Origin of the sequence: Vibrio sp. Vb1980 (assembly GCF_033338615.1) — a bacterium.
Taxonomy (GTDB): Bacteria; Pseudomonadota; Gammaproteobacteria; order Enterobacterales; family Vibrionaceae; genus Vibrio; species Vibrio alginolyticus.
In genome coordinates, this window is the sequence record NZ_JAWOSZ010000016.1 from 57,672 (window position 1) to 103,868 (window position 46,197).

The following is a 46,197-nucleotide window of genomic DNA, read 5'->3' on the forward strand; positions in this document are numbered from 1 at the left end:
AGCGCAAACCGCGGTACGTGCGCGCGAAAACTTTTTGGCAACCATGAGTCACGAATTAAGAACGCCATTGTCGGCAGCACACGGCATCCTCGATTTGCTAAATCGCCAAGTGACGGCAGATTCAAATCGCGAGTTAATTGCCCAAGCCATACGCTCGCTCAATCATTTGAATACGCTAGTAGACGAAGTACTGGATTATTCAAAATTAGAGGCAGGGCACTTAACCGTCGCCCCAGTTAAGACCGACTTGCTTAAAACCTTGTGCGATGTGTTTCGAAGCTTTGAACCACGAGCGCTTGCGAAAGGTTTGGATTACAAAGTGACAATCAAACCATTTTCGAATGCTTTCATTGAAATCGACGCGCTGCGATTGGTGCAAATTACCACCAATCTACTCTCCAATGCGATGAAATTCACTGCCGAAGGAGAAGTTGGAATCAGTGTCATTCTTCATGAAAAGCAGCTTATTTTGAAAGTGGCGGATTCAGGTATCGGCATGACGGATGACCAACTCGAAGGCATTCTCAATCCTTTTGTTCAAGCGGATGACACTATTACGCGTAAATATGGCGGTACTGGATTGGGGCTAAGCATTGTTGACCGATTGATCGACTGCATGGGCGGCGTGCTCTGCATCGATTCACAATTTGGCTTGGGCACGACGGTTACTGTCAGACTGCCAATTGAGCATTGCGACTCTGAGCCAGACGTTTGTTTGAACTGGACGTATAGCGAGAGCTTACCACTTAATATTCGCCAGTGGTGTGACGCGTGGAAAATGCGTCCAGCGACGTTAAAAACAATGGTGGCGAACCTTCACCCTATACACGACAGCGATGCCAGTTTTAATGGCCTAATGCTGCGTGACGAACAAAGGGTACTTGGCAGTCTTACGCTAAGAGAGATTCAATATCCAGATACATTGTTCAATTTGCTCAGCCAAACGCAGCAAGAAACCAAGCTTAGTGACGTAAATCAAGAAGTGGTTTCTTGGGTTCTCGGCACGGTACTGGTCGCAGAAGATAATCCCATTAACCAAAGTGTGATAGCAATGCAGCTTCATGAACTTGGAATCGAACCTGTCATTGTGAATAACGGCCGCGAAGCATGGGAATACATCAACCAAGATGAAAACGTTGTGTTGCTGCTGACCGATTTTCATATGCCAGAAATGGATGGCTATGAGCTTGTTAGGCACGTGAAAAACTCCGAATTTAAAGCAATTCCAATCATCGGTGTGACAGCAGAAGATGCTCGTCTTGCCATTGAACGTACACAGGATATCGGCATTGATGATGTGCTCTACAAGCCCTATGACCTTAATCAATTAAAAACCGTTTTGATTCCATTTATTGGCGAAAAAGAGAGGGGTAGGCTGCCCGGCTGGATTAAACGGTTCAAAGCTCAGGACGCAAAAGAGATTGCGCGCGTGTTTAGTCAATCAATGTCTACAGATATAAAAAACTTAAACGCCGCATCGACTGAGCGAGACAAAAAACGGGTCATTCATGGCATCAAAGGAGCGGTTGGGACGATAGGGGTAAGCATGCTGGCTGAGCTTTGTATTGAGGCAGAACGAGTTACTGCTGCGGAGTTTGACAGGCGAACAGCGGAGCTAATTTTACGAATCGAGCAGGAGATCGAAAACATAAACTATTGGGTAGAGACAAATGAATACACAATTTAATGTGATGGTGATTGATGACCATCCGCTACAAACCACAATACTTACGCAAATATTGGAACGCTATTGCGCGCAAGTCATCCCTTTTAACTGTGTGGATGCCGCTATTCAGAGTGTGCAGGAACAATATTTTGACGTGATTTTTTGTGATATCCAAATGCCCGGAAAAGACGGCATCGATATGATGGAAATGCTCGATAAAGTCCAGTACCAGGGGCAAGTTGTACTGGTCAGTGCAATGGAATTGACCATTATTTCTGCGGTAAGAGCCATGTGCGAGGGATTTAGTTTTGAAGTATTAGGGAAGCTGCCTAAGCCATACGATGAAAATGAAGTCGTTGATTTGTTGGGTAAAATAAAAGATGAAAAAGCGAAACAAGTCAGCTTTGCGCAACCTATTGAAGTGGAAGATCAAGAATTCCTGTTTGCTCTGGCTGAAGGGCGCGTGAAAAATTATTACCAGCCTTTAGTCGATGTGCAAAGTGGGGAAGTGCTTGGGTATGAAGCGCTCGCGCGTTGGAATCATCCTATTTATGGTGTGTTACCCCCTCATTATTTTTTGCCAATTGTAGAGCGTTGCCGCCTTTCTGGAGAGTTGTTTCAAGCTGTATTGAGTAATGTTATCTATGACATGAAACACCGCGGATTGACGCAAAACGTATCCATCAATGTAGACCATGAAAATTTAGAAGATACGGCGTTCTCTCATTACTTTTTACAGCAATGTTTAGAGAGCGAGATTGACCCATCACAAATCACCATTGAAATTACAGAGCGAGATACATTTCAGACTAGCGCGTCCCTGTACAAGAATTTACTCAAGTTGAGGATGAACGGTGTCACTGTCTCAATAGATGATTTTGGCACGGGGTCATCGACGTTTGAAAAACTGGCTCAACTGCCATTCAACGAGTTAAAAATCGATCGTTCGTTTGTACAAGGTGTCGAATGCGATATCAAAAAACGCAACATCGTTGTTGCTATTTGCGCGTTAGCGAAAAGTTTGAATATACGACTGGTCGCGGAAGGTATTGAAGACGAAGTCACACTGCAAGCGATACGTGAGTATGGCATTGATCTTTGCCAAGGCTTCTACATTGATAAACCCATGCCACTAGAAGCCATAACCATACTAAATGAAAGATATGAATAAATTGAATTACTTGATCTTTGACGATCATCCTCTCGTTTGTGTTGCAATCAAGTCGTTGCTGGAAGAGTTAGGTAAAACAAATGGGGTATTTACTGCAACATCAGCGAAGATGGCATTACAAATATTGAAAAAGGAAGAAATTCAACTGTTGATCTTAGATGTGAACTTGGCAGATTGCGATGGGTTTGATTTCTACAAACGTATCAAATCCCATGGTTATGAAGGCAAAGTCATTTTCTTCTCCGCTGAAACTAGCCAAATGTACAGCCAAATGGCTTTTCGTTCTGGCGCTGATGGCTATGTGTGTAAATCGGAAAATCACGACATTCTTAAAGACGCGATAGAAGCGGTAGAGAAGGGGTATACCTTCTTCAAATTTAAGCAAGTTGTTAATAGCGTTCGAGAAATGCCACAACTTTCAAGCAGAGAAAGCGCAGTAATGAAGTATTTATTACAAGGAAAGTCCAATCGAGAAATCGCTTCAGTGCTATCAATAAGTGACAAAACAGTCAGCACATACAAACGTCGTCTATTGGATAAATTTAACGTAAAGAACATTGTTGAGCTAACAAGAGTGGCGGGGGCGTAAGACCGCATCATGACACTTAAAAGTATCGCGTTGTCTCTTTTCATCGCAACATTACTATTCGTCACTTCTGTCACAATGATTGGTGCGGTGTTAATTTCTTATGAAGTAAAGCAGTTCAACACTTACGCGAATAATTTAGCCAAAATAAAACAAAAAGTAATTCTCATGGGGCTATTGACGGAAGCGCAGCTCGAGCAATACAAAGGCATGAGCGTGAGTGAAGTAGAAGCGCAAACAGAGCTGAGCTTTCAAGATGCGATTTACTCCCTGTCACGTTATGAAAAACTTAATTACGTTGAAGCTGTTGCACGGAAATCGCTTCATCAGGCTGAAGCGTATTTATCAAATGCGTTCAATCGACAAAATGCCGTTATGTATTTTCGTTCTTATACTGGAAACAAACTCATCTTAGAGAGACCGATTGAAGCGCTAGAGGGAGTGAAAGCCACATTTGATGTTGATTGGTGTAAAAGTAACTATTCTTGTGTGTTAGCCGCGTGGAAAGAGCAACTAACGGACCGGGTATTGTTTTCCCTACCATTTAAAACGACATACTCCGATGACATGGCGATAAGCATCATGAGTCCGGTTTACTTTCAAGGTGAGTTAGTGGGAGAGTTTTCGGAACAATTGTACCTCTCGCCGCTTTATAATGATGGGAAAGCGGTGGATGTTCAAATTGCGAATGGGAACAAGCAAATGGTGATTTACTTCGCTGGCTACCCCTTTCCATCATTCGCGTACACCCAATCATATGTCGCAGACAACAACAATCTCATTGTTTACATGTACCCATTCAGTAAAATTGTACTGGATTACGTGTTCTTGTTTATCATCTTCTTTTTCGTAACTTTAGCGTATTACAACAAAGCTTATGAATCTAAAGAGAGCAAACTTCGCCTCGCGAAAGCACTGACGAACGTGACGAAAGATGATTTAACGGGATTGTTTAACCGCAGAGTCTTTCAAGATAGCGAATTCAAACGTCGTTTGGAAACCGCGCCATATTCCGTCATTGCAATAGATGGCGATAGGATCAAGCGAATCAATGACCATTACGGTCACCATGTAGGGGACGAAGTTATTGGGATTATTGCTGATGCTATGTCTAAAGTGTTTCGAAATAGTGATTATCTAGTTCGAACTGGTGGTGATGAGTTTGTTGCGATTCTGCCAGGTTGCAGTATCAGCCAATCTTCAATATTGGCGAAGAAGCTTCGTAGTGTCGTTAAAGATAACCGACTAAAGACCTTGGATATCGAAGTTAGTGTGAGTACTGGTATCGCGGCGAATGAGTTACACGAAACGCTTCAGGACGTTATTGTACGTGCAGATGAAGATCTCTATGAGATGAAAAAACACAGACAAAAGTCCCATTAAGCAGGTCTGGTATTGACTAAATGCAAAGTTACGGAACATAACCATGACATAACTGTTTGATTAATTTGACCAAACAGAATGAGTGGTCTTTTATATTAGAGCAGTCAACAAATAGTGATTGCTCTATTTATTCTCGACCTTACATCTGGTGTCGCACGTGAACAAAGATCTCGACTTAAACTTACTTAAAATACTTGTCTTACTGGATAAGCACCGTCAGCTCAAGCCCGTTGCGAAAGCGATGGGGAAGAGCGAAGCGTCAATTAGCAAATACCTTGCCCGATTGCGACTCCAGCTAAACGATGAATTGTTTATTCGGCATCCTCACCACATGGAACCGACGGACTATTTAAAACGTCAATTACCTAAAATTTCCGATGCACTCGAGAAGCTTGAAACTTGTCTAATTAGAGATGAGTTTGAACCGGAAAATTACGAAAAAGACATCACCATTTGTTTGCCGCAAACCGCTCAATACTCATTTGGGCATTTACTTGCAATGGATTTAATGGCGCTGTTTCCCAAGGCGCACATTTCGATAGCAACGATTACAGAGTATACGATAGAAGAGATAATCCTAGGCAAAGTGGATGCGCAGTTACATTACTTCAACGAGGATGTTCCGAAATCTGTTTATCAGAAGTTCATCGGCTATGCGCCTGCTGTGGTAGTTGTCCCTGAAGAGCTGGGAATTACCACCCTGGAAGAAGCGGCCAAACTTCCCTTTATCATGTTAGAGATTATCGGTTGGAAAGAGAAAGAGCAGCTCGTTAAGCGTGCAATGGAAAGCCACGGTATGGTCATCAACCGTATTGCGGCTCTAGACAACGTAAGCAGCGTATTGAAGCTAATTAAGCAAAAAAGCGCCGCAACCGTGTTACTTGAATATCAGGCGCCAATTGATGGATATAAATTTATAAGAGTGCCAGAGCATTTTTACCCAGATGGCTGGCCAAAAGTGGTTGTACAGGTGAAGCAAAGCTTAAGACATGATGCAATGCACCAGTTGTTAATCGGTGCTATTGCAAAATACATGAGCGCTTAGCGGCAAAACTCAATGTTTTCTGACTGAGGAATAGTATGCAGAAGTTCAATCAACGTGTCCGCATGGTACTTTTTCAGAATACGCGTTTTGTAGGTGCTGATTGTTTTAGCGCTGAGTGAAAGTTGTTCAGAAATCTTCTTATTTGAGTAGCCTTGTACAAGATAATGGAACACCATGGCTTCGCGATTTGAGAGTGTTACGTTACCCGACGATGGTGTGTGAGTCGACTTAAACATTGAGTAACCGCGTGAAACACTCACAATTGCGTCGATAATGGTCTCTCTTGTTTCATGTTTGCTTAAGAAGCCGTTTGCACCCATTTCGTACGCTGCTTTAGAAAGACTCGAGTAGTCGCGTGAAGAAACAAATAACAGTCGGCCACGATATCCCGTCGCTAAAATGTTTTTGGCTAAACGCATACCATCGCGATCGCCAAGCACTACGTCTAGAATAATCAAATCAATCTTTTGGCCTCGAACAAGATCCATCACTTCCGCACTGTCAGTGGTTTGAATCACTTCAGCTGCGTTGATTACAGATTCAACTAGAGAAGCAAGTGCTTCGCTATACAATGGTTGAGCGTCGATAATAAGAACATTATTCAAAGTTAACCTCACCTAATACATCAACTAGTGTGCTGTCAGGCGACAGCGCAATTGGATGAATAGGATTGTAGGAAAAACCTTGCTAAGAGGAAGGAAAATGACTCTTTCCAAAAGTGAAAATCAGTGTCTTGATTATGGGAATAGCGATGTCAGGTATTGAAATACCTAGTGATAGGATGATTGCTTAAAACTTACGCTGACAGAAAACTAACAAACTGAAAGTGTTCTTTCAGTGTTCTATGCCTTCAGATTTTCTTGCGATGCCTCTAGCGCTTCGATTTAAACCCGTGTTCACAAGCGCAGTTTTATACCATGCCACTTGAAGAGAGCTTGTTCTACACCAGGCATGAGCACGCTAGCCAACTTTGCACTGATATCTGTTGGATAGGTTTGGCTATTGACGCTGAACATCACTTCAAATTATTTCTAAACTTTTCATTGACTCGGCCGCTAAAAGTGGAGGTGTTAATTCGCACTTTGGCCACTCATAATTTCGTGTTCAAAAATGAGACAATTTTACATGGTTTGGTATGGAAATGTGCGTTAGCCGTCCTTTTGATGGTTTACAAATTTTGTTGTAACGACTAAAAAGGACTTTTGGATTTTTAGCCAGAGAATGGCTTCTCATGGCGTTTGCATCAAACTTTTTCTGATGCGTATTTTTGGTTGGATAATTGGCTTTATGAGTAACGTAACCAGCACCATTTTGACAGAAAGTGGTACCAATGAGCTTGAAATCATCGAGTTTCATTTAGAAAAAACATTGCCAGATGGCAGCACAAAAACTTGTTATTACGGCATTAACGTTGCGAAAGTACGAGAAGTGATTCGCGTGCCAGAAACAACCGATTATCCAAACGCACAACCTCATATGATTGGTGTGTTCTCATCCAGAGATGTACTGACGCCTTTAGTGGATTTAGCTGGTTGGTTAGGTGTGCCAACACGACAAGATCTGGAGCGCAAGTTTGTAATCGTTACGGATTTCAACAAAATGACCAATGGCTTCTTAATTGACAGCATTTCGCGTATTCATCGTATCTCTTGGAATGATGTGGAATCACCAAGTCAGTTTTTGGAAGCGGGCGAACAAGATTGTGTAGTAGCCGTTGTCCGTAAAGAAGGCAACCTGATCATGATTCTCGACTTTGAAAAAATCATCGCAGACATCAACCCAGAACTGAGTATGGAAAAATACGATGTGAAAGGGGACAAGTCGGTGGATCTCAACCAGAGAATGGTCGGTAAGCGTAATGCTAAAACGATCATGGTGGTGGATGACTCAGCATTTATTCGCTCTTTGATCCAAGATACATTAGCTTCTTCAGGTTACAATGTGATCACATGTAAAGACGGTGGTGAGGCGCATGAGAAGTTGATGAGCTTGATCGAGGTCGCGAAAGAAGAAAACTTGCCAGTTAAAGAGCTATTAGATGCGGTGGTTACGGACGTAGAAATGCCTCGAATGGATGGTATGCACTTAGTGAAGAGACTACGAGATACCGAAGCGTTTCATGAAATGCCGATCATTATGTTCTCGTCATTGATGAGTGAGGATAACCGAGCGAAAGCACTATCTCTTGGCGCAAATGATACGATTACCAAGCCAGAGATTGGCCGCATGGTGAATATGATGGATAAATACGTGTTTAACTTTGCGTAAAAAACCGATCAGATGAAACAAATAAGGCTGCCGATTGGCAGCCTTATTTTTATTGAGGGCAGGGAAGAATATCTAAGGTGTAACTCTCGTTTGGAGTCTGCGGTGGCCCATATAAAATTCCGCATTGTGTAAGGCTAGCTCTTTTTTCGTCGGCTGCAGCAATGACCATTTCGCGAGTTGTTGAACCAGCCGGGTGATGAAATGTTTTCCAATCCGAGTCTTCTTCGTTCAGTCCTTGCACGAGTAACTTCATCGATTCGCTATCAGAATCAGGATATCCATATAAAAAAACACAGCGCTTTGAACCACCAATATTACAGCCGTCAAATGGTAAATCTGCCATTAAAGCACTGTCTACGAAGTTTGAAACGTAAGGCTTGCTTTCCAATCCCGCAATCGCCATTTTCCCATAACCCACGCCTAATGCTGACGCAATAGCGCCTTTCATTCCTTCCAAACGTGCTTCACGTGCATCGCTTTGAAGGTTTAAAAAGCGTGGCGCGGCAGTGACAGCAAGAATACCGAGCACGACAATAACTACGACTAACTCTATTAGAGTAAATCCCGTTTGTTTTTTCATATTATTTTCACAGCAAGTTAAAGGTAGAAAAACACTGACCGTACACTTGTTTATTGTGTAAATAAGTACGGTAATGATAAATCGATCAGTAGTATAAAGAGGTGAGTTGTAAAGTGCTATACCGACGCCGTACTAATTGACTGAATCCATTAAATGCAATGGAGAATTCACGGGTCTAATTCTGCTAGATTTTAAGAGGTCATTAATTCCGCTGAAGAAATGCTGCGTGAACAGGCGAGCATGAATCCTCTTCGATGTAAGCAAACATGTACATCAGCGGAATGAAATACAAAATGCAAATGAGGGCGAACCGCACAAATGGATTGTCTTTTTATTCACTTTGATGAATGCTACGCGGAATTCATATCGCAGTGTGCCTGAGGTATTCATCATGCGAATGTGCTTTGGTTTTGTGTTTATTTTTCAAATATAAGAATAATCTAAATGGAATTCGATTCGATAAACTTCCTTGCAATAGGTTTGATATTTCTTGGCTCTTATGTCCAGACCGCAATCGGTTTTGGCTTGGCTATTGTTGCCGCACCTTTACTGATTCTTTGGGCGCCAGAATATGTTCCTGCGCCAATCTGTTTAGTCGCGTTATTTATTTCGTTGATGAATGCGATGAAGCACCGCGGTAGTGTTGAAATCGGCGGCTTAAAGATGGCGTTGATTGGGCGAGTGCCGGGATCAATTGCTGGTGGCTTGCTACTCTTTTTTGTATCTACACAAATTCTCACGCTTTGGATTGGTTTGTTGGTGCTGTTTGCAGTCTTGGTGAGTGTTTTACCGTTTCGGGTTGAGCCTACGCCTTCGCGTATGACATGTGCTGGTTTCTTTTCTGGGTTGTTTGGTACCAGTTCTGCGATTGGAGGCCCTCCGATGGCGTTATTGTTGCAGCATCAAGAAGCAAATCAGTTACGCGGCAACTTATCGGCTTTTTTTGTTTTCAGTTCGATTATTTCACTAATAGTACAAATCCCAGTGGGCTTCTTCACATTGCATCATTTGGTCATTACTATTCCTCTATTACCTGCTGCGGCGCTTGGTTACTGGCTAGCAATGAAAACTACCCAGTCGTTACCAAAAGAAAAGATTCGGTTTGGGGCACTTATGTTGTGTTTTGTGAGTGGCTTTACCGCCGTCGTACAAGCGTTGAGCCAATAATGCCATCTGCATCATAAAGTCACTGCGGGATTGCATTCCTTTTTATGTATGGCGGACTTTACGCCAAATTGGTCGTTTAGATGGGCGATAGTTTTATGAATAACACTCGTTATGGCACTTTTATGGCAGCATCCTCCTTTGTGATCTGGGGATTGCTACCAATTTATTATCGTTATTTACCAAATGCTTCTATGGATGAGTTGCTAGCATGGCGAATCATTGGGTCTGTACCTGTCGGGTTTCTAATTGTACTTGGGATAACCCGTCGAGGGCTGAATTGGAAAGAAATCTGGCTTGATAAAAAATCCTTGTGGTACACGTTTGTGGCGAGCAGTTTGATGTGTATTTCTTGGAGTGCGTTCACTTGGGCTTTGACCCATCATCGGGTCATCGATGCCAGCTTAGGCTTCTTTATTGGACCATTAGTATCTGTTGCACTGGGCGTATTTATTCTTGGGGATAAGCTCTCAATAGGCAAGCTTATTGCAATCGTGCTGGCAACAATTGGTGTTATGTACCAAGTGATTCACTATGGTCAGCTGCCCGTTATCGCACTAACGATGGGGTTGTTCTTTGCTTTGTATGGGCTGTACAAGAAGAAGATAAATTATGACTGGAGTACAACCTTGTTTGTTGAGGCGTTGTTACTGACTCCAGTTGCACTCGCATATTTGCTCTATAAACAATGGGCAACTGGCGAACTGGCTTCGGGCACAGATACCACAACATTGCTTTTGTATTTTGGCAGTGCACCTATCACACTTTTACCACTCGTATTTTATTCTATCGCAATACGTATAACTAATTTATCAACCGTCGGTCTAATGCAATACATCGAGCCAAGCTTGCAGTTTGTGTTGGCAGTTATGTTTTTTGGCGAGTTGTTTGACGAAGTGAAAGCGGTGACCTTTGCATTTATTTGGGTAGGGCTGTTGTTCACAATTTTTGAAAGTATTATCAAAGGGCATCGGCGCAAAAAGCTGGTCAAACACCCCTTATAGTGGTTTCAATATTCTCACACATTAGCTTCTTTATTCTTATGCCCTCCATTCGAGGGCATTTTTAATGTCATGAAGCATTGGCTTTCGTTTTTTTCCGAGTAGAAATCATAACTTGAGATTATTTGACGCATTATCATAATGATACCGCTATAGTTATAGCCAAGTGACACGCTTATATAAGTGAAAACCAGATCAAGAAGGACGACATATGATCACTGCTCTGTATGCCAACATTCTCGCAATACTCATTATTTGGTTGGCTGTTCAAGTAATTAAGCAACGTCGCTTAAATCAAATTGCTTATGCAGATGGTGGGGTAGAGGCTCTACAAATTGCTCGTAGTGCCCAGAGTAATGCGACAGAATATATCCCCATCACCCTGATTTTAATGGCACTTTTAGAATTCAATAGTGCTTACCCAACATGGATACATCTCACCGGTATTATTTTTGTAATTGGTCGAGTTATTCATGCTAAAGGCATATTGAAAAAAGACTTGAAAAAGCGCATTAGAGGGATGCAGGTGACATTTCTGGTGATACTTTCATTGGTTGTGTTAAATATGATTTACCTGCCATACGATAAGTTATGGTAAGTCTGCGACGTTACATTCCACCACCTTGGGTACTCGTTCTGATTGGATTAGTACTGAATATTGGCGCGATCATCGTTACTAGCTTAGTCCTTGATAAGTTGGGTAAACAGCACTCGCAGCTCGCAGAGCAAACAGCAGAAAACTTGTATTCCATCCAACTCGCATGGAACAGTGTGGAAACCCTAGAAAGGAAAAGAGAAGCTTTACTGCTGCATGTGCACATAAGTCAGAGCATAGCGATACCTTTAGAGCTAGAAGAGGTATTAGCAGGGCATTTATCTTCTTGGGTTCACAACGAGTCGGATGAAATACAAATTGATCAACTTCCTCAACTAATGTCAAAGATAAATCAGGCACAAGCTTCGTATAGAGACCGCATCGATAATTACTACATTGAGAATGTAGAGCTCAATGAGATAATGGCAAAGCAGGATGAAAAGATCGCTTGGTACAAGAATATCGGACTCTTCTTGCAAGTATTCGGACTTGCGTTAATCCTTGCACGCGACTTAGCTAGGAAGCAATAAAAGCAAGAGCTAAAGATCAGGTTTATTGCGAAATGCCAATGGTAGTTTGCAAATTGCAATTTATTCTGTGAGCAAACAGTAGCTATTGGTTAAGTTTTAATGAAAGTGATTAAATAACAACCTGTTTTTGTGCGCTTAAAAGTTGGCACGCCTCATGCTTTAGTATGAGTGACCCTTTCTAAGCCGAGGGTCACCTAGCCAACTGACGTTGTTAGTGAACCATCTTGTTCACAAATATATACAGCCAATCACGACTCCTTGTGGTTGGCTTTTTTTTATGCAGTCTAGAACTGTGCTTTAATCCAGATCATGCGATGGTCGGAAGATACATCCTTACCATTACCATACTTACCGATACGTGCATCGTTAAATAGTTTACGGCCTTCTTCATAAGACGCTGACCAGTACACACCAGAGTCTATTACATTCAAATTTGCTGAAGGCAAGGCATAGTCTACCCCTAAGCCAAACGTTGAAGTGATGCGATTTGGATATGGGTGAGTTGAGCTGCGGTCAACGGCGTGTTCGGCTGCACCAAAGCTTGTCGGGTAAAGATCGCTATTCATCACGGTTTGGTTAACCAATGGATCGTTGTGCAGCTCTTGCATTACAGAGCTAATACCGTCACCAGCCACTGGATCAAGGTTTTGATCACCCATCATTACGAATTTAGCGCCGTTCGTTAAGCCACCTGTTTTACCCGCATCGTCGTAAAAATAGTCTTTGCCTTGAATGTAATGATGCCAAAATTCCACTTCTGCTGCGTTTTGCGCTTTGTTTTTACCAGTGTCGAATACTGGTGGAGTAGGATGAGACATCAACAAGTGTACAACTTCCTCGCCATTGCGAGTTGGAATGATGATTGGCGCGTCGACGTGATTTTTCGAAGATAGACGCACTTGATCCCATTCTTCCGCTGAGTACCATTCATCACCACACTTCATGCCGTCTGGAATCTTTTGCGAACCATCGCAGATAGTAATGGTTGGAATTTTCGCACCTTCCATATCTTTCCATTTAAATGCTTGGAATGTACGTGTGTTTGCTGTGTCAATTTTATACTTAGACATAAGGGCAAATGCATATTGACCATGGTACATGCCAAAGCCCCATGCATCACCTGGCATTTGACCTGCGGTTCCGTTGTTGTCGAGATCAAACTCACTCAACAACCCTGTATTAGTTGAGTAAGATTCAGCATAAGGGTATTCAATAGGCTCAAGGTTTGCTTCACCGCCCGCGCCATCGATACTTTGCGCGACAGACAAGTAGTTCTTCTGGAATCCTTCAATGGCTGCTTTGTTTTCACCTGTTCCATCGTTGTTGTATTCCGCCATCATGAGAACATCAGGACGATTCTTTTGAATGATTGCTGCAACGTTACGAATTTGAATGACTTTTTCCGCAGTGGTTTTGTCTTCGGCTGCGATTGAACCGTCTAAATAAGAGGTGACCAACGCAGTTTGCTGCGTTGGTTCAATTTGCATTTCACCTACCAAAGTTTCGAAGGTAGCGCGGTCAAAAGAGAGGTTGTAAGTCGCTATTTTTACTTCTTTAGGCTGAACATTGACGTATTCAGTGTCGTCATTACATCCAGATAGTAGAGCGGCGCCAACAAGGACAGCGATAGAGGTTTTGATTGCTTTCATGGGTACGTCATACCTTATAATTAATTCGGCTGAATATTAAAGTCATCAGTCATTGTTTTAAGCGATATTAGTCACACAAACGTTTTCATATTTACATGTTCAATTAGTTTTTGTGTGATTTGTGCAATAAATGCAACACTTTCAACACCAGAAGGTTATATGTAAATTGTTAAAAAACGGTGTCGTTATTGATGCGAAATAGAGAGTCCGCCACCGTTAAAAAGAAAAGCGTAGAATTTAAGCGTGCATGAGATGTTTGAGTTGTATGCTTATCGCCGTGTTTTATTTTTTATGTTCAAATTTCTGTATATAATAAGCAGTCAATCAGAAGTGAGGACGACCTCACCGCTCTATCTTTTCTCGGGGACGACCCCATCTCGTTGGGAAATGTGACATGGCTTGGGGAATTCTCTTCATTGCGGGCTTGTGTGAAATCGCATGGGCTGTCGGTCTTAAATATTCACAAGGGTTTACCAAATTCGGTGCTTCGGCATTCACTATTGTCTTTATGTTATTGAGCTTTTGGTTGCTTGGCATTGCGTTAAGAACCTTGCCTTTAGGCATTGCTTATGGCGTATGGGTAGGGATTGGCGCAATAGGCACGGCAGTCGTGAGTATTTATCTGTTCAATGAGCCAGCAACACTTATCAAAGCCTTAAGCTTGCTAATGATTGTCGCTGGTATCGCAGGGTTAAAAATATCAGCTTAACGTTAGGCTAAACACAAAACAGCCAGAGTCACTCTGGCTGTTTTTCTAAATGTCGTGTTTACGGTTCTGGGTAGGTATATCAAGCGTTGCGCTTAATAAAAGGTAACCGTAAGTGATGACCAAACGCATTAATTAATGCGCCTGTAACAATCAGACCGCCACCGACGTACGTCCAAATGATCGGAACCTCGCCAAAGAAAATGATGCCTAACAACACAGAAAATACGATCTGGATATACGAATAAGCGGAGGCTTTACCCGCTTGTTGAGTTTGCATCGCTTTGGTTAACCCCAATTGCCCAATTTGGGTAAAGACACCAACTAGAACCAACATGAAAGTCAGATATAGATCGGGCATTACAAAATCGTCGCCAATCAGTAAGAGTGAAGCGGGGAGAGCAACCAACGGGAAATAGAAAATGATCACTGAGCTGTCTTCTGTCTGACTCAGTTTTCTGACAATGACGTAGGCAATTGAGCTACCAAATGCGCCTAAGATCGCAATCATGACGCTAAACATTGGTAAAGCGCTATCTGAGCCTTGCCCAGTTTCTGGGCTTACCATGATATAGATGCCGAGTAAGCACAACGCAATACAAAGGAAAGTTGACGGCTGGATGCGCTCTTTCAAGAAAAATACGGCGAGTAGTGCAGTAAATACCGGATGAATATACTGGAATATCGTCGCTTCTGCCAAAGGTAAGGTGGTCACTGAATAATATACACACATCAGAGCCATCGTGCCCACAGCACCGCGTGCAAATAGTAATGGCTTATTATTGCCCCATACAGAAATTCGTTTTCGCTTTACATCGAAATAACTAATGATAAGTGAAACGAGCGCTCTTGCTGCAACGATTTCAAAAACGGGGATACCGTAGTTGCCGACGTGCTTTACTGTAGCCGACATCAGAGCAAAGCCGAACGCGGAAAGCACCATAAAGCGCACACCGATGGGAATCATAGTGTTGAATGAATTGGACATTTTACTGCTCATTTGTTGCGACAGATCTCACTTTAGCATACTTAGTTAGCGATTAAATCCTCTCAACTCAAACACTTCTGTCGACAAGATGAATAAACAGTAGAATACGTAGCAATTAATCTGCCTCTCTTCAGCGTAACAATAAAAACTCGATATTTAAGGAGCTTACATGATCCCGATAAAAGCAACGCATGTTTCAGGCGTTGTCATTTCAAAAATTGATGGCATAGAAAAAATGCTGTTACTCAAACGCGTAAAAGGTGGCTATTGGTGCCATGTTGCAGGTGGTATCGAAGCGGGTGAAGCCGGGTGGCAAACCATTTTAAGAGAGTTAAAAGAAGAGACACTAATTGACCAAGTTGAGTTACATACAGCAGACTTTCTAGAGCAGTTCTACGAAGCAAAAAATAACCGTATCATGGTTATCCCATGTTTTGTGCTATTTTGTCCGCCTAACCAATCAGTTGTTCTTAACGAAGAGCATACAGAGTATCGCTGGTGTACGATTGAAGAAGCTAAGCAGCTGGCTCCGTTTGCCAATCAGCATCACCTCTATGAACATGTATGGAAGCATTATGTAGATGTGGCATCACTAACGCCATTTACGCTGATCGATCAAAAGGGCTAAATGAACGGCAACGGCTTTGATTAGTTTTTATAGAGAGGTTTGTTCTCATAAAATGAAGCGTTAGGATTTGCGCTGAGCGTTCACAATAAAAAGGAATAACATCTATGGATGAAGTCACATGCCAAGAGACGTATCAAGGAAATCACTTACAGAAGCGTTTTTCCGTCTCGCAAAGGGTCTCAATTGAGCCCCTCAACACGAAACACGCGTCCGCTTTACTAGAGGTTGTGAACACTCACCGAGAGAGCCTTGAGGGCTATCTACCTTGGACGGATTCTGTCACGAATCATAGAGAGGCCGTTAACTACATTTCCCAGCGAGTGAACAGTAACGCGCTGGATTCCCACTGGTGTGCAATTTATTTTGATGAGCAACTTACGGGTGTTATTGGCATTAAAGGTGTGGATTCACATACACGTGTTACTGAAATTGGCTACTGGCTTGCCAACAATGGGCGAGGCCATCGTGTGATTGATCAAGTACTCGCAGTATTGATCCCTTTCTTGAAGAAGAAAGGGCACGCACAATTCATTCAGTTCCATTGTATGGAAGATAACATCGCTAGCATCAATATTGCTGAGCGTGCAGGCGCCACATTAAAAGAATACGTTGATCATGAGTTCGATATGCTTGACCGCTCTCAACGACTAGGCATTTATGAATTACGTTTGATGTAGTATCCACCCCAGAAATATTTTAATCAGAGTTCGAACTCTAACTTCACGAGCGCTACAATAGTAACATTGTTGCGCTCGTGTTAACTTGGGGCGTCATTGGCAGAAACTAGGCTAGGAGAAGCATCATGAACGCAATCACAGAGGTTGAAGTAGATAACTTGTTACAGCAAAGCCTCGAACGCTTAAAAGCGGCATATGCAGCCGAGCCTTATCCTAGTTTAGATGAACGTAAACAGCGCCTCGTTTTGTTAAAAAAATCGCTGCTTGAGAACAAACAAGCTCTGGTTGAAGCGTTAAGTGACGATTTTGGCTATCGCTCAGAATTTGATACCGCCATGACCGACGTTTTGCCAACGGTCTCGCATATTAATTATACCCTCAAACGACTAAAAAAATGGTGCAAACCCAGCAAGCGCGAATCCGGCTTATTGCTCGCACCTTCTAAAGTCACCGTTCAGTATCAACCGTTAGGTGTCGTCGGGATCATTTCACCTTGGAACTTTCCTGTGATTTTGAGCCTTGCGCCTTTAGTGACAGCATTGGCTGCTGGCAACCGCGTGATGATGAAGCTCAGCGAATTTACGCCAAAAACCAATAAAGTCATCGTCGATATTTGCCGTGGGTTGTCTGAGTATGTCGAAGTTTTTGAGGGTGAAGCAGACGTCGCACAAGCATTCAGCCAACTGCCATTCGATCACCTTTTGTTCACGGGTTCTACGAGCGTTGGTCGCGCAGTGGCAAAAGCGGCAGCGGAAAACCTTACCCCGGTGACGTTAGAGTTGGGTGGAAAGTCCCCGGTGATCATTGCAAAAGATGCAGACATGAAGAAAGCCGTTGATGCTATCTTGTTTGGTAAATGCATTAATGCAGGCCAGATTTGTGTCGCGCCTGACTACGCATTTGTACCGCAAGAACGTGTCGAAGAGTTCATTTCGCTATTCTTAAAACGTTTTGAAAAGCTCTATTTAAAATCCAACAAGAATCAAAAGCTGACCCATATTGTCAACCAACGACAATATGATCGTTTGACTGCGCTACTTGAGGATGCAAAAGCGCAAGGTGCTAACCTTCACACTGTTGAGGCGTCGCCCCAAGAGGAACGACTTCTGTATCCTCATTTGGTCACGGATGTGTCGTCGAATATGCGAATCATGCAAGAGGAGATCTTCGGGCCATTTCTACCTGTTAAGCCCTACAATGCCGTTGATGAAGCGATTGACTACATTAATCAGCACCAAAGACCACTTGCGCTGTATGTTATGTCGGACGACAAATCGACTATCAAACATATTGTACGCAACACCCACAGTGGTGGCGTCGGCGTTAATGATACGGTTTTACATGTTGGCGCTGAAGATGCGCCTTTTGGTGGCGTTGGTGAATCGGGTATTGGGCATTATCACGGAGAGGAAGGATTCAGAACTTTTAGTCATGCGAAAACCATTCTTCACACACCGAAATGGTTGCCAAGAACGAGCGTATTAATGCGCCGTAGGGCTATGGCGATAAAAGCGATCCAAAAGATCTTTGTTCGATAATAATTATGATTTGATTGATAAAAAACCGCCCGAATAGGCGGTTTTTTGTTTCTATATGCTCTGAAACGCTGGGCACCAAAGTCCGAGAAACTTCCATCGCGTGCTACCAACAAAACAAAGAAAGGCTCTTGTTGATAGAGCCTTGTTCAGGAAGTGTCGAGAGATCTTGGCAAGTTTAATGCAGAACTTCACTGCTGAATCTTAGATATCTACAGTCGTTCATCAGTTCTTTAAACGCCTTTCGGTCCAGCTTAATCAGAGTTTCATGATCGCCAGCTTCAAGGTAGACATGTTCCAAGTTTGTTAGTCTTTCATCGCAAACTGTCGACATGTGGTAAGGGCTACCAATCGGTGGAATAGCGCCGTGTTCACAATCGGTGAAGAGTCGGTAAACCATACGCTCTTTCACCAAGTGGAAGGTGGCATTAAATTCGTCGTTTAATCTCGACAAACTGATTTTGTTGTTGGCAGGTAAGACCGCCATCATATGACGCCCTTCATGATCCTCTAGAATCACACCTTTTGCGATATTCATTAAAGGCACACCTGCTGCAACACCACTTTGTAGCGAGCTATGACTGTGGCTGTGATTCACGGTTTGAAAGTGAATGTTATGCTCAGTCAAATATTCATCTAATCGGGTTGCAATCGTCATATAGCCTCCACGTGTATGAGACCCATAAAAAGTATAGGTTAGTCGGGCGACAATCGCGCATTTTACTCGGCTACACTGACGCTCTTTACGCTCCTGTTCTACGCTTATTGCAAGCCAGCGAGAAAGCATGGTTAACAATAATAAATAGGGGGCAACATGAGCAAGCCAATCATCGCTGATAACAAGCCGATCAAAGTAGAGTTGAAAGCTGGGCAAGAATACTACTTCTGCCGATGTGGGCGTTCTAAAAATCAACCTTACTGCGATGGGTCTCATTCGGGAACCGGCTTAAAGCCAATGAGCTTTAGTGCGGAAAAAGACGAAGATGCCTATCTCTGCCAATGTAAGCATACCGCCAATGCTCCTTTTTGTGATGGTACACACAAGCGATTTACCGCAGAGCAAGTCGGTAAAGAGGGACCGGAACAAAAGCGAGAGAAAAGAGACAAACCAACGGCGTCTGCTACTCAAGAAGAACCAACCCTCGAGTTTATCCACCAATTAGCGAGAGAAGGACTCTCTAAACTCGGTCATCATGGTCCGATGGCTGCAATGGGGGTTCCTAGGCATTTGCTACCACATTGGGATGCTATACAAATCATGGTGGCGCAAATGGCGACACAACCGTTGTTGGAAGACGTTCCTGTGTCTACCGAGTTGATTGTGGGACCAAACGCGCGTAAGCCGCTCAGACTCGCCATTCCTTTGTTGGTGTCGGACATGAGTTTTGGCGCACTTTCTGAAGAGGCGAAAATTGCACTAGCAAAAGGTGCAGAGTTGGCAGGGACTGGGATTTGCTCTGGTGAGGGTGGCATGTTACCGGAAGAACAAGCCGCTAATTCACGGTATTTCTATGAGCTTGCTAGTGCTCAATTTGGCTACGACGAATCTAAGCTTCTTAATGTTCAGGCGTTTCACTTTAAAGGTGGGCAAGGAGCAAAAACGGGCACGGGTGGTCATCTGCCTGCAAATAAAAATGTAGGTAAGATCTCTCAGGTGAGAGGCATCCCCGAGGGACAACCAGCGATATCACCACCAACGTTCAAAGATCTTCACACTACTCACGATTTCAGAAAGTTTGCTGACAGAGTTCGTGGCATCACAGGCGGTATTCCAATTGGATTTAAACTCAGTGCCAACCATATTGAGCAAGACATCCAGTTTGCGCTTGATGCTGGGGCTGATTATATCATCTTAGATGGTCGCGGTGGTGGCACGGGTGCGGCGCCAACTATGTTCCGTGATCATATTAGTGTACCCACCATCCCTGCATTAGCTCGTGCACGTAAGTACTTAGATGAAAAAGGCGTAAGTGACCGTGTCACATTAATCATCACCGGTGGGTTGCGAGTTCCTACGGATTTTGTCAAAGCGTTGGCACTTGGAGCAGACGGAGTAGCGATAGCAAACAGTGCGATGCAATCGATCGGTTGTGTCGCGGCTCGCATCTGCAACACCAATAATTGCCCGGCAGGCATTGCGACACAAAATGCCGATTTGAGGCAGCGTCTCGACGTTGAAAAGTCATCCCAGCAACTGAAAAATTTCTTCGAATCCTCGGTCGAGCTCATGAAAGTCATGGCGAGGGCGTGTGGTCATCACGCTCTGAATGAATTTAGTCATCATGATTTAGCGACCTGGGATCACAACATGGCGAGGCTGTCTGGGATTAAGTATTCAGGTATGGACTTAAACTGATCTCTATCCATATTTTCTGCATATAGGTACATGTTTGATAACAATTATTTATTCGCTGAAATGTTTGAAATTTTGACTTGGCGTTAACTAAAAAAACAGTGTATGAACTACGCTGTTTGAGGTGGATATTCGATTTATTGAATAACAAAGAGTGGTTACCACAACCACGACACGAAGGAGCATTATATGAGCAAAGCAAACGGCGGTTCGGTAGGTAAATGTCCAGTTATGCATGGTGGGCAAACATCTACAGATAAGTCGGTGATGGATTGGTGGCCGAATGCCTTGAACTTAGACATCCTGCATCAACACGACTCCAAAACCAACCCATTTGGTCAGGACTTTAATTACAAAGAAGAACTGAAAAAGCTAGATGTCGAAGCACTTAAAAAAGATTTAAAAGATTTAATGACTGATAGCCAAGACTGGTGGCCTGCCGACTGGGGACACTACGGTGGTTTAATGATCCGAATGGCATGGCATGCAGCGGGCAGTTATCGTATTGCGGATGGCCGTGGCGGTGCTGCTACAGGCAACCAACGCTTTGCTCCTCTCAACTCTTGGCCAGATAACGCCAACCTCGATAAGGCTCGACGCCTTTTATGGCCAATCAAGAAAAAATATGGCAACAAACTAAGTTGGGCAGACCTGATTGTCCTTGCCGGTAACATGGCGTACGAATCCATGGGCTTTAAGACCTTTGGCTTTGCGTTTGGACGAGAGGACATTTGGCACCCAGAAAAAGACACTTACTGGGGGTCTGAGCAAGAATGGTTAGCCACAAGTGACGCTGATAACAGCCGCTACTCTGGTGAGCGAGATTTAGAAAACCCGCTTGCTGCGGTAATGATGGGTCTTATCTATGTGAACCCTGAAGGGGTAGACGGTAACCCAGATCCTCTCAAAACAGCACATGACATGCGAGTGACCTTTGCGCGAATGGCAATGAACGATGAAGAAACCGTCGCGCTCACAGCTGGTGGTCACACGGTGGGTAAGTGTCATGGTAATGGTGATGCCGCAAACCTTGGCCCAGAGCCCGAAGCAGCAGACGTTCATGAGCAAGGTCTTGGCTGGATTAACCACAAAACACGTGGCATTGGCCGTGACGCGGTAACGAGTGGCATTGAAGGTGCTTGGACAACACACCCTACACAATGGGACTACGGATACTTCCACCTACTATTTAAGTATGACTGGGAACTGAAAAAGAGCCCAGCAGGTGCATGGCAATGGGAGCCAATCGACATTGAAGAAGAAGACAAGCCTGTCGATGTTGAAGACGGTTCTAAGCGCTACAATCCAATCATGACCGACGCCGATATGGCGCTCAAAATGGACCCTGAATATCGTAAGATTGCAGAAAAGTTCCAAAATGACCCTGCGTACTTTGATGACGTTTTTGCTCGTGCCTGGTTTAAGTTGACACACCGCGATCTAGGACCAAAATCATGTTATTTCGGCCCTGATGTGCCAAGCGAAGATCTTATTTGGCAAGACCCAACGCCCGCAGGTAAGACAGACTACGATGTCGATTTAGTGAAAACAAAAATTGAAGCAAGTGGCCTATCCATTAGTGAGTTAGTAAGTACGGCGTGGGATAGTGCGCGTACCTACCGTGGCTCTGACCGCCGAGGCGGTGCAAATGGCGCGAGAATTCGCTTGGCTCCACAAAAAGATTGGCAAGGGAACGAACCTGAACGTCTAAGCCGTGTTCTTGCGGTGTTAGAAAAAATAGCAGCAGAAGAGGGCTGTAGTGTTGCAGACGCTATCGTGCTTGCTGGGAACGTAGGTATTGAACTGGCTGCGCGTGCCGCAGGTCATGATGTATGTGTGCCATTCGCGCCAGGCCGAGGTGATGCCACCCAAGAGATGACGGATGTTGAATCATTCGAAGTTCTTGAGCCTGTCGCTGACGGTTTCCGAAATTGGTTGAAGAAAGACTACGCGGTTAAGCCAGAAGAGCTTTTATTAGATCGTGCTCAGCTTATGGGGCTAACGGCGCCAGAAATGACGGTACTTATCGGTGGTATGCGCGTTCTAGGCAGTAACTACGGCGGTGGAAAAGAGGGCGTATTTACTGAGCGAGTCGGCACTTTGTCGAATGATTTCTTCGTGAACCTTACTGACATGGCATATACGTGGAAACCAGTGAGTGCTAATCAATATGAAATCCGTGATCGTAAAACCGACGCTGTGAAGTGGACGGCTACTCGAGTGGATCTTGTCTTTGGTTCAAACTCGATCCTGCGTTCGTATGCGGAAGTGTATGCGCAAGATGATAATCAGGAAAAATTCATCCATGACTTCATCGCCGCATGGACGAAAGTCATGAACGCGGATCGTTTTGACTTGCAATAAGTGAAACGATGCCTGTCGGTAGATGGGTTGATGAATAAGTAAGAGAGGCGGGCGAAAAGCTCGCCTTTTTCTTTACCTATCTTTTTACTTTGATTGAAAATTAAGCTCATTTGAACCATAATAACTGGACCATATGAACCATAGGAGCTTGATATGGCAACTGCAGCATTAAAAAGCTTCAAACCGAAACAACCTCATAAAGCCAATTTCTGGTTTATGTTGGGTATTGAAGACGCTGAAACAGGTCGCACTGATGCGGTTCACAAAGGCTTTGAGCCAAAGGTGTATCGCAATATTGTTGAGCGTGTGAAGCTTTCTCAGAGTGAGTTTCAAAACGTCACATTGATACCTGTCAGCACGGTCAAGCGTCGTCTAAAAAACGATGAGCGCTTCAATACGCAAGAAAGTGATGCAATCTATCGATTAGCGATGTTATTGAAACTCGCGACAGAACTGTTTGACGACGAAGAGCGCGCGTTAAAATGGATGAGAGAGAATGTGTATGGCTTAGGTGGAAAACGTCCACTTGATATGGTCTCGACCACGGTGGATTTTGAAATCGTAAAAGATTTGATCGGCCGTTTAGAGCACGGGGTATTCTCGTAATATGAAGCTCTATCGTCTCACACAAAAGAAATTTGCTGACACGCCATTCAGCCCCGTTGGCGCAAAGTTATTTGGAGGGCGATGGAACTCAAAAGGAACCGAAGCCCTCTACTTCTCTGAATCGGAATCCCTTTGTTCGTTGGAAGTGTTTGTTCACGTAAACAACGATCCTGCTATCACCAAACTTTACGATTTATATCGTATTGAAATGCCAGAATACCTCATCGCCACCTTAGATGAAGAAGATCTCCCTGTGACGTGGCGAGCAATACCGGCGAGCGAGTCTACGCAGTACATTGGTGATCAGTTTCTCAATGATCCTCATCCAGAGTTTGCCGCGCTGCAAGTGCCTTCAACGATTTCACCTCGTGATAAAAACTACGTGGTGAATCCAAATCATCCCAAAATGAAAGAGATCATCAAGAAAGCCGAAAAGCTCGATTTCGCGTTTGATCCGCGCATTTTCAAATAGACGCCTAGCTTTGTCTTGCTTTAAAGCATTCAGCGCTTACCTGAGATAAGCGCTGAAGCATAAAAGTTTATTTCCTTGGTTATTGTCGATCGTAAGTGAACTGTTGCGCTTCATTTGTAGTGTTGAGGTAATGCCCAAGCACCAACTCAGCACCTTTGTAAGATAAATGGCTGTCATCCGTATACATCGCATTGTTTGCTCCAACTCTCATTCGACATACGCCATTTCTGCAAATGGCATCGGTCAAGTCGACAAACTCAACGTGCTCAAATTGCTCAAAGTAGTTCACTAACTTCGCCACGTTTTGAGGGTGATGTTGTTTGGGAGAAAAGTCGCAGGCAGACTCTTCTGTCTCGCCAAACAAACGCGCTTTCCAAAGGCATTCTCCTACCGCAAACGGTGCAGAAGGGGTTGGACCGAAAACGACCACTTCCTTTCCTTTCAGTTCATTCAATAATTTGGTTAATGATGCTTCATAATCGGCTTGTGAAAGCTCTTTATTGAAATTAGAAGAGATAACAACGCGACGAATGGAAGGGGTACTTAGAATTGTATCGACAGCCTCATTGAAGAACTGTCGGCAAGGAACTGAGCCAGCACCTTTGATGGTGTCGACATAACCGACCGCACAGGAATCTTGAGTAAGTTGCACCACGCCAGTTGGTGTTACTTCGGATAGACGCTTCACGTAAACCATGCTGTGACTATTGCCTAACACAGCGATGTCGGGCTGCGGCGCAGACGAGCACACATCGTTAACGTTGGTGTTGCCGTTGCAATCTAAACCATAACCGTTGTTAACGCGCATGGCCTCGAAAAATGCGCTTCTTTCTGGAAAACCACCGTTTTTATGACCGATAACGCCGAACGTTAGCAAGGGCAACGTCAACAACACAATAACCACGGACGCAGTGCGCATACTCATGGCTTTTCGGCTACGGAACGGCTTTTCAATAAAGCGCCAAGTGAAGTAAGAAAGTACAAAAAGAGTGACAACGTAAAGTGGGATATTGATGTCTTGTGTTGCATCCAACACGTAGCGGTAAAAGACAAATAATGGAATGTGCCACAAGTATAAGCTGTAGCTGATTAAGCCGACGAACACGACCCACTTTAGGCTCAGTAATCTACCGCAGACATTGTCTTTAGAGGCAAACAAAATCACCAACGCACTACCGATGACCGGCACCAGCAACGTAATGCCCGCACCATCTTGCGATTTTTCAAACAAAAGCGCGGAAGCCAATATCAAAACGATGCCAATGGTTGCCAGCGTATCGTTAGATTGAACTTGGACTTTTCTCATCACTAATGCGAGTAATGAACCGGTTGCCAGTTCCCAAGCACGAGAGAAGATCATGTAAAAAGCGAAATCAGGATCGTTGCTCGCGTAGACAATAGTCATCAAACTCAGCGCAAATACCGCGATGAAAAAAGTCAGGTAAAACGCGTTTTTGCCACGAGCGAGTAGCATGAGTAGCAAAGGAATGACAATGTAGTATTGTTCTTCAACGCCCAAGCTCCAAGTGTGAAACAGCGGGTTGGCTTGATCTTCTAAACCGAAGTAATTGTGGCCTTTTAAATACAGAAGAATGTTGGATGAGGAAAGAATGGAAGATACTGCAAACTGACCAACGTCTTTGTGTGCTTGCGGCAAAAATAGCCACCAAGACATCAAATAGCTGACGGCGATCACCACCAGTAAGAGGGGGAGTATGCGACGAATGCGTCGCTCATAAAAATCACCAAGGTTGAACTTCTGGTTTTCTAAGTCGTTAATCACGATGGTGGTGATCAAATAGCCGCTGATCACAAAAAACACGTCGACGCCAATAAAGCCACCAGCGAATTGCTCAACTCCTGCATGAAACAAAATCACCAACGTGACAGCAATCGCCCTTAATCCGTCTACTTCTGCTCTGTAAGTCATATCGTGTTGCTCCAACATTCCGTTTAATGAAGTAGAGCAAAATATGAACCAGAAATAATATTTATTTAAATCAGTACCTTAAATTGATTGTCAAAATGAAAATGCTAGGTGGGTTAACGAATTCCCAAATTGAATTTCAATATGGAAACCCCATAAAGAATGATCTTAAGAAGCGCTAAATCAAAGAACGTAAAGCGCGAGGCACTTAGACTTCATTGAAAATGATTACGCTAAAGAAACGATGACAGAGAATACGATTCAGGAAAAAATTGCCAGCTTTACTTGTATCGAAGAGGCTTTGAATTACTTCGACATCGAGTTTGATAGCCGATTTATCGAAAACAATCGAACCGAGTTGGTTAAGAGGTTTCACGGCTACTTAATCCTCACTAAACCGGATGATTGGTTTTCAGGTCGTCGTGCTTTAAAGAATGCTTACTGTAAAGTACAACGCAGTTTGCTCAGTAAAACGACGCGCTCTGCGTGTCGAGGTTGTACATCTTGTCAAAGACGTTAATTCTGGTGGCTTGCCTAAAAAGAACCCTGCATCTTGGTGTTACAGGGGGAAGAGCAAGGTTCTTTTGGTTTCGCTATTGGTTTGTCGCGAGTTACGAATCAGCTTTACGTAGATGAATTAACCCGCGTGATACGCAGGGTAGTCCACCAAGCCTTTTTCACCGCCGCCGAACAATGTGGCAGGGTCATGTTCTGCCAGCGGATAGCCATGCTTGATGCGGCTTGGTAAGTCTGGGTTTGCAACAAACGGACGGCCAAAGCCAATCATGTCGGCTAAACCACTTTCAATCGCGTGTTGCGCCTTTTCTGCGTTGTAACGACCGGCATAGATCAGTGTGCCTTTATACGCCTCACGAACTGCGGTTTTAAAGTCGTGCGGAGTGTCTGGCGCGTCGTCCCAATCCACTTCTGCAATGTGAATGTAAACCACATTGAGTTTATCAAGCAGCGCTGCAGCGGCGGTGTAGGTTTCGACTGGCGTACTATCAACGGTGCCATTTAACGAAGTGAATGGTGCAAGACGAACACCAACACGCTCTGCGCCAATAGCTTGCGTCATCGCCTCTACCACTTCACCAAGAAAACGCAGACGGTTTTCAATGGAACCACCGTATTCATCGGTGCGATTATTCGCTTCAGAATCGATAAACTGGTTAACCAAGTAGCCATTCGCTGCATGAAGCTCGATACCATCGAATCCGGCTTCTATCGCGTTTAGTGCGGCTTGGCGGTACTCTTCAATAACGTTCTTGATGTCTTGTTTGGTCATTTCACGTGGCTCAACCACATCGACAAAACCCGGTTCGTCTGTGCCGTTATCGACAAATACTTTCACGTTTTCTGCTTTTAGCGCAGAAGAAGAAATAGGTTGCTCACCACCAATGTTATCAGGGTGAGTCACGCGACCAACGTGCCATAATTGCGCGAAGATAACGCCGCCTTTCTCGTGCACTGCATCAGTTACTTTTTTCCAGCCAGCAATTTGCTCTGGGCTGTAAATGCCTGGTGTCCATGCATAGCCTTGACCCATTGGCGAAATTTGTGTGCCTTCAGCAACGATTAGGCCCGCTTCAGCACGTTGAGCATAGTAGGTCGCCATCATGTCGTTAGCGATATTACCTGGTTGAGAAGCACGAGAGCGCGTCATCGGAGGCATAACGATACGGTTTTTTAATGAGAGAGAGCCAAGTTGAATGGGTTGAAATAATGCGTCTGTCATAGGAAACCTCGTTATTTGTGAGTTTGGATGAGTTCGATTTGGTAACCATCGGGATCTTTAATGAACGCGATGTGAGTTTCTCCGCCTTTCATTGGACCTGGCTCGCGAGTAACGTTGCCACCAAGCGCTTTGATTTTTTCGCAAGCGGCGTAAATATCTTCAGACCCCAGTGCCATGTGTCCGAATGCGTTACCCAAGTCGTAACTGTCGGTATCCCAGTTATAAGTTAGCTCGATGGTCGCGCCATCTGGTTGATCAGGGTTACCAACAAACACCAGTGAGTAACGGTATTCTTGGTTTTCAAAACGATCCAAAACACTCATTCCCAGAACTTTTGTATAAAATTCGATAGATTTGTCTAGATCAGCTACACGGATCATCGTGTGGAGAAACTTCATAAGTCGCCTTTTCATAACGTTGCGTAATCACTATGCAAACCATATCGCCACTCTAAATAAACTGGAAATTATCGTTAATTATTAAAATGATTATTTAGTGTTATGAAAAGCGAGGTTGCTGGCCCTGCAACATGCAAACAAAGATTACTCGCCGTTTCTTTTTAATTGTTGGCATATGCTAATTACTCTTTTGAGAAACCGAGTAACTATCATGTCCACAAACAGCTATTGTCATTACACTCACGAATCTCATCATCAATGTGCGGTTTGTTCTTCAATTAATGTGAATCCGAACTCTTTGGCCGTGAACTACCAATACCTAGCCGATGGTTCTGTTGTCGGAGAGTTTCACGTTTTACCGCGTCATCAAGGTTACACAGACCTGTTGCATGGTGGTATTGCCAGTTCGCTTCTCGATGGTGCAATGACGCATTGTTTGTTATCTAGAGACATTCAAGCCCTTACGGCGCAGTTGGATGTGCGCTACCATGCACCTATTCAGTTAGATGATCGAGTCACGATTACTGCACACTGTGAAGGTGAACGACGCGGTATATATCAACTGGTGGCTCAATTGCGGGTCAATAGCGAAGTTAGAGTGACGGCTAAAGGGAAGTTTATTCGTCCTAAAAAGGCATAAATAAAAACGTGTTCTACGGAGAGGCAATGAAGAAATTTGATGAGCTGTATGCAATTGCGACGAGAAAATCTCAATATGACCAAACCAACACTTGGTTTAAAGGCGTAGAGACTTATCTGGAGGCCATTGGCAAAGAAGTTGATGAAGTCCGCGAAGAGATTCGTGAGGATCGCCTTTGTCATTTGGAAGACGAGTTAGGCGATGTGTTGTGGAACTATCTTAACGTATTAAAAGCGCTGGAAAGAGAAAAGGGTATAGATCCTGAGAAAGTACTCGAAAGAGCCTGCAACAAATACGATCAGCGTGTATCTGCGATTGAGTCGGGACGCAGTTGGGATGAGATAAAACAGCAGCAGAAACAAGCCTTGAACGCAGAGCATGAAGCCGCGCAGTTAGAAGATGTAAAGAGCCAATAACTGCGCTTGGTATTGAAAGGATAGGTTAATAGAGAATACCTAGTCAGCCCTTGGAGCTGTTGACCAACAGTAGGTCACAAGGTGGTTGATCAAGTAACGTGTCTACAGTGCTGCCAGACCAAAATTGAGATGACATGCTTCGTTTACATGCCCCCATAATCAAAATCGCTGCTTGTGATTGCTTAACTGCTTTTGGTAACGCCGTTTCAGGGTTTCCTTCCGGTAATAGTAATGGAACTCGCGTTAACTTTTGCGCAGTAATAAAATCTGTAATGCCTGCTTTTTGATTGCTTAATATCTCTGCACGATAGCGAGAGAGGTATGGCGCGACGTATCGGCAGTAAACGAGCGTCATTTTCCCGCTTAAGGTTTGTTCTAATTTTGAGCCTCGCGAGACGATGGCTTTATCTACTATCGACTTTTCATCCCCTCGATGAAGTGGGTCGATTGCACAAAGCATGTTGGCGTGAGAAGGCCATGAACGCTCACTCAGTAGCAACAAGTCGCAATCTTGTTGTGCTAGTTCTGTGAGCATCGTTTGAATCTCGTGTTTGTTAAAGTGTCCCACGAGCAGTAAGTCAGTGTGGTCAACAAGTCGTTTCGCAACTTGCTCAACCCAATGGCTCCCTTTGAAATGCTCGTAAGAGAGCGTTGGTGTTTCAAGCTCTTCTTCTTCACAAAGTTCGACAATTAATGCGTTGAACTTTAAGGTCCAAGCTTCAAACTCAGCTTGTCTTTTTTCTATATGGTCAGAGTTGAAACTGAGAAAATGAGCGAATGCGTGATCTTCACTTCGGCGATGGTCTTCCACTAAAACTACAATAGGCTGAGCCAGCGCTGTCGAAAATTGAATCACTTTACGAAGCACCTTACGACTTGGTAAGGCGGCCTGCTGAGTCAGAAAAAATACAGGTGCCATTGATTACTCCATTATCAAACAAGGCGAATGAGCCTGACACACATTCAAGTCTATACCATGAACTGATGCATAGGCGTTTTGTTTCTGCGAGCGAAATATAAATTCCGCAATTAAGTCAACTATCGCCTAGAATTTTAACATCAAGAATTCATGCCTTCGGATAGCACATATCGTCAATACGGCGAATGTGGTAGTGAAAGCTATAGGTAAAAGTAATGATAGATTCCAACCAATTGCAAATTAACCGCAAAGTGCCACATTTGCTTGCTGAGATCATTAAAGCGATAGAATCGACCGAAGACTTGAGCTTTTTGAAAGACTATCAAGAAGCACAGATTGCGAACATTTTGGAATCGGTCAACATTGCTTACCGTAAGCGTGTCATAGAAGCAGTGCCGCCTGAGAAGTATTGGACGGTATTAAATTTGCTCCGATACGACACCGCCAAGCACATTCATCAATCACTCAATAAAGACTTACAACATGAACGCTTGGCGTACATAACGGATTCAGAACTGATCATCCTTGCGGACTTTCTACCGACCGAATTTGTAGATGAATACCTTATTGATCAAAGTGAAGAGTCTGTCGCGCATATCCAACAAGCATTGTCGTATGAAGACAACAAAGTTGGACGTTATGCCGAGCCTCACTTTCTGGTCGCAAACCCTAAAAACAGCGTAGGAGGCATCAAAACCGAGCTGCTAAAACGTGGGCAAAGTCCAGTGCGGTTGATTATTGTGCGTGATGCGAGTGGTGTGATTGGTACGATAGAGCCGCAAACCCTGTTGATGCACGAAAATCATATCAAACTTACCGACTTGACCGTAGTTACGCCAATTCTAGAAGATATTCAAACGATTCAAAGCGTCAGCAAACAAGTCTCGATTGATGGTGGAGCACATTGGTTTCCTATCATGGCTGGTGGCAAAATTATGGGCGTCTTGTCGATGGCGACCATCGCGATTACGTTGCGCGAACTCAGCCTACAAGCTGTAGTGGCAGAAAACGTACGAAGCGAAGAAGATTTGTTCACACCATTAAGCGTGGCGACAAGGTTAAGAGCACTTTGGCTAGTGATTAACTTGCTGACCGCTTTCGTAGCCTCCGCCATCATTGGGCTTTTTGATAATGTGGTCGAGCAAGTCGTTGCGCTTGCGATCTTAATGCCTGTTGTGGCGAGCATGGGCGGCATCGCGGGTAGCCAAACCTTAGCGGTGGCCATTCGAGGTATCGCACTAAACCACTTGCACCAAAGTAACTTGAAGCTATTGGTGAATAAGGAATTAAAAATCGCCACCATTAATGGCTTGATCATGGGATTAGTCATCGCGGGTGTCGTCTACATGGTGTTTGACTCTTGGCCATTGGCGCTTATTATCTGTTGTGCAATTTTCCTCAATAGTTTGGCGGCCGCGGCATCGGGGACGTTGATACCATTCACGTTGAAGAAGTTTAACATTGACCCCGCCGTGGCTGGCTCGGTAGTATTGACGACCGTTACCGATGTCGTCGGTTTCTTTGCGTTCTTAGGCTTAGGTGCCATTTTCTTGATATAGATATCCAATTGACGCGTTAACCATCAGAACCAATCGCACCACTTCCCAACCCAGTATTTTGGGCGAGCTTGCTTCGCTCAGCATTCCTCCGTTTTCCATAACCGATGAACACGTCGTTTCGGTTCTTACTTTGTAAATCTCTTCACTGCTCAGTTCTATTCCCCCAAATTTCCCACTACCGATCTCGCTTAACGCTGGCGTGCCAAATTCCAATTTCAAACGCCAGATGATGCCCATTTTCTTGGCTGTACACGCATTACTTCACTCAAACAAAAAATAAGGAAACAATTTTGAATAAACTCATCGTATTCTCTGGTGGTCCCGGTGCAGGGAAAACTTCGGTAATCGAACAGCTAAAAACACAAGGTTTTATCTGCGCGCCAGAAACCGGCCGTCAAATAATACAAACGCAGGTTGCCAATCACGGTTCAGCATTACCTTGGAATGACAAACAAGCTTTTCGAGACGAAATGATGAAGGCAGAAGTGAGCAATTACCGAGCTTTCAATGTCCACCAAGGGAATGTGTTTTTTGATCGCAGTATTGCGGACGTATATGGCTACAGTTAAGTTGGAACAACTGCCAATCTCGCATGAGCTCATCACGCATTGCCAGACGCTTCGTTATCATTCTCAAGTGTTCATTTTTCCACCTTGGGCATCGATATTCAGCAACGACGAAGAGCGAAAGCAAGATTTTTCTGAAGCGGTGGCTACGTATCAACAGATGGTCAACGCTTATCACAAATTTGGTTATCAATTGATCGAAGTGCCCAAAATGTCAGTCGAAGACAGAGTAGCGTTTATTCGCGGCTCAGTCATCGAACGAGGCTGAAAGATGATTGACGCAAACAAATGCGTAAGGCGATTGTGAGCACGACAACAATATGCGTAAAGGGAGTTATTTATACTGGATAAAATTCAATAACTTAATTGAGCATTATGTCTTTTAAATATCTTACCTTATTGCTCGCAACGATGAGTATGAACAGCTTTGCTGATGTAGGCCTGCCTTCGGGGGATGATTGGTTAAACCATGTGACGAATGGCCTAGCCCCATATTGGATGATGGAAAGCGCGCATGGGCAACCTGCGGGGAATTTTCCGACTTTTCGTTGTGATAACGGTGTCATTCTCGACCCACAAAAGCCGTGTGAAGAATTAAACAAAGGGTGGATTAGCCCGCACTTCGATCGCGAGTACACCCGCATGAAATCGCGCCAAACTTACGCTTATGGTGTGCTTTTTCATCTTACGGGTGACAAGCAAGCATTAGAGCTGGCAAAGAAAGGGGCTTATTACCTGATTGATCATCTACAAGATGAGAAAAACGGCGGCTTCGTGAGCTTTACGCGTAGTGGAAAACCGGGGATGGAGTGGCAACAGCGAACTTCTCAAGACCAAGCTTACGCTTTGGTGGGCTTGGCGATGTACTACTACTTGACGCAAGATCCAAAGGTTGAACAAGCACTTATCGACCAGCAAGCGTTTATATTTAAACAATACCGACGAAGCGATGATCGCGGTCTGGCGTGGGTTTTGAAAGATGGTGATGGGGAAAGTGAGAAGCAGCAAGAGTTAGTCGCTCAACTTGACCAAATTAATGGCTACCTGTTGTTAACGGCGCCACTTTTACCACCGCCAGCGCAAGCCAAGTGGAAACAAGATCTGGAGTGGCTGACGCAAGTGATGCTGGATAACTACCACTCCGACAAAGAGCGGCGTTTTTATGGCGCGATACACCACAAAGCGGCAATGATGCCAGATGCGAAACACAATGATTTTGGACACACCATCAAAGCGTATTGGATGACGTATCTCACTGGTCAGTTGTTGGAGAATTCCAATTGGACAGAGTTTGGCTTCAAAGGAATGAAACATACACTTAAACAAGCGCAATACCAGCAAAACTTTGAGCAAGTCAAAGCGCTCTTCTCACCAGAATGGCAGAGTAAATGGACACAAGAGAGCATTCCTGCTTGGCAATCAAGACCATACAAGCACTATAGCTCGTCTTGGGAATGGGCAGAGCTCGATCAAGTGGCAATGACAGTTTCCCTTGTTGATGGTTCGATGAAAGAAACGCTTCAATACACGTTACCCACTTTTATGGACGTGTGGGTGGATCATCAGTACGGAGGTGTTGGTCTGAATCCTAAATCAACCAAAGCGTTCCATTGGGGAAATGGTTACCACCAGTTTGAACATGCGTTGGTCGGGTATTTGTACGCGCAACAAATGGCAAAACAGCCCGCCAAGCTTTACTACGCGCGACTAGCCGAGAGTAAAATGCCACTTAATCCATATTACTTTAGCGCAGACGTAAAATCGTTGTCGTCACAAAGTGATGGAGTCACCATCGCGACATTCACCAATATTCGACCTTAGGTTGGTCGATGGTGATGTGTTGGTTAAAGTCCGCGTAAAAGCCAATAAAATCCTCCGACAGCAAGTGCGACTATTAGCTATCTAGGTCTGTCACTAGATAAGCTTCAAGCAATAATGGTGTAGGTAATGCCCACGGGGCGCTTACAAAAAGCCGTCAGAACCACTGGTTTTGAGGGATTTTTATTCTATGACAGGTAGAGGATTCAATTTTCAGCGCGATAGGTCCATGAAAACTTAAGTGAGATTCTAATCACGTCGCATAATCTCACTAGTGCCATTGGAAATGAATGAATTGTTTCTGATACATAGAACGTATTAACATGGTTGCACTTGGCCCATATGAGTAAATTCATTGAACATACAATTTGAGAGAGGGTTTAGTTGTAAAAATAATAGTTAGTTGGAATCTAGGTTAAATGAAAATAAAACTATTTAAAAAGCTACAAGTTGTATTTCTTGTGGTGTCAGCATCTTTAATGGTGGGGTGTTCGTCTATAGATGCGCATGCTGGTGGCGGATACGGAAAGCCGTTTTCAGGGACCGCGTTATCAGTCGCACGACAACCTTGCTATTTAAGAGCTGATATTACTTCTATCGCGTTATACCCACTATCATTGATTGACATTCCTTTGTCGTTAGCAACGGACGTTGTGTTTCTTCCTGTTGATTTAGTCATGGTAGCAACACCAACAACGAGTTATGGCGGTGTTGTTTCTCTAGGTTGTCCAAGCGGAAGCATGATCTAAAACGCTTATTTTATTCAAATAAATGGAAGGAAATGAAAGTGGAATTAAAAAGTAACTATTCAGAATCAGAAATAAACCAGCCACCATCGGTACTTCTTGTTACGTCTCTGTTGTGTCTGGCGTCCGTTTGTTGGGCTGCATTGCTGTTGGCCATTGAATATATTGTTGGGATAGAAATGAGTGGTACAGGCTTTCTTAGCACGTTAATCCCAGCCATGAGTGTTGGTTATTACTTCGGCTACAAGACTGGAGATGTAATGCCATCAAAAACAAGATGGTATGCTGTTTTACTGTGGACTTTAGCAAGTTTGGTAGTGTTCTCTCTTATCTTAATGTCGTTAGATATTTCTCCGTTTTATTTATTATCTGAGCTCGGTGGGGTAAGTATTTTTATTGCTATCATAATGCTAATAACGATTGGCATCGCCTACTTAATTTTAAAAAGTGGTGAGAAAATGGCGATTAGAGTGTTACTCAAAGCCAAGGAAAGTCAGTAGATAAAATACAACAAACGATTCAATTAGGATCATGACAAGACGCCAGCCATAATGTGCTGGCGTTTTAGTTTCCTGTTTGTAGGATTTTTTGTTTAAAAGGCAAACCCATTTATTGTGTTGTCGTTTGAGTTAATGGTTTATGCCTTGTGCGCAAGATAGCTTAGCAGGTTTATGTATCGAGAAACGTGTGTATAATTCGCCACGAATTACGATTTATAGATATGAAAGGTAAGTATGGCAGTCCTCGAAATTCTCTCCATTCCAGACCCAAGGCTTAAAGTAAAAGCAGAAAAAGTCACTGATGTATCGACAGTACAAACGCTGATAGACGATATGCTAGAAACACTTTACGCAACGGGCAATGGTATCGGTTTAGCTTCAACCCAAGTAGGCAGAAAAGAGGCGGTTGTTGTCATCGATATCTCTGACGAACGCAATGATCCTTTAATCTTGGTTAACCCAGAAGTGGTGAGCGGAGAAAACAAAGCACTTGGTCAAGAAGGGTGCCTATCTGTTCCTGAGTACTACGCAGATGTAGAGCGTTACACGTCAGTTGTTGTTTCTGCACTAGACCGTGATGGCAACCCGATTACAATCGAGAGCGATGAGTTCTTGGCGATTGTGATGCAGCACGAAATTGATCACCTATCTGGTAACTTGTTCATTGATTACCTTTCACCGTTAAAGCAAAAAATGGCGATGAAAAAAGTGAAGAAGTACGTAAAATCGCAAGCTAAGTAATATGAAAGGAAGTAACTCACAACCGCGAGTTACTTCCTTGTAAATCAAGAATAGGACGGTAGGGAGAGCGGTTTATCTCTGCTTTTGGGGGACATAACGCTTTACGACCTTCATAAGCTTCTGAAATGAAGAACAGTCCATATGTGACTCATGAGGGCAGGTAGCAACATGGTTTAGGCTGTCTCGCACCGCTTTCAAACGTTTTATTTGCTCATCAATCTCAAGTGCCTTTTTCGTTAGTAAGTCACGATCGATATATGGCTTTGAAACTTCTGATTGATTCAACATTTCTGCCATTTCGTTAAGCGATATTCCAGCGATACGCCCCAAACTAATTAAATTGAGTGTATTGAGTACCTTTGGTGAATATTGGCGTCTCAATCCATTCCTTCCTATCGAGCGAATTAACCCCAGCTGTTCGTAATACCTGAGCGTTGAAGTCGGCAATCCTGATTTTCTAACCACTTCTGCAATATCCATATTATTCCCCATTGACTTCAAGTTGGCTTTAAGTTGTAGCATGCAACTAAGACCTTAACAAATCAAAAACTTGAGGAGAGAAAAATGCTGCTTTTAATGGGATTGCAAGCGGTGCTAATAGGGATTGGTGCCACTTTGATAATGGATTTATGGGCATGGTTACAAAGGAGAGTGTTTGGTATTCCTTCATTAAACTATGCGTTGGTTGCGCGCTGGGTTTTGTACATGCCCCAAGGAAAGTTTATGCATGCGCCAATTATGGCGTCAGAGGCGATGCCGGGAGAAAAGTCACTTGGCTGGTTTTTGCATTATGCCATCGGCGTTACTTTCGCTTTGGCTCACGTTACTGTTTTTGGTCATCATTGGTTGGTAGAGCCCAGTCTAATGCCCAGCTTAATTACAGGCGTGGTAACGTTGATCTTCCCATTTTTGGTCATTCAACCTTGTCTAGGATTTGGTTTTGCTGCGAGTAAAACCCCAACACCTTGGAAAGCCCGTTTTCTTAGCACATTGGCGCATTTGGGTTATGGTTTGGGTTTATTCATAGCCGGGTTTGCAATCAAAGTTACGAGCCAGTATTTTGCATAGAGAACATGAGCATCATGCAAACGAGTGGTTTTTATCTATGATGCTCAACTCTTGGTTGTTTTTTGCGCTTTGATCATAGTTGACCGATATGTCTAAAGTCTGTTGAATTTATACAAGACGTAAAGTCGGCGGACATTTAACATTGCCTTAACGTCAGAATGGCAAACGGTTTACCAAGAAAAACTAAAATTATCTGATTTGACATAAAGAATATTAAGGGTTTCAGATGGCTTCAAAAGTGGCAGGGATATCAATACTGAGTTTATTGGCAGCGCCAGTTGCGATGGGAGAAACAGCCAGTGCTTATGATTTATGTTTGCTAGACAAAATAAAGCAAAGCAAAGGTGAGGAAACCATAAAGAGCATTCGCGCGCAGTGTGAGCTTGACACAGTAACCAGCACAGTGCCCGCAGATCCAGAAATTGAAGAGCCTGAAGAGCTTCAGGAAAGTTTGGTCGACAAGCGTTTGGAATCAGAACGAGAAAACGCGTTCGAACCGTTTAGTCTGGTCGCGCATCGCGTTAACTATATTCTTCCGTTTACATACAGTGATCGTGTAAATAAACGCGCGTATGCCGACACCAAATACGGCGATGAACTGCGTAAGGAAGAGGCGGAGTTCCAAATCAGTTTTAAAGTACCAATGAACTATGATGACTTGTTGTTTGATGGCGATGGTCTGTTTTTTGGAATGACTCTTAAATCATTTTGGCAGGTATACACGGGTGCAGCATCTCGTCCATTCCGTGAAACCAATTATCGTCCAGAGCTTTTTTACTACACCCCAACAGACTGGAAACCACTTGATGGTTCGACTTGGTTAGGTTTTGGTATTGAACATGAGTCTAACGGTCAGAGACAGGAGCTATCGCGCAGTTGGAACCGTGTCTATGCCAACTTAACCTTTGCAAAAGACAATTTTGCGGTTTCTATCCAGCCTTGGTGGCGTATACCTGAAGATGAAAAGACATCGCCTAATGATCCCAAAGGTGATGATAACCCGGATATCGAAGACTATATGGGACACTTTGAGCTATCGAGTGCTTACAAGTGGAATGGTTACGAGTTTACCTTTTTAGGTCGCCAGAACTTTCAAACACATAAGGGTTTTGCAGAACTGGGTGTGTCATTTCCGATTTGGGGCAAAGTTCAGGGGTACGCACAATACTCAGCTGGTTATGGTAAGAGCTTGATCGACTATGATCATAATCAGCAGCGGATTGGTGTTGGTATTGCAATCAACGGTGTTTTGTAGTTTTTCGTAGATGGATAGAAATTAACACTGGCAATTGAAATTTCAATATTTAGAATGCGAGGCTGAAATTGATTTCTAACCTAGAGTGATTTTATGCTTCGTGATTACACCTTCGATTGTCTTGTAACTATGCCTCGCCATGAGCTGGAAGAGTTTAGTGCTCGTATGATCAGTAAAATGGTGCCAGAAGACGTGATGAATGAGCTGTTCACTTTTGATCAAGAAGAAGTGGATAGTGAAGACCGCATGTTGTCTGCACGTCTTGATGCAATGCTACGCATGACAGCAATCGCACTGAGTGAAATTCAACAAGCGTTTGATGACTCAGACAACGCAAAGCAAAATAGCGAGAGAATGACGAGATTGGTGCTTTGGCATTTCTACGCGATCTCATTCCGTTTGGAAGAGGCCATCACGCTAGAAACACACTGTGCTCTAGTGGAAAAACTAATCGAAAATGCACCTTCGGATGTTTTTGCGTGGGTAAAAACATTGACGGAGCTGCTACACACTTACGCTGAAATCAACGCGAAAGAGAACCCTCAAGACTAAACGCCTGCCGTTTATCGTTCAGTAAATTAGAAACAAGGCGAGCCATTTGGTTCGCCTTGTTTTTTCGCGTCAGATAAACCTTCGGGTTTGAAATACCAAACAAGCCTAGACTCAGATTTGTTCGTTCACTAGCGAACGGCGTGATTCCTTCTTACACTAAATCAAGGTGTTTGTTGCTAAACAAGCAAATGCATGACTAAGTCGTGTATTATTTTCCACTTAAATGCGGATAATTTATGTCGAAGAACCTTCTGGTTTTTAAATTGGAACCGACTATTGAGCGTGTACGCTTTCCAGCTGAGCTTCATCTATCTAAAGGAAGTGAACGATGGATCCGTTAACGCAAGGTTTATTGGGTGCAGCTTTGCCACTGGCGGTGAGCAACAAGCGAAACCTTGCAGTTGTTGGCGTGTTGGGCGTGGTCTCTGGGATGGCTCCGGATTTAGATGTGCTCATCCGTTCTTCAACTGATCCTTTGCTGTATTTGGAATACCATCGCCAATTTACTCACTCGCTCTTGTTTATCCCGTTTGGTAGTTTCATTTGTGCTTTGTTGTTGTATCCATTGTTCGCAAAAAAGCGAGGACTAAGCTTCCGGCAGAGTTGGTTTTACTGCGCGCTTGGTTATAGTACCCATGCGTTATTAGACGCATGCACCAGTTATGGAACACAGCTTCTATGGCCGATAAGCAACACGCGTTATGCTTGGAGCACTATTTCGGTAATCGACCCCGCGTTCACACTCCCTATTTTAATATTGCTTTTGTTTGCTGCACTGAAGCGAAGCCCAAACTATGCCCGCATTGCATTTTTATGGTGTCTGGCTTACCTAAGCCTTGGAATGATCCAACGAGATAGAGCAGAAGCAGCTGGTTGGGAAATCGTCAAAGAGCGACAACACAACGCTATACAATTAAAAGCCAAACCAAGCTTTAGCAACCTTTTGGTTTGGAAGCTGATTTATGAAACGGAAGATAACTACTATGTAGATGCAGTAAGGGTAGGGCGTTCAATAAAAATTTACCCTGGCGAATCAACTCCAAAGTTAAATATAAAAGAGCAATTTCCGTGGCTAAACCCGCAATCGCAACAAGCAAAAGACATCGAACGTTTCCGTTGGTTTTCAAACGGTTTTGTAGCGAAGGATCCGAATAATGAAATGCGAATTGTTGATATGCGTTATTCCATCGTACCAAATCAAATTAATGCGTTATGGGGCATCAATCTATCCCCAAAAGCCAGCGCAGACGCGCACGTTGAATACACTGCTCATCGAGGAAGTACTGCAGAAGATCGCCAAGTTTTTTTCAACATGCTTACGGATTTTGAGTGATGGCTTTACTTTGGATACCGATGCGGTGTCGTAATAACCATTATGCAGACTGAAAGTCCTTTACTAGGGTCGGCTTGCTAGCGAAGAAAATTTTGCCAAACAGGGACTTGTACTTCCAGCCAAGAGACAAAAGCCGTTTAGCTAAGTTCTTGTTTTCAATGATTGCAACCTCAACACCTTGGTAGTGGTAAGGATTGCTTTTGATGTAGTCGATAAATGCAGTAAGCACGCCTTGCCCGCGAACGGAGGGTGCAAAGTTGACTGCTACAATAGAAAAGCGTTGGCTACCTGCTGGGCAACGGACTAAACAGTGCCCAAGAGGATGAGTAATAGTCTCAGAAAATTCAGGAAAAGGGCGAGACTCAAGCTCTTGAGAAAGCGCATCGTATCGCTGACATAGATAAGAAAATAGTTGTTTCGCTTCGCTGTTCATATCGGTGCCGCTTTTGTGTTGCTTGGTTTGAAGGCATTGATGTCTCAAACATTATAACCATAGATAGCAACACAAAACGCGGTAAACTTTTTCAGTACTGATTTCCTATTTTTGAAACCTGAATTGTTACAAATGAAGTTGATTGGGTTTTATATGGTAGTTGTGAACGAGTGTTTCTAGTTGAAGGGAGAATACGCTGGTTACTGGATTCTTACTGGAATTCCTTTGTTAAAAGGCGAGCTGCTTGGTTTAATGCCGCTCGTTTAACTGCGAGTGGCATCTTTTGTATTTCGTCACCTTGTACAGCGACGATGGGACATGATGTGGGATCTTCTATCCTAGCTCTTCATGGTCTAAATTATCTCATTAACCACTCAGAGCTAGATTCTTAGTCTCGCCAAGGCTCGCTGGACTGACACAAAAACATCGTTAAACTCCTGTTATTAAATTATTTGGTCCGCCTTTGTTTACTTTTGAACGCTTAACTAGGCGTTACTCCAAGTGCTTAAATTGCAATGCCACAAGTCGCTGATACAACTCACAGCTTTGCATTAATGATTGGTGGTTACCAACATCGACTAACTCGCCATTGTCGAGCACCGCAATTTTATCCGCATGTTGGATAGTCGAAAGACGATGAGCAATAATCAGCGTTGTGCGTCCTTTCATTAGAGCTTCAAGTGCTTGTTGAACGTGATGTTCACTTTCACTATCAAGGGCGCTGGTAGCTTCGTCTAGCAGTAAGATTTTTGGATCTTTTAGAATCGCGCGAGCAATCGCAATACGCTGCTTTTGTCCGCCCGATAGCCTAACGCCGCGCTCCCCTAAAAAGCTGTGATAGCCTTCGGGAAGCTTCTCAATAAACTCATGGGCATGGGCTTTTTTCGCGGCTTCGATAACTTGTTCATCCGTCGCTTCAGGATTACCGTAGCGAATATTATGGAAAACATCATGGCTAAACAGCGCTGGTTGTTGTGGTACGAGCGCCATTTGACGTCGAAGTTCGTTTGGGTCGAACTGTCGAATATCTTCACCACCAAACAACACTTGCCCTTGCTGTGGGTCATAAAATCGTTGCAGCAGTTCGAATAGTGTTGTTTTACCTGCACCAGAAGGGCCGACTAACGCCAGTACTTTTCCTTGTTCAGCGGTTAGATTTAATTCTTTGATTGCTGGTTGATTTGGGCGAGAAGGGTAGTTGAAACTCACCGAATTAAAGTTAATCTCAGCAGGCATGTCGGAACGGACAGGCAAATGGTTGCTTGGCGCTTTAATATCACTGTCTACTTGAAGGATCTCAATCAGCCGTTCGGTAGCACCTGCGGCTCTTTGCAATTCACCCATGACTTCGGAAATGGTTGCAGTCGATGAGGCAACCATAATGGCATAAAACACAAATGCGGCTAGGTCACCCGCAGACATTTTTCCGTGAATCACATCGCTGCCGCCTACCCAAAGCATGCCTGCAATCGCGCTGAACACAATCACAATAACGCCTGATATCAGGATCGCTCGCTGCTTTACTCTCTGTCTACCTATTTCATAAGCTTTTTCCACCTCGACAGCGAAAGCCGCTCGTTCATGCGACTCTGAGCTAAAACTTTGCACGGTTTTAATATGTTCTATCGCTTCTCCAGCGTAGCTTCCGACATCGGCCATTGAGTCCTGACTTTGACGAGAGAGCGCACGCACACGTCGTCCATAAAACAAAATTGGTACCAAAACCAAAGGCACAGAAGCAAGCACAATCAGCGTGAGCTTAACGTTAGTGGCAAACAACATTATGATGGCCCCAAAGCACATCAAAGCGCTACGCATCGCCATTGAGAACGATGAACCGATAATGCTTTGCAGCAATGTGGTATCGGTAGTCAGGCGCGACATTATGTCGCCACTACTGTTAGTCTCAAAATAGCTCGGATGCAGCGTAATCACATGGTTAAACACCGCAAGGCGAATATCCGCACTAACGCGCTCACCTACGGAAGAGACAAGGTAAAAGCGAAAGAAAGTCCCAATGGCAATACACAATGTTACACCGACAATAAACTGAATCGCATTGGTAAGCTCTTGCAGTGATTGCTGAGCAAAGCCTTGGTCGATAAGAATACGTACTCCATAGCCAACGGATAACGTCAAACTTGCTGTCGCGACAAGGGCAACCAAGGCCGCCGCAACCCGCCATTTATAGGGTGCAATAAAGGTGTTGAGTTTAAGAAGAATGCTGAGATTTTTGTTATTTTTTCTGCTCATGAGTGACTCACAAAGCGTTTTAGGTACCTGGCATAGTAAGCCAGTTTGGTTGGTGAGACCAGCGAACTACCGCTTTCGGATTAGGAAATTCACTGGGATAACCAATATCGCATGTATATCGAAAATCACTTAAACGTCGAAGAGACTAGAATCAGCTTTTAGTTCGGAGGGGGTTACGCACGGCTTTTGGCGAGTAGCAGGTCGACTTTTCCTTTGGCTGTTTTACTAACTGTTTGCATCAACTGAAAACTTGGTTTTTCGACGCCTGAGTTTTCTATCCCTTCGACCATTAAGAGCCAAAGCTTGGCTGTCATTTGCGCATCGGCTAGTGCACGGTGGAAAACACCGTCGTTGTCGATATTTTTATAGCGAACAAGTTCACCTAGCTTATGTGATGGGGCTTCTTGAATGAGCCGTCTTGCTACCAGTAAGGAGCAAGCAAACTCACCCGAATAACCACAGTTGATTCGTTCAAGCTCTGCATCTAAAAATCGTTTATCGAAGGACGCGTTGTGAGCGATAAGGTTCTCGCCAGCAATGAACTCACTAAATGACGCTATTACCTCTTCGCAGCTTGGTGCCGATCGCAACATATTGTTGGTAATGCCGGTGTAGTTCTCAATGAAAGAACTCACTCTGAAACCGGGATTCATGAGTTGCTGAAAACTATCGACAACCTCGCCATTGACTAACTTTACTGCACCAATTTCTATTGCGCGATCACCTAAAGTAGGAGAGAGACCTGTGGTTTCAAAGTCGAGTACGACCACAGAGTTTGCTTGAGGCATAAAATTTTCCAGCTGAGTAATATTGTGCAAGAGTATTATCGAAAGCGACAGAAAAAGAAAGGCGAACACAATGGTGAATATCTGTCTATCTTTACTCCACAAAGTCAGTGTTCGTCGTCCACTGTTTATGGACAGGTACGTTCTGGCTTACCCATCGCGGCTTGTGCGGTAGCCTTATATTTCAAATGTTTTTCGGCTTTTCGATTCATTTCAATTAAGCATTAACTTTCGATACAACATACTGATTATAAATTGATTTTATAAATCAACTTCGGCATCATTCACGGCTTGATTTTGAGGATGAATATCATCACAGCAAAAAATTAGAACAACTTATAATGCGAGGCTAGGGAACGATGGAAACAATAAGAAATCACTATTTAGATATACCTGAAGAAAGAAAATTGCGTATTTTTCGTGAAGAAGATGAAAATTTTTACAGCTTCTGGGAAAGGATGCTTGATGAAAAACAATTTTTTTATAAGCAACCTCTTAAAAGAATGAAAGGCGATGCTTGGGATTCGCTTGAGGCATTCTTCACTGCTTCAAAATATGGACAACATCAGGCCTCGCCAGATTACATAAAAAGGGCGCTTGAGTTACTGAATAACGTGTACTTGCTGGCCAATCATTCAGACCAAGTGGTTGAATTCTCCGTTGGGCACCGACACTTTTCGGAAGTGGGTAACCGTTCTGTTGCAGAAGGAACAATGGATGGATGGTTGGATGAAATCTGTTTAGCGATGGCCGCGAGAGATTGGCGCTGCGTAGAGCTGATGACCATCATGGATGAGTCATTAGTGCGTTTAAAAGATCCTTTTGATGTTGCACTGGTCGAGTTCGTTAAAGGTGTATTTAGTAATTCATCAGCGCTACCTGCGTTATTGCAAACTGTGATGGAGAAATCCTCCCCGCAATATTTAGAATCAACCAGAGTGCCATATGTACATTCTTTGTTTATTCCTTTTGTGAATGTGTTTGTTGCCATTATCGATGGCGATGAGTCACATTATCAAGAAGCATTGAGAGATGCGTTAGAGGCGCATTACCAGTTCTACATGAATGAAGATGTTCGCTATTCGCCAAAAGGAAATGTTTCTCTGAAACTGACTGGTCTTGCTGCATTGGCATACGATAAGTATGGCTGGACAATTCCAGAAACCGCATATTTGCCAAAGTGGCTCGTTTACGGTGAGCATGATCTCTGTTCTAAATAAATCATTAATGGAACACCTTATGTAGTGTCTGCGGCAATGCCGTTCGATGAAAGGTTGGCGCAGCTGCCGGCTCTGTTTGAGCGAACAAAACAGATCTACAAGATCATTGATGAGTTCCCATCTTTGGCGGTAAGACCAACCCAACCGAAAGCAAACATGTTGCACCTAATCCTACCTTTCAGCTGTGAAAAGTTGAAAGAACTCCAACACACGTTTGCCATGGAAAAGGGCATTTGATTTGGTAACCCGCAAGTCACGGCACATCCAAATCAATCGATTGTTGAATGGTATATTGGTGACTACCTGCTCAAGCTTGGTGATGACGAATTAAGGTCGTTTTTCAATCAGTTACTCGGTAAGAAGGCATAAACTTATCAATATGCGAGCTTACTAACACGCCATACGCGACACTTCATGTATTCTTAATTGAAGCGAAGAAGAGGATTTATCAATGTCAAAAAGCTCCAAACTTCACAATGAAGACAAACTGGTTAAGAAGGCACTAGAGATTGGTGGGAAGATGGCGAAGCTACAAGGCTTTGACCTTCCTCAGTCACCACAACCTCTAAGAGTAAAAGCGATTTACCTATTCTTGGTTGATGCCAAACAGATCACCCCATTACCGGAAAGCAAGCTAGACGGCGCAAGCATCAAACACCGACTGGCAGTCTGGATACACAGTGCATTGCCAGACAACGACCCTCTAAAGTAGAAAACCTCATAAGTCATATAGGTCATTAATTAACTAGGCGAGCCAAATGGTTCGCCTTGTTTGATATTGGCGAGTGCACCGAGGTCTTTTGGCGTGGCGGTATCATTGATTTACAAAACAGAATCAAAATGACTAAAGATAAATCCCGAGAAGCGCTACAATGCAGGCGTTGCGAGAGTGCAACCAAGATTACTCATTTACAGAAGCCTTGAAGTAACCATACATGTCTAAAGATTTCGAATTCACTACAGAATACACACTCGACAAACCTTTCTTTGCTGAATGTTATGATCAAACTAGCCAGCCAACGAAGTTCCCACAAGCGTACCTAAAAGGGATGCTGTTTCTTATCTTTGGTGTGGTTTTATTGGAGTTTGAACTGCTACCAAACGGTTATGTCGGTTGGTTCTTTATCGTATTGAGTGTGATTGAAGCGTGCAGCGTTTACTTCAAAAGAACTTGGTGGCTGTGGCGTCAAACCATCAGCTCAAGTCGCGGCAGTAAAGTGGTGTTTGAAGTGAATGCAGATGGCGTACGCTACAAAAGCGGTAAAGTTGACCGCAGCCTCGCTTGGAATGATATCGACCAACTCGAACAAACTGATTTGGGCTTTATCCTTCACCTTGGTAAACAACGCCAATACATCAGCAA

The 46,197-nt window shown here is 43.8% G+C and carries 47 protein-coding genes and 2 pseudogenes (1 of these 49 cut by a window edge); 35 read left to right on the plus strand and 14 right to left on the minus strand.

The window, feature by feature from the left end; all coding sequences use genetic code 11:
- The 5 genes from R7F64_RS19575 to R7F64_RS19595 form a co-directional block, all read left to right on the plus strand.
- On the plus strand, nt 1-1,687 hold the 3' portion of the coding sequence (locus R7F64_RS19575) for an ATP-binding protein (protein ID WP_318072020.1). Its footprint begins 1,979 nt before the window's first position; 1,687 of the gene's 3,666 nt are visible here — the last part of the coding sequence; the start codon falls outside the window, past its left edge; its stop codon occupies nt 1,685-1,687.
- Nucleotides 1,671-2,837, plus strand: a complete 1,167-nt coding sequence (locus R7F64_RS19580; protein WP_054576033.1) for an EAL domain-containing response regulator — start codon at nt 1,671-1,673, stop codon at nt 2,835-2,837. Before R7F64_RS19575 ends, R7F64_RS19580 begins: the two co-directional genes overlap by 17 nt.
- Complete coding sequence (locus tag R7F64_RS19585) at nt 2,830-3,426, plus strand: response regulator transcription factor (RefSeq protein WP_017635347.1); 597 nt, start codon at nt 2,830-2,832, stop codon at nt 3,424-3,426. The genes R7F64_RS19580 and R7F64_RS19585 overlap by 8 nt, the downstream gene beginning before the upstream one ends.
- A gap of 9 nt (nt 3,427-3,435) precedes the next feature.
- A complete protein-coding gene (locus tag R7F64_RS19590; protein WP_017635346.1) occupies nt 3,436-4,806 on the plus strand; it encodes a GGDEF domain-containing protein in 1,371 nt (456 codons plus the stop codon).
- 157 nt (nt 4,807-4,963) lie between these two features.
- Complete coding sequence (locus tag R7F64_RS19595; RefSeq protein WP_017635345.1) at nt 4,964-5,851, plus strand: LysR family transcriptional regulator; 888 nt, start codon at nt 4,964-4,966, stop codon at nt 5,849-5,851.
- On the opposite strand, the gene R7F64_RS19600 is transcribed toward R7F64_RS19595, so the two are convergent.
- On the minus strand, nt 5,848-6,456 hold the full coding sequence (locus R7F64_RS19600) for a response regulator transcription factor (protein WP_017821556.1): 609 nt from the start codon (nt 6,454-6,456) through the stop codon (nt 5,848-5,850). The genes R7F64_RS19595 and R7F64_RS19600 overlap by 4 nt on opposite strands.
- Nucleotides 6,457-7,138: 682 nt before the next feature.
- Between R7F64_RS19600 and R7F64_RS19605 the strand changes: the two genes are divergently transcribed.
- The gene (locus tag R7F64_RS19605) at nt 7,139-8,119 is read left to right on the plus strand and encodes a chemotaxis protein (RefSeq protein ID WP_025998672.1); all 981 of its coding nucleotides are present in this window, start codon (nt 7,139-7,141) and stop codon (nt 8,117-8,119) included.
- Nucleotides 8,120-8,168: 49 nt separating this feature from the next.
- Here R7F64_RS19605 and R7F64_RS19610 read toward each other — a convergent pair whose 3' ends face one another.
- Nucleotides 8,169-8,699, minus strand: coding sequence for a prepilin-type N-terminal cleavage/methylation domain-containing protein (locus R7F64_RS19610; protein ID WP_005376513.1), 531 nt, complete (start codon nt 8,697-8,699; stop codon nt 8,169-8,171).
- A 444-nt stretch (nt 8,700-9,143) separates the two neighbouring features.
- Here R7F64_RS19610 and R7F64_RS19615 point away from each other — a divergent pair, with 444 nt between their 5' ends.
- The 4 genes from R7F64_RS19615 to R7F64_RS19630 all read left to right on the plus strand — a co-directional run bounded on the left by R7F64_RS19615 (nt 9,144) and on the right by R7F64_RS19630 (nt 11,989).
- Nucleotides 9,144-9,866: a sulfite exporter TauE/SafE family protein gene (locus tag R7F64_RS19615; RefSeq protein ID WP_318072021.1), complete on the plus strand. Its 723-nt coding sequence runs from the start codon at nt 9,144-9,146 to the stop codon at nt 9,864-9,866.
- A 95-nt stretch (nt 9,867-9,961) separates the two neighbouring features.
- Nucleotides 9,962-10,867, plus strand: a complete 906-nt coding sequence (gene rarD, locus R7F64_RS19620; RefSeq protein ID WP_318072022.1) for an EamA family transporter RarD — start codon at nt 9,962-9,964, stop codon at nt 10,865-10,867.
- Nucleotides 10,868-11,075: 208 nt separating this feature from the next.
- Entirely contained in the window at nt 11,076-11,462 is a 387-nt protein-coding gene (locus R7F64_RS19625; protein ID WP_005376510.1) for an MAPEG family protein, read from the plus strand.
- Nucleotides 11,456-11,989, plus strand: coding sequence for a DNA mismatch repair protein (locus R7F64_RS19630; protein WP_154204318.1), 534 nt, complete (start codon nt 11,456-11,458; stop codon nt 11,987-11,989). Before R7F64_RS19625 ends, R7F64_RS19630 begins: the two co-directional genes overlap by 7 nt.
- Before the next feature lie 284 nt (nt 11,990-12,273).
- Here R7F64_RS19630 and R7F64_RS19635 read toward each other — a convergent pair whose 3' ends face one another.
- Nucleotides 12,274-13,638 (minus strand): endonuclease/exonuclease/phosphatase family protein, encoded by a 1,365-nt coding sequence (locus tag R7F64_RS19635; protein ID WP_154204319.1) that lies wholly within the window; start codon nt 13,636-13,638, stop codon nt 12,274-12,276.
- 394 nt (nt 13,639-14,032) lie between these two features.
- Here R7F64_RS19635 and R7F64_RS19640 point away from each other — a divergent pair, with 394 nt between their 5' ends.
- Nucleotides 14,033-14,347: a DMT family transporter gene (locus R7F64_RS19640; RefSeq protein ID WP_005376506.1), complete on the plus strand. Its 315-nt coding sequence runs from the start codon at nt 14,033-14,035 to the stop codon at nt 14,345-14,347.
- Nucleotides 14,348-14,426: 79 nt separating this feature from the next.
- On the opposite strand, the gene R7F64_RS19645 is transcribed toward R7F64_RS19640, so the two are convergent.
- On the minus strand, nt 14,427-15,332 hold the full coding sequence (locus R7F64_RS19645; RefSeq protein ID WP_005376505.1) for a DMT family transporter: 906 nt from the start codon (nt 15,330-15,332) through the stop codon (nt 14,427-14,429).
- A gap of 169 nt (nt 15,333-15,501) precedes the next feature.
- Between R7F64_RS19645 and R7F64_RS19650 the strand changes: the two genes are divergently transcribed.
- The 3 genes from R7F64_RS19650 to R7F64_RS19660 all read left to right on the plus strand — a co-directional run bounded on the left by R7F64_RS19650 (nt 15,502) and on the right by R7F64_RS19660 (nt 18,175).
- Entirely contained in the window at nt 15,502-15,960 is a 459-nt protein-coding gene (locus tag R7F64_RS19650; protein ID WP_017635339.1) for an NUDIX hydrolase, read from the plus strand.
- 104 nt (nt 15,961-16,064) lie between these two features.
- A complete protein-coding gene (locus R7F64_RS19655) occupies nt 16,065-16,637 on the plus strand; it encodes a GNAT family N-acetyltransferase (RefSeq protein WP_031781379.1) in 573 nt (190 codons plus the stop codon).
- A 125-nt stretch (nt 16,638-16,762) separates the two neighbouring features.
- Nucleotides 16,763-18,175, plus strand: coding sequence for a coniferyl aldehyde dehydrogenase (locus tag R7F64_RS19660; protein ID WP_258494551.1), 1,413 nt, complete (start codon nt 16,763-16,765; stop codon nt 18,173-18,175).
- A 175-nt stretch (nt 18,176-18,350) separates the two neighbouring features.
- On the opposite strand, the gene R7F64_RS19665 is transcribed toward R7F64_RS19660, so the two are convergent.
- Nucleotides 18,351-18,830 (minus strand): aminoacyl-tRNA deacylase, encoded by a 480-nt coding sequence (locus R7F64_RS19665; protein ID WP_053303532.1) that lies wholly within the window; start codon nt 18,828-18,830, stop codon nt 18,351-18,353.
- Nucleotides 18,831-18,986: 156 nt separating this feature from the next.
- Here R7F64_RS19665 and R7F64_RS19670 point away from each other — a divergent pair, with 156 nt between their 5' ends.
- From R7F64_RS19670 to R7F64_RS19685, 4 genes are all read left to right on the plus strand, one after another.
- Nucleotides 18,987-20,528, plus strand: a complete 1,542-nt coding sequence (locus R7F64_RS19670) for a glutamate synthase-related protein (protein ID WP_064354734.1) — start codon at nt 18,987-18,989, stop codon at nt 20,526-20,528.
- A gap of 186 nt (nt 20,529-20,714) precedes the next feature.
- Nucleotides 20,715-22,889 (plus strand): catalase/peroxidase HPI, encoded by a 2,175-nt coding sequence (gene katG, locus R7F64_RS19675; protein ID WP_161441489.1) that lies wholly within the window; start codon nt 20,715-20,717, stop codon nt 22,887-22,889.
- 153 nt (nt 22,890-23,042) lie between these two features.
- Complete coding sequence (locus R7F64_RS19680) at nt 23,043-23,495, plus strand: antitoxin Xre/MbcA/ParS toxin-binding domain-containing protein (protein ID WP_005376498.1); 453 nt, start codon at nt 23,043-23,045, stop codon at nt 23,493-23,495.
- Nucleotide 23,496: 1 nt separating this feature from the next.
- Nucleotides 23,497-23,967 carry an RES family NAD+ phosphorylase gene (locus R7F64_RS19685; RefSeq protein WP_005376497.1) on the plus strand — a complete coding sequence of 157 codons (471 nt, stop codon included), beginning with the start codon at nt 23,497-23,499 and terminating at the stop codon, nt 23,965-23,967.
- 79 nt (nt 23,968-24,046) lie between these two features.
- On the opposite strand, the gene R7F64_RS19690 is transcribed toward R7F64_RS19685, so the two are convergent.
- Entirely contained in the window at nt 24,047-25,897 is a 1,851-nt protein-coding gene (locus R7F64_RS19690) for an acyltransferase family protein (RefSeq protein ID WP_017820986.1), read from the minus strand.
- Between the two features lie 241 nt (nt 25,898-26,138).
- On the opposite strand from R7F64_RS19690, the gene R7F64_RS19695 reads away from it, so the two are divergent.
- A complete protein-coding gene (locus R7F64_RS19695; RefSeq protein ID WP_017820985.1) occupies nt 26,139-26,414 on the plus strand; it encodes a nitrogenase-stabilizing/protective protein NifW in 276 nt (91 codons plus the stop codon).
- A 117-nt stretch (nt 26,415-26,531) separates the two neighbouring features.
- Here the strand turns inward: R7F64_RS19695 and R7F64_RS19700 are convergent, their stop codons facing one another.
- Both R7F64_RS19700 and gloA read right to left on the minus strand, forming a co-directional pair.
- The gene (locus tag R7F64_RS19700) at nt 26,532-27,632 is read right to left on the minus strand and encodes an alkene reductase (RefSeq protein WP_054866340.1); all 1,101 of its coding nucleotides are present in this window, start codon (nt 27,630-27,632) and stop codon (nt 26,532-26,534) included.
- An 11-nt stretch (nt 27,633-27,643) separates the two neighbouring features.
- Nucleotides 27,644-28,030 carry a lactoylglutathione lyase gene (gene gloA, locus R7F64_RS19705; RefSeq protein WP_053303545.1) on the minus strand — a complete coding sequence of 129 codons (387 nt, stop codon included), beginning with the start codon at nt 28,028-28,030 and terminating at the stop codon, nt 27,644-27,646.
- 211 nt (nt 28,031-28,241) lie between these two features.
- On the opposite strand from gloA, the gene R7F64_RS19710 reads away from it, so the two are divergent.
- Nucleotides 28,242-28,670 carry a PaaI family thioesterase gene (locus R7F64_RS19710; RefSeq protein ID WP_017820983.1) on the plus strand — a complete coding sequence of 143 codons (429 nt, stop codon included), beginning with the start codon at nt 28,242-28,244 and terminating at the stop codon, nt 28,668-28,670.
- Between the two features lie 26 nt (nt 28,671-28,696).
- A complete protein-coding gene (locus tag R7F64_RS19715; RefSeq protein ID WP_005376487.1) occupies nt 28,697-29,086 on the plus strand; it encodes a MazG nucleotide pyrophosphohydrolase domain-containing protein in 390 nt (129 codons plus the stop codon).
- 43 nt (nt 29,087-29,129) lie between these two features.
- Here R7F64_RS19715 and R7F64_RS19720 read toward each other — a convergent pair whose 3' ends face one another.
- The gene (locus tag R7F64_RS19720; protein ID WP_005376485.1) at nt 29,130-30,005 is read right to left on the minus strand and encodes a universal stress protein; all 876 of its coding nucleotides are present in this window, start codon (nt 30,003-30,005) and stop codon (nt 29,130-29,132) included.
- A 215-nt stretch (nt 30,006-30,220) separates the two neighbouring features.
- Here R7F64_RS19720 and R7F64_RS19725 point away from each other — a divergent pair, with 215 nt between their 5' ends.
- The gene (locus R7F64_RS19725) at nt 30,221-31,564 is read left to right on the plus strand and encodes a magnesium transporter (RefSeq protein ID WP_318072023.1); all 1,344 of its coding nucleotides are present in this window, start codon (nt 30,221-30,223) and stop codon (nt 31,562-31,564) included.
- On the opposite strand, the gene R7F64_RS19730 is transcribed toward R7F64_RS19725, so the two are convergent.
- On the minus strand, nt 31,541-31,801 hold the full coding sequence (locus R7F64_RS19730) for a hypothetical protein (RefSeq protein WP_005376483.1): 261 nt from the start codon (nt 31,799-31,801) through the stop codon (nt 31,541-31,543). The genes R7F64_RS19725 and R7F64_RS19730 overlap by 24 nt on opposite strands.
- A 53-nt stretch (nt 31,802-31,854) precedes the next feature.
- Here R7F64_RS19730 and R7F64_RS19735 point away from each other — a divergent pair.
- The 5 genes and pseudogenes from R7F64_RS19735 to def all read left to right on the plus strand — a co-directional run bounded on the left by R7F64_RS19735 (nt 31,855) and on the right by def (nt 35,935).
- Nucleotides 31,855-32,398, plus strand: a pseudogene (locus R7F64_RS19735) (AAA family ATPase).
- A gap of 107 nt (nt 32,399-32,505) precedes the next feature.
- A complete protein-coding gene (locus tag R7F64_RS19740) occupies nt 32,506-33,951 on the plus strand; it encodes an AGE family epimerase/isomerase (protein WP_318072024.1) in 1,446 nt (481 codons plus the stop codon).
- A gap of 416 nt (nt 33,952-34,367) precedes the next feature.
- Nucleotides 34,368-34,697 (plus strand): YceK/YidQ family lipoprotein, encoded by a 330-nt coding sequence (locus tag R7F64_RS19745; RefSeq protein ID WP_053349143.1) that lies wholly within the window; start codon nt 34,368-34,370, stop codon nt 34,695-34,697.
- Between the two features lie 32 nt (nt 34,698-34,729).
- Complete coding sequence (locus R7F64_RS19750; protein ID WP_017820978.1) at nt 34,730-35,194, plus strand: ABZJ_00895 family protein; 465 nt, start codon at nt 34,730-34,732, stop codon at nt 35,192-35,194.
- A 234-nt stretch (nt 35,195-35,428) separates the two neighbouring features.
- On the plus strand, nt 35,429-35,935 hold the full coding sequence (gene def / locus R7F64_RS19755) for a peptide deformylase (RefSeq protein WP_005388756.1): 507 nt from the start codon (nt 35,429-35,431) through the stop codon (nt 35,933-35,935).
- Between the two features lie 72 nt (nt 35,936-36,007).
- Here def and R7F64_RS19760 read toward each other — a convergent pair whose 3' ends face one another.
- On the minus strand, nt 36,008-36,415 hold the full coding sequence (locus R7F64_RS19760) for a helix-turn-helix domain-containing protein (protein ID WP_047101535.1): 408 nt from the start codon (nt 36,413-36,415) through the stop codon (nt 36,008-36,010).
- 84 nt (nt 36,416-36,499) lie between these two features.
- On the opposite strand from R7F64_RS19760, the gene R7F64_RS19765 reads away from it, so the two are divergent.
- The 4 genes from R7F64_RS19765 to R7F64_RS19780 all read left to right on the plus strand — a co-directional run bounded on the left by R7F64_RS19765 (nt 36,500) and on the right by R7F64_RS19780 (nt 40,143).
- The gene (locus R7F64_RS19765) at nt 36,500-37,003 is read left to right on the plus strand and encodes a DUF2938 domain-containing protein (RefSeq protein WP_025767821.1); all 504 of its coding nucleotides are present in this window, start codon (nt 36,500-36,502) and stop codon (nt 37,001-37,003) included.
- A gap of 226 nt (nt 37,004-37,229) precedes the next feature.
- Nucleotides 37,230-38,258 carry a phospholipase A gene (locus R7F64_RS19770; protein ID WP_017820977.1) on the plus strand — a complete coding sequence of 343 codons (1,029 nt, stop codon included), beginning with the start codon at nt 37,230-37,232 and terminating at the stop codon, nt 38,256-38,258.
- 93 nt (nt 38,259-38,351) lie between these two features.
- A complete protein-coding gene (locus tag R7F64_RS19775) occupies nt 38,352-38,810 on the plus strand; it encodes a hypothetical protein (RefSeq protein WP_005388759.1) in 459 nt (152 codons plus the stop codon).
- Between the two features lie 328 nt (nt 38,811-39,138).
- Nucleotides 39,139-40,143, plus strand: a complete 1,005-nt coding sequence (locus R7F64_RS19780; RefSeq protein WP_318072025.1) for a metal-dependent hydrolase — start codon at nt 39,139-39,141, stop codon at nt 40,141-40,143.
- 40 nt (nt 40,144-40,183) lie between these two features.
- Here R7F64_RS19780 and R7F64_RS19785 read toward each other — a convergent pair whose 3' ends face one another.
- From R7F64_RS19785 to R7F64_RS19795, 3 genes are all read right to left on the minus strand, one after another.
- Complete coding sequence (locus tag R7F64_RS19785) at nt 40,184-40,576, minus strand: hypothetical protein (protein ID WP_005376463.1); 393 nt, start codon at nt 40,574-40,576, stop codon at nt 40,184-40,186.
- Between the two features lie 492 nt (nt 40,577-41,068).
- Nucleotides 41,069-42,829: an ABC transporter ATP-binding protein/permease gene (locus tag R7F64_RS19790; protein ID WP_258485489.1), complete on the minus strand. Its 1,761-nt coding sequence runs from the start codon at nt 42,827-42,829 to the stop codon at nt 41,069-41,071.
- A 173-nt stretch (nt 42,830-43,002) separates the two neighbouring features.
- Nucleotides 43,003-43,617 carry a PolC-type DNA polymerase III gene (locus tag R7F64_RS19795; protein ID WP_047101483.1) on the minus strand — a complete coding sequence of 205 codons (615 nt, stop codon included), beginning with the start codon at nt 43,615-43,617 and terminating at the stop codon, nt 43,003-43,005.
- Nucleotides 43,618-43,973: 356 nt separating this feature from the next.
- On the opposite strand from R7F64_RS19795, the gene R7F64_RS19800 reads away from it, so the two are divergent.
- The 4 genes and pseudogenes from R7F64_RS19800 to R7F64_RS19815 form a co-directional block, all read left to right on the plus strand.
- Entirely contained in the window at nt 43,974-44,834 is an 861-nt protein-coding gene (locus tag R7F64_RS19800; protein ID WP_047101486.1) for an immunity 49 family protein, read from the plus strand.
- A gap of 12 nt (nt 44,835-44,846) precedes the next feature.
- Nucleotides 44,847-45,203, plus strand: a pseudogene (locus tag R7F64_RS19805) (threonine aldolase); the annotation flags it as partial.
- 82 nt (nt 45,204-45,285) lie between these two features.
- Nucleotides 45,286-45,546 (plus strand): DUF5062 family protein, encoded by a 261-nt coding sequence (locus R7F64_RS19810; protein WP_005376453.1) that lies wholly within the window; start codon nt 45,286-45,288, stop codon nt 45,544-45,546.
- Nucleotides 45,547-45,769: 223 nt separating this feature from the next.
- The coding region (locus R7F64_RS19815) for a YcxB family protein (RefSeq protein ID WP_318072026.1) at nt 45,770-46,197 on the plus strand (428 nt) is incomplete at its 3' end.

What these genes read in the sequence shown, in the direction of transcription:
- R7F64_RS19790 (WP_258485489.1), bottom strand. Translation starts at nt 42,829, where the DNA reads ATGAGCAGAAAAAATAACAAAAATCTCAGCATTCTTCTTAAACTCAAC.
- R7F64_RS19590 (WP_017635346.1), top strand. Translation starts at nt 3,436, where the DNA reads ATGACACTTAAAAGTATCGCGTTGTCTCTTTTCATCGCAACATTACTA.
- R7F64_RS19700 (WP_054866340.1), bottom strand. Translation starts at nt 27,632, where the DNA reads ATGACAGACGCATTATTTCAACCCATTCAACTTGGCTCTCTCTCATTA.
- R7F64_RS19800 (WP_047101486.1), top strand. Translation starts at nt 43,974, where the DNA reads ATGGAAACAATAAGAAATCACTATTTAGATATACCTGAAGAAAGAAAA.
- R7F64_RS19740 (WP_318072024.1), top strand. Translation starts at nt 32,506, where the DNA reads ATGTCTTTTAAATATCTTACCTTATTGCTCGCAACGATGAGTATGAAC.
- R7F64_RS19760 (WP_047101535.1), bottom strand. Translation starts at nt 36,415, where the DNA reads ATGGATATTGCAGAAGTGGTTAGAAAATCAGGATTGCCGACTTCAACG.
- R7F64_RS19785 (WP_005376463.1), bottom strand. Translation starts at nt 40,576, where the DNA reads ATGAACAGCGAAGCGAAACAACTATTTTCTTATCTATGTCAGCGATAC.
- R7F64_RS19775 (WP_005388759.1), top strand. Translation starts at nt 38,352, where the DNA reads ATGCTTCGTGATTACACCTTCGATTGTCTTGTAACTATGCCTCGCCAT.
- R7F64_RS19615 (WP_318072021.1), top strand. Translation starts at nt 9,144, where the DNA reads ATGGAATTCGATTCGATAAACTTCCTTGCAATAGGTTTGATATTTCTT.
- R7F64_RS19730 (WP_005376483.1), bottom strand. Translation starts at nt 31,801, where the DNA reads ATGGGCATCATCTGGCGTTTGAAATTGGAATTTGGCACGCCAGCGTTA.
- R7F64_RS19765 (WP_025767821.1), top strand. Translation starts at nt 36,500, where the DNA reads ATGCTGCTTTTAATGGGATTGCAAGCGGTGCTAATAGGGATTGGTGCC.
- R7F64_RS19680 (WP_005376498.1), top strand. Translation starts at nt 23,043, where the DNA reads ATGGCAACTGCAGCATTAAAAAGCTTCAAACCGAAACAACCTCATAAA.
- R7F64_RS19585 (WP_017635347.1), top strand. Translation starts at nt 2,830, where the DNA reads ATGAATAAATTGAATTACTTGATCTTTGACGATCATCCTCTCGTTTGT.
- R7F64_RS19810 (WP_005376453.1), top strand. Translation starts at nt 45,286, where the DNA reads ATGTCAAAAAGCTCCAAACTTCACAATGAAGACAAACTGGTTAAGAAG.
- R7F64_RS19630 (WP_154204318.1), top strand. Translation starts at nt 11,456, where the DNA reads ATGGTAAGTCTGCGACGTTACATTCCACCACCTTGGGTACTCGTTCTG.
- R7F64_RS19715 (WP_005376487.1), top strand. Translation starts at nt 28,697, where the DNA reads ATGAAGAAATTTGATGAGCTGTATGCAATTGCGACGAGAAAATCTCAA.
- def (WP_005388756.1), top strand. Translation starts at nt 35,429, where the DNA reads ATGGCAGTCCTCGAAATTCTCTCCATTCCAGACCCAAGGCTTAAAGTA.
- R7F64_RS19625 (WP_005376510.1), top strand. Translation starts at nt 11,076, where the DNA reads ATGATCACTGCTCTGTATGCCAACATTCTCGCAATACTCATTATTTGG.
- R7F64_RS19605 (WP_025998672.1), top strand. Translation starts at nt 7,139, where the DNA reads ATGAGTAACGTAACCAGCACCATTTTGACAGAAAGTGGTACCAATGAG.
- R7F64_RS19665 (WP_053303532.1), bottom strand. Translation starts at nt 18,830, where the DNA reads ATGACGATTGCAACCCGATTAGATGAATATTTGACTGAGCATAACATT.
- R7F64_RS19710 (WP_017820983.1), top strand. Translation starts at nt 28,242, where the DNA reads ATGTCCACAAACAGCTATTGTCATTACACTCACGAATCTCATCATCAA.
- R7F64_RS19695 (WP_017820985.1), top strand. Translation starts at nt 26,139, where the DNA reads ATGACAGAGAATACGATTCAGGAAAAAATTGCCAGCTTTACTTGTATC.
- R7F64_RS19635 (WP_154204319.1), bottom strand. Translation starts at nt 13,638, where the DNA reads ATGAAAGCAATCAAAACCTCTATCGCTGTCCTTGTTGGCGCCGCTCTA.
- R7F64_RS19770 (WP_017820977.1), top strand. Translation starts at nt 37,230, where the DNA reads ATGGCTTCAAAAGTGGCAGGGATATCAATACTGAGTTTATTGGCAGCG.
- katG (WP_161441489.1), top strand. Translation starts at nt 20,715, where the DNA reads ATGAGCAAAGCAAACGGCGGTTCGGTAGGTAAATGTCCAGTTATGCAT.
- R7F64_RS19725 (WP_318072023.1), top strand. Translation starts at nt 30,221, where the DNA reads ATGATAGATTCCAACCAATTGCAAATTAACCGCAAAGTGCCACATTTG.
- R7F64_RS19670 (WP_064354734.1), top strand. Translation starts at nt 18,987, where the DNA reads ATGAGCAAGCCAATCATCGCTGATAACAAGCCGATCAAAGTAGAGTTG.
- R7F64_RS19645 (WP_005376505.1), bottom strand. Translation starts at nt 15,332, where the DNA reads ATGTCCAATTCATTCAACACTATGATTCCCATCGGTGTGCGCTTTATG.
- R7F64_RS19580 (WP_054576033.1), top strand. Translation starts at nt 1,671, where the DNA reads ATGAATACACAATTTAATGTGATGGTGATTGATGACCATCCGCTACAA.
- rarD (WP_318072022.1), top strand. Translation starts at nt 9,962, where the DNA reads ATGAATAACACTCGTTATGGCACTTTTATGGCAGCATCCTCCTTTGTG.
- R7F64_RS19720 (WP_005376485.1), bottom strand. Translation starts at nt 30,005, where the DNA reads ATGGCACCTGTATTTTTTCTGACTCAGCAGGCCGCCTTACCAAGTCGT.
- R7F64_RS19640 (WP_005376506.1), top strand. Translation starts at nt 14,033, where the DNA reads ATGGCTTGGGGAATTCTCTTCATTGCGGGCTTGTGTGAAATCGCATGG.
- R7F64_RS19745 (WP_053349143.1), top strand. Translation starts at nt 34,368, where the DNA reads ATGAAAATAAAACTATTTAAAAAGCTACAAGTTGTATTTCTTGTGGTG.
- R7F64_RS19780 (WP_318072025.1), top strand. Translation starts at nt 39,139, where the DNA reads ATGGATCCGTTAACGCAAGGTTTATTGGGTGCAGCTTTGCCACTGGCG.
- R7F64_RS19685 (WP_005376497.1), top strand. Translation starts at nt 23,497, where the DNA reads ATGAAGCTCTATCGTCTCACACAAAAGAAATTTGCTGACACGCCATTC.
- R7F64_RS19655 (WP_031781379.1), top strand. Translation starts at nt 16,065, where the DNA reads ATGGATGAAGTCACATGCCAAGAGACGTATCAAGGAAATCACTTACAG.
- R7F64_RS19650 (WP_017635339.1), top strand. Translation starts at nt 15,502, where the DNA reads ATGATCCCGATAAAAGCAACGCATGTTTCAGGCGTTGTCATTTCAAAA.
- R7F64_RS19610 (WP_005376513.1), bottom strand. Translation starts at nt 8,699, where the DNA reads ATGAAAAAACAAACGGGATTTACTCTAATAGAGTTAGTCGTAGTTATT.
- R7F64_RS19750 (WP_017820978.1), top strand. Translation starts at nt 34,730, where the DNA reads ATGAAAGTGGAATTAAAAAGTAACTATTCAGAATCAGAAATAAACCAG.
- R7F64_RS19690 (WP_017820986.1), bottom strand. Translation starts at nt 25,897, where the DNA reads ATGACTTACAGAGCAGAAGTAGACGGATTAAGGGCGATTGCTGTCACG.
- R7F64_RS19660 (WP_258494551.1), top strand. Translation starts at nt 16,763, where the DNA reads ATGAACGCAATCACAGAGGTTGAAGTAGATAACTTGTTACAGCAAAGC.
- R7F64_RS19795 (WP_047101483.1), bottom strand. Translation starts at nt 43,617, where the DNA reads ATGCCTCAAGCAAACTCTGTGGTCGTACTCGACTTTGAAACCACAGGT.
- gloA (WP_053303545.1), bottom strand. Translation starts at nt 28,030, where the DNA reads ATGAAGTTTCTCCACACGATGATCCGTGTAGCTGATCTAGACAAATCT.